Here is a 53,164-nt window from a genome sequence, read left to right on the forward strand (position 1 = left end):
AGGTCGTGGTTGCGCCCTCCGATCTGAGCTTGCTGTATCCGAGCGAGCCCACCGACGCTACTCCCCGAGGCGTTCCTGCGGGATCTCGCCAACGAGGCCGAGGCCGACAGCCGGGCCTGTCTCACCGCGGGCGCCTCGAACCGCTGGCAAACGGCACCACACCCGCGATCGTCTCCACGATCAGCCCTCACGTGGTCAAGCTCCCCACCCCCGTTATCCGTCTCTGCACAACAGCCCCAGCGTATGACGCTGGCTACAGGCCCGCCGGGCCTGGCGGCCGGTTCCCGCACCCACGCTCATCGCATGCGATAGCCGACAGCGCATCGACCTGCTCGGGCGTCACCAACCCGTTACGGGTGCGGGGGTTGGAGGCCCGCAGCCGACGTTCACCGGGTGCTCGATGGAGCCGACGGTCACCGTCTCGTCTTGTTCGCGTCGAGGTCTGCGTCTCGACCGCCCGCAACCCCCCGGTCCTGGCCCGCTTCGACGACGGCTCCCGCCTGTCCCGCTCCGGCGGCGTCGAGGCCCGCATCATCGAGTGCGAACACCAGCCGAATGGGCAACAGGGTCCCGGGCAGCAAGAGATCTTGAAAATATCGGCAAGCCCCCTGAAGCCACCCCCATAGTTCAACTCACCTTTGTCAAGGGCGAGTTCACTCGTTGGAGGTGTGTGGGAGCCCGTGGAGCATGCCCCGGGAGGCGGGGGGGGGCAGGGTCGGGGCATGTCTGAGTTTTTGGATGAGAAGCTGTCCCGCCGTTTCCGGACTTGGGACCGGGATGGCAACGGGTACCTGGAGCAGAGCGACTTCGTGCATGCGGCGGAGCGGTTGGGGGAGGCGTTCGGGCGGGACGCGGACGCCCCGCAGCGGCAGCAGATGCGGGAGATGTGCTTGCAACTGTGGGAGGGTTTGCGGCAGTTCGCGTATGCAGACGGGGACGGTCGCATCTCCGAGGCCGAATACCGCAGCGCGTTCACCGAGCTGATCCTGGAGCAACCCGGCGCGTTCGACGCGGCCTACGCCCCGTTCGTGAGCACCCTGATGACCATGGCCGACCACGACGGCGACGGCAAGCTGGACCGGGACGAATACCGCAGCTGGTTCGTAACTGCCTTCGGCATCACCGAGCACGACGCCGACACGGCCTTCGACAAGGTCGACGCCGACGGCGACGGACACGTCACCGAAGAGGAGATGGTGGCGGCCATCCGCGACTACTACTTCAGCGACGACCCCGACGCCCCCGGCAACTGGCTGCTCGGACCACCCGCACCACAGAAGTAGCAACCGGTCATCCATGGCCGGGTAGGCACGCGGCATCGAGCGCACGGTGCGCGCCAGCATCGGGGCGAGCGAAGGGAAGGCTCAGGACAGGGAAGGCTCAGGACTTTGACTGGAAAGCGGTCACTCAAATTGCATGATGTGCGGCGCCTACCGCCGTTTCCCCCTCACTGACGTACGCCGCGGCACCGGATGCCCGGTCTGCCACGGGGTCCCGCACCCGGAACCGGGCCAGTCGGCAAACGGCAGTCACCGCTGACCCTGTGGCCGACGGGGCTACTGGAGGACACGGAGCTGGGTGTCGGGTCGGCAGTGGCTGCAGGGTCTTCACCCTCTGGGCGAGAGCGCGCACGGCCTGGTCCCGGGAGAGGGGACGGGCGCGCTCGTATCAGGGCGCCGCCGGCCGCTTGAGTCTCACGGAAACGGGGCCTTTCGGCCCGTATCGCCGGGGACAAGGGGGAGTCCCGACGCCGGGTGTTGTCCGATTCACCGTCACCTTCTGGGCGGGGGACCGCATGGATTTCCAGCCGATCGAGCGCGACACGCAGGCGTTCCAGCAGTCGGTGACCGCCGACGAGATTCAGGCGATCTGCCGCCGCGTCTTCGGGACCGAGGCCCGGGTCGTGTCCGCCGTGGAGCTCGGTGCGGGCATGTACAACAGCACCTACCGGGTGAAGGTGGCTGACCAGGAGCGGTCGGTGATCCTGCGGGTAGCGCCGGGGCCTGAGAAGCAGTTCCGTAGTGAGCGGCAGCTGATGCGCAACGAGTACGCGTCCGTGCCGTACCTGGCGGCGATCGCGCCGCTGATGCCGCGCGTCATCGCCGCGGACCGGTCGCACCAGGTGATCGGCCGCGACTGGATGGTGCAGAGCTTCCTGGACGGCATCCCGGCGCCGGAGCGCCTCGGCGCCTATCCCCGTGCCCGGTGGCCGGGCTTCTTCCGGCAGATGGGAGCCATCGCCAAGACGGTTCACGCGGTGCGCGGTCCGCAATTCGGGCCGGTGGCAGGGCCCGCGTACGGCACGTGGAGCGAGGCGGTGATTGCGTCGCTGGAGGAGATCGCCACGGACTTGGACAGTGTCGGCCTGGACTCCGCCGACGTGAGCAAGGTCGCGGCTGTGGCCGCCCATGAGCGTGCTGTCCTCGACGATGTCACCGAACCCCGCCTGTTGAGCGGGGATTTCTGGACGGTGAACAGTCTGCTGGACGCCACTGCGCCGGAGCCGGTGACCACGGGCGTGTTCGACTTCGACCGCACCCTGTGGGGCGATCCGGCGGCGGACTGGACGATCCGCATGGAGTTGGCAAAGAAGGACGAGCCGACCGCGTTCTGGGAGTCTTACGGCATGTTGGACCGCTCGCCGGTGGCGATGTGGCGCTCCCGGATCTATGAGGCCCGGCACCTGGGCGCGATCCGCCTGGAGCGCCAGAGGCTGGGGGAGACGGACGCGGTCGGTGAGAGCTATGGGGCGATGGCCGACGTGCTCACCGATCTGTCCGAAGGCGAGAGTGCCGGACCAGACGGCCCTCATACCTTCAGCGTCGGCCGCCGCAGGTTAGCGCGCATCTCCTCGACCGTTACGGAGCACCACTCGCCACCTGGCTCGTAGCTATACGAGAACCTCGTAGCTATGCGAGAACAGGGCCGATTCACAGGAATTGCGCTCGCACCTGTGACTGAGCGCTTCACTTGGCCACTCTGAGCGTCCTAGTGCCGTATCAGGCAACGTGCGCCCTGTTGACGACTGCGCATGGGCGCCCGTCATGGGGTGCCCGCTGCCTGACGCGGCACCAGGAGTTGTCGTCAAATGTCAGGCCCACATCAGCAGCGATGCGAGGGTGACGGCTGCTTGGGCGGACACCCGGTTTCAGGTTCAGGGAACTGGCGTCACATCGATGACGACGGCTCCGTTTCCGCCGACGTTTCCGGCCACGCCGTTGTCCCCGGCACTACCGGCAGACCCGTTGGCGGCGAAAGCACCGCCGCTGGTGGCGCCGGCGCCACCGGTCCCGCCGCCACCGCCCTTGCCGCCACCGCCACCGCTGCCGCCGGCCCCGAAGGTGAACCCGCCGACGGTGATGCCGGCGCCACCGGTCCCGCCGCTGCCGCCGTTGCCTCCGGTGCCGCCACTGCCGCCGGTCCCGCCCGTGCCGCTCTGTTGGCTCCCGCCACTGCCACCGGTCGTACCCGAGTTGCCTACGGCGCCGGCGTTACCGTTATTGCCGTCCAGCGTGGCGGTGGGGATACCCAGACACCGTGATACTTGGCCGCCGGTACCGCCGGAACCAGTGATGGCGCCGCCGCCCCCACCGCCGCCTCCGAGCCCGCCGGCCCCGCCGAGCGTGCCGGCAGCGCCGCCGAAACCGCGATTGCCGCCGGTCGGGGCCCTGCTGCCGGCGGTGCCGCCGGAGGCGAAGGCCAGGTCCACCGCCGTGGTGAGGCCCACCGTGCTCTCCTGACCAGCTCCACCGAGGGAGCCGGAGCCGCCTGCGCTGCCGGGACTGCCGCCGAAGGGACCGCTGCCGCTGCCGCCGGCGCCGCCATTGCCGCCGGCCCCCGCGCCGCCAGCACTTCCCCCCGCTCCCACCGTGACGGTCAAGGTCACGCCGCCGACAAGTGCCTCGGTGCACTCCACGAAACTGCCGGAGCCTCCGCCACCGCCGCCGGCGCCTCCACCGCCGCCACCGCCGCCGCCACCGCCGCCCCCGCCCAGCGCGAGAAGGGCGTTGCCGCCGCCGCCTCCTCCGCCACCACCGCCGCCACCGGCTCCGCCGCCCCCGCTGGCCCCGGCGCCCCACACCTTGATGGTCAGAAGTTTCAGGTCGGTAGGGCTGCCGGGAACCGTGAAGGTGAACACGCCAGGATTCGTGAAGCTCGTCTGCTGCTTCGTCTGCGCAGCCGCGCTGTCGGCGCTCACCATCGGTGGGAGGAGCCCGCCCACCAGCACTGCCACGCCTACGCCGACTCGCATTCCCCGACCCGCGTGCCTCCGCCGGTTCATCAGATCCCACACCATGATGTGCCTCCCCTGACGCCTACGCGTTCTGGACGAGAGCGAACGTGACGGGCATCGCCAGCCAATCCAAAGAACGCCCAAGGGAATGTTTGCCTGGCCGGAATCGTGCCGCCAATGCCACGAAAGGGGGGCGGGAAGGCCACGAGGGGGCAGGAAGGAGCAGAGGAGGGACTGCAATTCAGCCACTGCCGCACGGATGGTGCCCCTGAGGGGCGCGAGGCAGGCGGGAGTTCGACGACAGGGCCTGACTCAGGCAGCGGGTCCTTGATCCCCAGCGGTTCTGGGCCGCCCCGCTGGCGGCAGCCAGCGCCAGCCCTGCGGTCTCCTCATCGCCCACACCGCCCCCCCCACACCATCGATGAACTGATGACGATCCGGGCCGTGCAACGCGCTGCACCCGCCCGGCTGGAAGATGCGGTCTGGATGGATGTCGACAGCACACCTCGCTGCGCTCCCGGCTGACCCGCTATCAGCGCAACCAGGTGCTCCTTGCCCACGAACCGCCCGCCGCTCCGGTCGAAGTCCGCCACCAGCCGGGCGCCGCGGCGGCTACACGGCCGGGTCCGCCCCCACGTGCTGCTCGTCGACCGGTCGCACACCCCTGGCTTGGCCGCACAGACCGCCTCCGCAGTGTTGCGCAGAGCGGGCGCGAGCGGCATGCGGATCGGCCGACATGGCACCTTCGGCATGTCCGAGCCCGTCCGAGCCCGCCGTTTCCCTCGTCCGGGGCGGGACAGAGTACGCGCTGAGGCTGACCGCCGGTTCCGGCCCACGCTCCATCTCTCGGCACCTAGCGGCCACTGTCCTGGAAACACTGCACACCCCCGCGCGCTGACGCCACGTCAGGGAACATCAGCAAGGTCCCCACGCCCGACACGCGCTGACCCAGCAGATCGGGTTGAATGCGGGAGCGCCAAAGCGTTCCGCCACTCCTGCGCGGTCGGCGTGGATGCTGGCGCGGGGTGCCGCACCGCCCGCTTGACGGCCATCCCCACATCGGCGCGACCTGCTCCCGCCGACGCCGTGTGCCGGGTGATCGCCGTCTGTACAGCGCTGGCCGCGTCCCACCAGTGGGCCACTGCGCCTGTGCGGCCCTCGATGTCGCGCGGGTTGACGTCGTTGCCGAGGGTGGCGGCGCGCAGGCCGGCCGCCGCTGTCGGCGACGAGCACCGCCTCGGACTCGGGGTTGTTCCATACGGAGGCGGCGAGTACGCCGATGTCGGCGCCGGTGCCGACCGCGGAGAGCACGGGCGCCTTGGTGAAGGCATCCCGGCCGCAGCGTCGAAGGCCGTACCGCAAGTACTGCGACCACCGTCCTTCGGCGATCAGGGCTTCCTTGACCTGGGCGGCCTCGGGGCGGCCTCGGGGGGGGGGAGGAGGAGGAGGAGCCGGGGCGCAGGCGGTAGATAGCGCCGCCCGCCAGGTGGCCGATGTGCTTGCGGGTCGCGACGACCTCAGGACCGCTGCGCGATCAGGGCCGCCGCACACTCCTCTGCCATGGAGATGCTCTGCTCAGGGATCGGGTCTGCGTCCCGCAGGTGCCGGTTCACCAGGCCGTAGGGCACGTCGATCAGGGCGGCGGTCACGCGCTCGCGGGCGGTCGCATCGGTGGCACCGAGCCGCTCGGCCAGGTCGCCGATGGCCGCGAAGACCCGGACGTTGGCGGCCTCCAGTCGTGCGGTGGCTTCGGCCGGCCAGGAGTCCTTGCCGAAGTCGGCTGCACCGTGCCGCAGGATGCGCGCCTGTGCGGGGTGGTCGCGGCACCACCGGACGACGTGGCGTGCCGCAGCCACCGCGATCTCGCGCGGGTCGCCGTCGGAGCCCAGCACGGCGAGGTAGTCGGTGTGGAAGCTCTCCAGGGTGCGCAACCACAGGGCGGAGAGCAAAGAAGGGCGGTCGGGGAAGCGGTGGTAGAGCGAACCGTTGGGAGCCTTCGCGGCCTTGGCCACCGCCGTCATGGTCACGGCCGCCGGGCCTGCCGTATCGGCCACGGAGGCGGCGGCATCGAGCAGTTCGGCAGTGGTGAAGCGAGGTGGACGCGGCATGTTCTAGAGGCTACCCTCCATTTCAATTGGATGATGCCCTCTAATACGAGGAGTGGGGGACACATGGCCGTACTCAACGTTCATGAACGGCTGCTGCCGGTCGAGCCCGAGCAGCTCGCGCCACTGATCGACGGACTGAGTCGTCCCGGCGACCGGCTCTGGCCGTGCGACCGTTGGCCCGCCATGGATTTCGACCGGCCGTTGGGCGTGGGGGCTCGCGGCGGCCACGGCCCGATCGGCTACACCGTCAGCGCCTACGCTCCCGGGCAATGGGTGCGCTTCCGCTTCGACGCACCCCACGGGTTCCACGGCTTCCACGAGTTCACCCTCCACCCCCGCACGGACGGCAGCGGGACAGTGCTGCGCCACACCCTCGTCGCGCGCCTCCGCGGCCGCATGCGGCTTGCCTGGCCGCTGGTGTTTCGCTGGCTCCACGACGCGTTGCTGCGAGACGCCATCGACCGGGCCGAACACGCCGTCACCGGCGCCGTGGAACGCCCGAGCCGATGGTCGCCGTACGTACGCCTGCTGCTCGCACTTGGCCCACGGTGAGAGGAGCCCATGGCTGAAGGGCATCGGGTTGAGGTCGATCGCCCTTATGTCCATGTAGGTTCCTCACCAGGTGAGGGTGGGGAATGGGGTGGTCTCATCCGGGATGCGCTCGGCGAGGTTGTTGATGAGGCGACGGTGACGACGAGGGGCAGTCCGGGTTGCGGACGCCCTCCCGACGCGGTGTCGTCGACCAAGGACAGCCGCTCAAGCCAGACTCGGGTGAACCCGCCCAGCGCGTCGTCCAACGGTACCGACGACGGCGGAGCCTCACGGAGGTTGCGGTGTTCTTGAGCAGGCGGGCAGCCTCGCCCGGGGCGCGGTGGGGTGGGCCTCTTGTTCGCCTCCGAGGACGCTTTCGCCGTTGGTGAGGTGAACGCGGTTGCGGGTCGGCGGCCGGGGCCGACCTTAGTCGTCTCCATCGTCATGGCCTGCATCGCCCGCCGTATGGCGTCGTTCCCGTCGGCTCGTGTGTCGGGGTTCACGCCTGTCGGCGCAGGTGGTCGATGTGGGTGAGGATTTCGTCCACGTGCGGGCGTATCTGGGCCTTCAGCTCGTTGCTCCAGGTCTCGTCCGCGTACGGGCAGTTGAGGTACAGATCCCTGGCGTGCTCAAGGACGGGGCGGTGTTCCGGGGGGAGTTGGGCGAGGGCCCAGTCCGCGGCGGCGTCCTTGGACTGGATCTCGCCGGTGGCGAGGGTGGTCCAGGCGCGGGCGAGGGTCAGCAGCACATTGCGGGTGTCGTCGGCCAGGTCGTCGAGGAGTTCGGCGATGCCCGCGACGCTCGCCCGGACGAGGTCGACATGCGGGACGGGTCCGAGGAGCTCGGCGGGAGGCGGTCCGGTGAGGGGGTGGTCGCCCGCCAGGGTCATCGTGAGTACGAGGGCCAGGTCCGGCATCGGGCTGGGGTGCGGGGGCCCGCTCGTCTGCAGCTCGGCGCGCAGCCACTCGCCGTACAGGAAGTCCCCGGTCGGCGGGAACCGCCAGGGACAGACCTCGGATTGAACGACGACGGTGAGTTCCACCGGCCGGACTGTGGCCGTGAGTCCGGAGACCTCAAGCAAGCCCTTAAGGAGGGCGTGCCGCTTCCGGTCGTCCAGGCTCCGCCGCGTGACGGCCAGGATGTCCAGATCGCTGGCCGGTTTGAGGCCCCCGAGCACGGCGGAGCCGTGGAGGTAGATGCCGAGGAGCTCCGGCGCCAGGACATCGCGTACGAGTGCGACGGTCTGCTCGAGTTGATCCATCACGCCAGTGTCGGACACCGTCCGCTCAGGATCCGTCTCGACCGTCGACGCCTCCTGTTGAAGGAGTCACGGTGGTCGGAGGGGGTCACGCCATCCGCGAGCCGGCGTCTGTCCCTGTCGCGCCGGTGGGTCGAACAGCCTCTGGCCGACCGGCTGATTGAAGCCCCCGAGGCCATGCGGGTCCACCTGGCAGGCATGGGGACCGACTTTCGCCGCACGCCTCGATGCTGCGGACCTCTGAGCGGCGGTGAAGGCTACTCAGCCAGCCAGCCAGCCAGCCAGCCAGCCAGCCAGCCAACCGACCAACCGACCGACCAACCTGACAAGCCGTCAATCTTGGCTCTGGCTGGGCTCGCGCCCCTGTTTGGCGGCTTGCCTGCGGGCGCGATAGGCCGCGGCCTTTACGCGATTGCCGCAACCCTCCATGCCGCACCACTCCGTTCCCACTCGGCCGCCGCCGGGCCGAGGTTCGGGGCCCGAAGGAGTCGACGGTGACGAGGGGCCGAGGGCGATACCGGCGAGGTCGAGGGGGTCGCCTTGTTCGACCCGGCTGTTGACGGTCTCGATGAGCCGGTTCAACGGGGCCCGGAACCGGAACAGCAACGCCGCGATGAACGTCGGCCACACGAGGCTCGTCAGCCAAGTATCCAGTACGCCAGCACAATCCCCCAACCAGCCAAATCCCCAACCGAGTTGAGCCGTCGGGCCCAGGACAGCCAACACCGCGCGTGGACGCGCTGTCCAGCCGTGACACCGGCGAGCCACTACCCTTCAGCGGACTCTGCTCGGCCGGTTGACGCGTCATGAGCCCCACCGACGGCGGCTCATTGGGGACCCGCTGTCCGTGGTCGCGTCCGGAGGCGGCGACCCCCGGGGCAAACCGGCGCCTGTCGCTGCCCGCGCATCGGCAACGTCGTCCTGCCCACCTCGTACGGTGCGCACGCTCCACAGCGACGACGGTGGGCGCAGCTGGCGGTTCGGCTTCGTGGAGGAGGCGTACGAAGGCGTGCACAACGCCCACGAGTCGACCGCTGTCCTACTCCTGGACGGGCGCCTGTACTTCATCGCCCGCGACCAGCACGGCAGGAGCGTGGGCATCCGCCTCGACACGTACCCGACCTGAACGACGTGCCGATCGTGCAGGGCAGCGTGCTTCAAGTGGCGGGCGCCGGCGGGCCGTAGCTGTGCCGGACTATGAGCTCTTGAGGCGCCGTCTGGAGGACCGGCTCGGCCGCCGGGGCAGCCCCCGGGGTCCGCCGCGCCGCCCCGCTGGGGTTGCTCCAGATGGGCGGCGCGGGTTGGCCCGCCCCGTGCTACCGGACGGTCCGGACGGCCGTGCCCGACTCCGTCGCCGGTACCGGGGCATGGCCGGTGGGCCGGCTGGTGAAGGTGCCCCGGCCCTGGGTGCGGCTGCGCAGGCGCGACGCGTAGCCGAACAGTTCGGCCAGCGGCACGGTTGCGGTGATCACCGCCGTGCCGTGGCGTGCGACTGAGCCCGAGACTCGGCCGCGACGAGCCGCGAGGTCACCGAGTACGCCGCCGACGGCATCGTCGGGCACCGTGACCGTCACCTCGACGACCGGCTCGAGCAGTTCCATCACCGAGGCCCGCAGCGCCTCGCGGAGCGCGAGGCGGCCCGCCGTACGGAACGCCATCTCCGAGGAGTCCTTGGGGTGGGTGGAGCCGTCGGTGAGTGTGACGCGCAGCCCGGTCACCGGATGGCCGCCGAGAGGACCCTCAGCGAGCGCGTCCCGACAACCCGCCTGCACCGCGCGGATGTACTCCTGCGGTACGCGGCCGCCGACAACCGCGGAGCGAAAGTCGAAGACTCCCGCGGCGTCCGTGGCCGCCGTGGCGTCCGCGGGGATATCCAGTGGCTCGACATCGAGCACCACATGGGCGAACTGGCCTGCTCCTCCCTCCTGTTTGACGTGCCGGTACACCAGGCGGGACACGCCATGGACGACCGTCTCCCGGTAGGCCACCCGCGGGCGGCCGGTGCCGATGTCCAGGCCGTGGTCGCGGCGCAGCCTCTCCACCGCGACCTCCAGGTGCAGCTCGCCCATGCCGGACAGCACGGTCTGACCGGTCTCGGGATCGGTCCGTACCCTCAGCGAGGGGTCCTCCTCGACCAGGCGGGCCAACGCCGAGGAAAGTCGGCCGGCGTCGGCGCTCCTGCGGGCCCCGACGGCCATGGAGACCACCGAGGCGGCCACCGTGGGCGTCTCGAGGAGCAAGGGCGCCGAGGGTGCGCACAGCGTGGTCCCGGCGTGGGCGGACTTCGGGCCGATGACGGCCACGATGTCGCCCGCGACCGCCCGGTCCAACTCCGTGTGCCGGTCGGCCTGTACGCGCAGGATCCGGCCGACCCGCTCCATGCGTCCCGCACCCGCGTCGCGCACCGTGTCTCCCTTCTCGAGCGTTCCCGAGTACACCCGCAGATACGTCATCCGCCCGTTCGCCGTCACGTTCACCTTGAAGACGAGACCGGCGAACGGTGCCGCCGGATCGGCGCTGCGCTCCTGTACCGCGCCGCCCTGGGTTCCGCGTACCGCCGGCACGTCCACCGGCGACGGCAGGCAGGCCACCACGGCGTCGAGGAGAGGCTCGATGCCGCGGTTGCGGTAGGCCGACCCGCACAGCACCACCACGCCCTCGCCGCTGAGCGTGAGATCGCGCAGCGCCGCGGCGAGCGTCGGAGCGGACAGCGCCGACGTGGCGCAGTACTCCTCCAGCGCCGCCGGATGCAGCTCCGCCACGGTCTCCTCGAGCAACTGGCGCCGCTGACGGGCCAGTTCGCGCAACTCCTGGGGGACCGGGACCACTTCGTACGTGTCCCGGCCCGGATACCAGACCTGGGCGCGCATGCGCACCAGGTCAACCGCACCGGTGAACCGGTCCTCCCGCCCGATCGGCAGGTGCACCACGAGGGGGACGGTGTGCAGCCGCTCCCGTATCGACCGTACCGCTGTGTCGAGGTCGGCCCCGGCCCGGTCCATCTTGTTGACGAACGCGATCCGCGGCACCTCGTACCGATCGGCCTGCCGCCACACCGACTCGCTCTGCGGTTCCACTCCGGCGACCGCGTCGAAGACCACGATCGCTCCGTCGAGGACGCGCAGTGAGCGCTCGACCTCGTCGGCGAAGTCGACATGTCCCGGTGTGTCGATGAGGTTGATCCGGTGTCCGTCCCATGCGCAGCTCACCGCCGCAGCGAAGATGGTGATGCCGCGGTCGCGCTCCTGGGCGTCGAAGTCGGTGATGGTCGTGCCGTCATGGACCTCGCCGCGCTTGTGGGTGGCGCCGGTGAGGAACAGGATCCGTTCGGTGAGGGTTGTCTTGCCGGCGTCGACGTGGGCAAGGATGCCGAGATTTCGGACGTTGTTCGGTGATGTGGCGTACTGGTGTCGCAGAGTGGTGCGCACGGCCCGAGGCCTTTCGCTGTGACGGGAAATGGGGCAGCGCGATTTCCGGGAGGAACGCTGCGGAACACGCAGGCAGGAACCGGCCTGCCCGGGCCGGACGACTGGACAGCCGGGCAGGGGTCAGGCGTTCATCAGGTGTTCGGCACGTGTCCACGGAGACCCAGTGACGGCCGCGCAGCCGACACTGAGCCCATCAGGACACCGGGATCACGTCGTACCGTGACCGGGGAGCACAGGCAGCGGTGTGGTCACGCATGGTCTGGCTCCTCTCGCTGGACTCGACGGATCTGCTGAACTCGGTGTCGCGTGCGGCTCGTTCGCCGCGTGCGCAGCGAGTGTAAGGATCGGGCGTGGTCGCAGGCACGTGAATTTTTCGAGTGCCAAGCTCGGCGGGAGTGGCAGTCCGCCCACGGCCCTCGTGACGTCCTCGTACGTATACGGATGAGCCCCGCGTGTCGTGTGATGCGCCGTCGCCATGCTCGCTACTGCGATCCGAGGAGGTGAGACCGGTCAGCGCTGCGGCAGGCCGCACGGCCGTCGACGATGAGGATGCGCTCCGGTCGCAGGTCGCAGGCGCACCACAGGTACGCGTCGGGCTCCGGTGGGATTCGCCCGCCTGCCGCAGGCAGTTGGCGACCGGGCCGCGGTAGGTGCGGGCGGGCGCTCCGGCGCGGCCGATGCGCAGGATGCAGTCCTCGAGCGGATGCGGGAGGTGCTCGCCCAAGTGCTGGCGTTCGGCCGGGTAAACGCTCGCCCTCAGTGCGTCGACCTGTAGGCCCGTGTCCCGGCTCATAGCCGCCGGTGGCCGATGAGGATGGCAGCGATTCCGACGAAGGCGAGGAAGTGCTCGGGCTTTCGTTCGTAGCGGCGGTGAAGCGTCGGCAGCCGGCCAACCAGGACACCGTGCGCTCGACCACCCACCGGTGTCGGCCGGGGCGTTGCGAGGACTCGATCCCTTTGCGGGCGAAACGGTGGCGGATGCCGCGTTCGCGCAGCCATTTCCGCAGGTGGTCATAGTCGTAGCCCTTGTCGGCATGCAGCTTGGACGGACGGCGTCGGCGAGGACCATGGCGGGAGCGGATGGGAGGGATACCACGCACGAGCGGCTGCAGCCCGAGGCTGTCGTGGGTGTTGGCGGCGGAGATGCCCAGGGACAGAGGCAGTCCATTGCGGTCGGTGACCAGTCGGGAGTCCGCGCTCGAGCCGAAGGTCGAGCGCGGCAGCGACTTTGGTCGACGTGTGCGAGCCCTTCGGCCGATGCGGCGCCGACCGCACTCCGTACAGGCTCACGGTATGACACCAGTACCGATCGCCCGCCGGGTCCTGCTCGCGGGCTCCGCGGCCCTGGCCACCGCGGCCCTGGGCACCGCCTGCACCGCCGACAACGCGCGTGACCGCACGACGTCCACCGACGCGGCGGCGTCACCGCGGACCGCAGGATCGCTTACCTACAAGGGCGTCAACTTCGATACGGACCGGGAGGTCTGGCGGAGGGAGTTTGTCCGCCGGGAGATCGCGGCCATCAGGGAGCAGCTGCACTGCAACGCGATCCTGCTGCTGGGCCACGACCTCGACCGGCTGACAGAGGCCGCATCGATCGCGGCCGCGCACGGACTGTTCGTCTGGTTCGAGCCGCGGCAGTTCGACAAGGACGCGGAGCAGACCCTTGCCTTCCTCGGCTCGGTGGCGCGCGCCGCCGAGCGGCTGCGCGCCCGGCACCCCGGCGTGGGCATCGCGCTCGGCACCGAGCTGACCATCTTCATGTCCGGCCTGGTGCCGGGCAAGGACTACATCGAGCGCGGCCAGGCGCTGGAGCGCCCCGAGTCGGCCGGCTACCAGGAGCGGCTGAACGCCTTTTTGGACCGGGCGCTGAAGGCCGTACGGCCGCTGTTCAAGGGGCGGATCACGTACAGCTCCGGGGAGTGGGAGGAGGTCGACTGGCGCGGCTTCGACGTCGTGGGGGTCAATCTGTACCGGAACGCGGAGAACAAGGCCACATACACCAAGAAGCTGCGCGCCCTGCACCGGCACGACAAGCCCGTCGTCATCACCGAGTTCGGCTGCTGCACTTTCACGGGGGCCAAGGAGCAGGGCGGGTCGGGCTTCAACGTGGTGGACTGGGAGCGGGAACCTCCGGTGGTCAAGGACGGCTATGTGCGTAATGAACGGGAACAGGCCGACGAGATCGGCGAGTTGCTGGACCTCTACGCGGCCGAGCGGGTACACGGCGCGTTCGTCTACAACTTCATAGCCCCCGACTCGCCCTACTCCCCGCAGCGCCGCCACGACCTGGACATCGCCAGCTTCGCGCTGGCCAAGACCTTCCCCACCGGGACGCGGCGCGGCTATGCGGAGACCGGGCAGTGGGAGCCCAAGCGGTCTTTCCACACGGTGGCCCGCCGGTTCCGGTGACACCTGCCGCAATCGGTGCACATGAACCCCGGTTAGTCAAGTGGCGATCATCAGGACCATGGATACCTCACTTGCCGTCACCTGCTCGAACGAGGAGGAACCGCCGATCGCTGGCCATCCCCCAACACCGTTACTGCCAACGGGCCGCGGATTCCGGTGTTTCTGTATGAGCCAATGCCAGTGAAGTTGCGGACCCTGCAGTCGGCTCGGTGTGAAGGTGGTCCTGTCGCAGGAGCGCGTCGGCCCGCTCCTCTGGCCTTGACCGTCTGGACGCGCTGGTCAACAACGCCGGCGCCGGCCACCTTGGCACGCTGGAGCAGGAGAGTGTCGAGGACGTGCGCGCCGTCATGGAAGTCAACTTCTTCGGCGTCCTGCACGTCACCAAGGCGGCCCTGCCCATGCTGCGTGCGAGCAACGGCCGCGTGGTGACCGTGACCAGCGTCGGTGGCGTGGTCGGCCAGCCGTTTCAACGAGGCGTACTGCGCGGCCAAGTTCGCGGTCGAGGGCTTCATGGAGTCGCTCGCCCCGGTCGCGGCGACGGTCGGCGTGGCCGTCAGTGTGGTCGAGCCGGGCGCGGTGGCCAGCGAGTTCGTCAGCAACGTGGGCGACCGCGACACCGTGGTGGAGGAGGCTGGCCCGTATGCACCCCCGCTGGCGGCCTACCTGGCCCGCACCCGCGATGCCTTCGCCGCCGCGCAGACGCCGCAGGGCGCGGCGGCACCGATCGTCGAGCTGCTGGAGGCCGAGCAGCCCGCCTTCCGGGTGCAGACCTCGGATGCCGCGCGCGCGTTCACCGCCGTGAAGCTCACAGATGGCGACGGCTCGGCCGTGCAGGCCCTGACCAGCACATGGATCGCCCAGCCAAGGTGAACTGGACCCGCTCACCTTCTCCGGCCTGGCCGGAGTCGGCGACCTCACCGCCACCTGCACGTCACCGGTCTCCCGCAACCGGACCTTCGGCGAACAACCGCACCCTCGACGAGCCACCGCACACACCCCGGCCCTCACGGGGTGCGCGTACGAGCTGTATGGCTGCGTAGGTGAGATGTGAGAACGAATGTCGGCGAGTGCTGGCAGCGGTTCTGGCTCGAGAGGCCCGGTAATGTCGGTCAGCAGTAGAAACGGCTGGGCCATGCCGCCGCCCAACCCCGCTGTGATGGGGCTCCTTGAACTCGACTCTGTCCGCAGTTCCGTGAAGGCGTCGTTGCATGAGGAGTGGAAGACATGGTCGAGACGGCACGGAGTGGCTGCTGAGTAACGTTCGGGGAAGCCCACGCTTCCATGCGTGGGTCTGATAAGAGTTGATCAGGGAAGCCGAGACTCTTGACCCGATGGAACGTCTGATCTCCGAGCGGGCATGTGAGCGACTGATCGTCGAGTTCGTCCGTCGGCTCGACCTCGGGGATCCGAGCTCGGTGGCGGACCTGTTCACGCCGGACGGGATCTGGGAATGGCCTGCCGGCGATCGCCGCATAGCAGGCCGCGAGGCTCTTCGTGACTATTTCGGCAGCCGGCCCGCGGACCGGATGTCGCGTCGTATGTGCACCAACATCCGGTTCCACGGAACGCCTCGACCACCCCGGTAAGTCAAGACGATGACCTGCTGAGCTCTGACCCCGAGGATTCATCTGGTCCCGGGCCTAAGCCGCAGGCACTCACGGAATCGCGGTCCAGGCCGTTTCCAGGAGGGGGTTCAGCTGATCGGCTGTTGTTCGGCTCGGGCTCGGGGAGGTAGTGGCGAGGCGGTAGGAGGCGGTGCCGGTCTCGATGATGGTGCCGTTGAAGGTGAGGCGGTTGACGATGGCTGCGCAGAGGGCAACCCTGGCTGCTGCGGCGTACGGGCCGCCGGACCGAGTTGGCGGGTTCGGGATCGACCTGCCTCAGTCGCTTACGGTTTCCGGGAGTTGAGGGAACTCGGCGTGCATGGCGAGGAGGTACGCCTCGTGCGGCGAGATCTGCCGGAGCAGCACGACCAGGAGCGCAGCGAGCCTTCGGCTTTGAGCGTCCGTGCCGATGTCCGTGCCGCCCGAACGGTGCGGAGTCCGTCCGGAGACGCGGGCTGCGCTGGCTGGCGCGTTGCTGGGTTCGGAGAGTTCGAGCTGGGCCCATGGACATCGGTCAGTGATTGGGGTGAACAAGCCAATCACCCTCTTTTAGGGGCGAGATAGGGCGCGCGTGCCCGTAGCGTGTCCAGCGTCATGGACCTGGCGTTGCCGGTGGGGGGAGTGACAACTCTCGTGGCGACGTCGTGTACCGCTACCGAGGGGGACACCATCTCGTGAACCACCGAGGATCACGCAGGCTGTTGACCGCGGCCGCCGCAGCCGGCCTGTGCGTCTTACTCGCGCTGCCGGCCGGGGCCACCGAGGCGACTGCCGCGGACGACGGCGGTGCTGGGAGCACCCCGAGCGCCCAGCACAAGGGGGAAACCACCACCGACTTCACCTTCGTCAGCAACGACCCCGAGCCCAAGCCGGGCGAGGCAGCCGCGGCGCCCTCGTACGACCTTGAGGACCGTCGTAGCAACAAGGCCGCTCCGAAGGAGAGCCCGGCGGACGTCAAGCAACGGCAGGAGGCTGCGCGCAAGCTCCACGAGCTGCGGGAGAACGGCCGGACGCTGGGAGCCCGCGCCAGGCAGTACGAACTCGACGGCAAGCAGGACGCGGATGAGCGGCCCGGCCTCAAGCGGCGGGACCCCGACATCAACGTCTGCATGGAGAACAGCAACACCTACCGCGAGTACGGCTGGACCATCGACCACTTCTTCTACTGCCAGGGCACCCGGCAGACGCTGTACAAGCAGCGATGCAACTGGTTCTTCTGCTACCCGGTCGGCTCCTTCAGCTTCCGGGCGACCACCATCGGCGAGGGCTACGACAACCGGCGCCGCGTCTACTACGGCACCCTCCTCGACGAGATCAGGATCCAGGGCGATATCTCCGGCCTCCGCCTGCGGCACAGCATCGACTGCGACGCACTGGGCGACAACGACCCGGCGTGCGAGGCGGAGTTCGGCAACGGCCGCACCGACACGCTGCAAGGCTGGCAGCGCGACAATGCCTCGTACCACTGGTTCCGCTCCGCCCACGACGGCGACGGCGCCGACCGGAAGGCGTACTACAACATCAAGCAGGTCTTCACCGGCATCCAGGGCGCACGCACCAAGCCCATCACCACAGGCCGAGGCGGCCACCGCTGCGACTCAGCGAGCTACATACCGGGGCGCAGCAGCGCGTGCGTCTTCGATGTGGTCATCCCCGTCATGAGCAACATCAGCATCCGCGACCCGCAGGTCCGCCATACGGCACGCAACATCCGCGACGCCCAGTACCGGCCGGAACGCACCGAGCCGGCCGCCTCGTACAAGGACGTCCCCGGAGCGCCCGACAGCGGCCAGCCGCTGACCCGCAACTACTACGACCGCGACCAGCAGGACCGCAGCCGCAACCGGGTGCGGGCCGTGTGCGAACGCTACTGGCCGGGGTACGGCGGGCGCGGCCTGCAGTGTGACGAGTACCCGTTCGCCTCCACCTACCAGAGCGCCGGGGCCAACCCGCCGCACGTGAACTTCGCGGCCAAGCCCATCCCGAGCGAGGACAACCGCAAGGGCGGGGAGAAGATCGCCGAGTTCTACAAGGAGGACCGTATCCTCGATTCCGACCCGTTCTGCGTACGGATCGGTAGCTGACCGGTCGCCTGTCGCGCGGAAGGAGGTGAGCGGGCGTCGTGTCGGCCGAACTGCGCGCGGAGCGCACCGCCGAACCCCGGATCTCGTACTTCACCTTCTTCCTGCGCGGCCTGGAGGACGGCGCCGACCCGCAGGCCGCGAGCGCGGCCGTCAGCGCGCGCAAGCGCTGGACGGTCCTCGCGGGCCCGGGCGGCGCGGTCTTCCGCTGCGGTACGACCGACCACCGCCCGCTCGTACGGACGCAGGTGTGGAGCGCCGAGCCGCCCCCGCCGGGGGGAGAGTGGGACACACAGGAAACCGTCCGGTTCGCACTGCACACCGAGGGCCGCGTACAGCTCAATGAATGGGACGGCTACCCGGCGGGCGACGTGCTGGACCTCGGGAGCCCGGGCACATACGCGCTGCGCGCCGCTCGCCGGATGACTCCCTCCTCGGCCGGTATGGAGGATTGGCTCCTCCAACTCTGGCCCGCGTGAGGCGTTGCGACAACGGCAGCGCACGTCGGGGTCGCTGTACGGAAACTGGGCAAGACGTTCAAGGCCACGCGGAAGTATCCCGAACTCGCGCCCTCCCGCCGCCTGCACATGAGCAAGCCATTCACCGGCCTTGGAGACGCCGTCACCGCACCGTGCACCGAGCTCACCACCCGACGGAAGGCTGCTCCTCCCGCACTACCGGCACACGACAACGGCCTACAACCGTGCGCCCGCACCGACGGCGTGGATATCTGGGCGGAGACACGACCTCTGACGTCCGGTCGGCGGGGTGCTGTTGGAGCGGTACGGCGCCGGATTTCAGCAGGACTATTCGGTGAGCGATGCGGGCCGTGAGGCGTCTGGCCACCCGGCTGATCAGCACGGCGAAGCGGGCCACGGACAAGGAACGGCTCTCGTCGCCGTCGACAGATGTGCGTGAGCGAGGCCCCACTGCACGTCGGTGAGCGGCATCTTCGGGTCCCGGGCGAGCCGGTGGGCGGCCGTGTCCGCAGGTCATGAAGGGTCCAGTTGGACTCCAGCAGATCATTGGCCCGGTCGAACATCGCCTTGGCCGCGGTAGTTCAAGGGTCGCCACGGCCGGCGCAGCGTCCACCACAGCGCCTCGTTGTGGCATCCGGGGAAGGCCGGGCGGCCTGGCTTTGACGGGCGTGGACCATCCGGTCTCCCCGGGACCCGAGAGCATCGAAGCCGGACAAGACCACGCTCCAACACCCCCTTGACCCGTGAACTTGTTGACCCGTGAAACTTGGCCAAACCGGCCAAAGATCAACAACGGAGATCCCGGGAGGGGCGGGAAGCTGGGGACAGCGCCGCATACACGGCGCTCGCGAGGGGCCGGTTGAAGCCGCCGCCGCACGATGTCACGGCTCCTTCGCATCGTCCGCCGCAGGGAGCGTCTCGCTCATCACCCCAGGCTGGCATGGGCCGAAAGAGACGACCTAGAGTGACGAGATGCCCCTGCCCGCCGACCGGACCGCCCTGGACCTGCTCGATGCGCACCTGGAGGCGCTATGGGATGGAACGGACCTCCCGCTCGCGCAGGAGCCGTTCCGCATCGCGGCAGAAGAAGATGGCGAGCTGCTCCACTGGGCCCTCGACCAGCTCCGGCACATCCCCTGCGAGCCGAAGCACACCTTTGCCCGTCAAGTCGGCGGATTGCTGGCAGAGTTCCGCTCCCGTCGCTGTCCCTGGAACGCTGCGGCGCTGCGGCTGCTCGACGACACGTACACCTTCGCGGCTACCGGCCCTCGGCGGTGCGAGGACTGGGCACACGACGTCCGCGCCGTGCTGCACCGGTCGGTCCCCGACCCGCGGGGCTGGGTCCGACTGGACTGGGACCGCACCAACGACGCCCGCGACATAGTCCCTGCGTACCCCTTCGACCCTCCGGACGCATCGGAGTTGCCCGGCCGGCTGTACCCCCTGGAAGCGGAGGCGGCAGTCGCCGCGCTCGCCATCATGACCGAGCAATGGCGCTCGGAATCCGCCCCCGTCCGCTCCCGCCCGGACCGGGAGGCCGTGCTGGCGGATGCCCGAACCCTGCTCAAACGGTACGGGCCCACCGCGCGCTACTGGACCAACGCGACGGCCGCCGCCTCTGACCGGGCCCCGGACTTCCTCGCAGCGGGCCTCCAGGGCATTGAATCCCATTGCGTCCTCACCACCGAGTACCTCAACGGCCTCGACCTCTTCGAGGACTTGGGCCTGATCGTGGTCAACGAAGATGAAGTGGGCGTTTTCTGGTCGATCCTTGCCTACTGACGACGTTCAAAGAAGGCACCTGGTAACCGACTACCCCCGCCTCTGCGACCCCCAGCCGGGCACCGCCGCCGTTAAGAAGCAGGCTCTGGCACAGATCTTGGGGAGCGGTCGCGGAGCTCCCCCCGATGGTCGACTGCGATGGGTCGGGTTGCCGACGGCCAAGTACCTCTCCACGTTCGACGGCTTGTGCGGCACGTAATTCCCCAGGCGAGGACGTTGCCGAGCAACGGAGATCGTCAAGGTGTCCGAGGGGCGAGCAGGCGTCGCAGTGCCGTCGGTGTACGACCCAGGTACTGGCGCAGGGTCCTGGTCATGTGCGCCTGGTCGGCGAAGCCGAGGTCTGCGGCGAGGGTGCCGAGGCTGCTCTCGCCCTCCTCCAAGCGGTCGAGGGCGCGGCCGATGCGGACGCGGTGCCGATAGCGGGTCACTGACACCCCCAGTTCGCGGCTGAAGGATCGGCTCAGGTGGTAGGGCAAGACGCCCAGCTCGGGGCATACGCGCGCAGTCCCAGAGGCATGAAGGCCGCCACGTTCCGGAACACAAGCAGGTCCAGGAGAATGCGAGCCTCCGGGCAGACCTGCGCGGTACTCGTAGCGGCGGGGATCGGGGCCTTCCCTGAGGGAAGCAACTGGAGGGCTCGGCCGGCCTGTTGGACGCTCTCGCCGGTGCAGAGGCGGCGGCGCAGGGCCAGATCAAGGGGTAGGGCGAGAGGAGGCACCCCGCGGCGGGCGCCTCCCCCGTGCGGCGGATAGGTTCGCGACCTTCGGACGATGCCCGGACACCGCGTAGGTGGCGATGATCAAGGCGTATGCCATCACACGCCAAGATCGGAGCCTCACCGTGCTGAAGTGGACCCTGCGCGCCACCGCCGTCCTCGCCATCGCCGCCGCAATCACCACCCCCTTCGCCGTGCCCGCACCCGAAGCAGTGGCCGCCACACCCGCTGTCGCCGTCGCCGCGCCCGCATCCGCCTCCGACACCCCGGGGACTGAGCTCACCGCCGCTATGAAGGGGAAGGCGCCCGTCGCCTTCTAGACACCCCGGGGAGACCCGGGCCACGCCCCGGAGCAACAGCCTGGTTGGCGAGGAAGGTCTGTCGCGGTCGCTGAAGTCGGCGACGACGTGCGGCTGACGCGCCCGGGCGTCGGCGTCGCCGAGCCGGTCGTGCAGGGCGTCGAGGTCGCCGTGGGCGGTCGTGACCGTGGGACGGTCGCGCCGGACATGGGTGAACTCCCGTTACTGTGCAGCTGGCTTCGTGCACTTTCAGCGACAGCGTTTGTCGATGAGTTTCAGCAGCAGTTGACCATCCACTTGTCGGGGAATATTCACGAGAAGTGACGGCAGTGCTGTGTCGCCACGGCGGACGGGGCGATCGACGTCCGTAGCGGGACTCTGCTGCCCGAGTCCAGTCAGCTTGACCACCCCGCCCAGTAACCCGATCACAGGACCGGGTCGCGCCAGCTCGCATGGAGTCGGGAGGGCAGACGGGTTGTCCTTGACCCGCCGGTCCGGCTCGCGCCAGGCGGATTGCCCTCCATGGTGGTGCCTATCAACTGCCGGTCATGAACTGAAGCGTGCGTTCTCGACGATGGCGTGGAAGAAGTCGAACTCCTGCTCGCTACCGGCCCGCCAGCTGGCCCGGATCTCGGAGGGGATGGTGTAGCCGTCGAACGAGTTCTCCGCCTCGGCGCGGGCACGGAAGGCGACCCAGTCGTACGCTCCGGTGTCGGTGAGATTGCTCCACCGGCACAGGCGCAGCTCGGCCAGTTCGCCGTGTGGCCCGAGGCGGAAATCGGCGTGAATCTCCTGTCCGTCAACAGGCATCGTCAGGTGGCTCCCCTCCGGATGGTCGGACCATGTGCCGCCGAGAGACGGGTGGAAGGCCGACGGCAGCCAGGTTGATTCGACGACAAGTCGGGAGCGGGCGGAGCGTGCCAGGTCGGGGCCGCGCTGTGTCCGAACGGGGATGATCCCGAACGCGCGCACACAGGAGCTCGCCTGCCCGCCTGCATAGGTGTCCTCGATGGTTGCCCGGACAGGTCCCCGGCGGGCGTGCGCGGTCACCTGGTAGGAGACCCCGGCGCGGATCGTCTCGGTGGCGCGGAACGGCATCCACGGGCCGCCGGGCCTGAGGCGTACCTGGCCCGAGAAGGTGATCACCGCCTGCCGGGCCAGTGGTGTTCCCGGCCGGATGGCATGGGTGAGATAGCGGGCGGCGCCCGGCGGCACCTGCCCGGTCAGGAGATCCGGAGGAACGTGCTCCGGGTTGGAGGCGGCATTGGCCCTGGACGTGTCCACGTCGACCATCTCCCTTCGTGCGGCTGTCTGGCCGGAATCGAAGACTGGCGGGTATTTCACCGACTGGCAAGTCGGTAAGATGACCTGCATACGGCAAGGCTCGTGCAGAGAGGTGCCAAGTCACGTGACACTGCGTCAACGTCAGGCCTCGCAGACCCGCCAGCTCCTACTGGAAGCCGCAGCCAGGGTGTTCGCCCGCCGCGGCTACAGCCGGGCGACTATTGATGACGTCGCGGCCGAGGCGGGCGCCTCCAAGGGAGCGGTCTACCACCACTTCGCAAGTAAGCGCGCCCTCTTCCAGGCCCTGATGGCCCATCGCGCCGCCGGGCTCGAGCCACTGCGTGCATTGGCTGAGGGCGCCGAGTCCCTGCCAGAGCTTGTCGACGGGCTCGTCGAGCTCTGGCTGGCACGCATGCGCGACCTTCCGGAGGCGGTCGTACTGTCCCTGGAGGCGCGGTTGCAGGCGATCCGCGACCCCGAAGCCGCCGCACTGCTCGGCGGCTACTACTGCGCCCTGCGTGACGCACTCGACGAACTACTCCAGGCGGCAGCTCAGCGGTTCGCATGCACCCTGCCCCGCCGTCAACCGGCCCTGGTCGTGTTCGGCATGCTGGACGGCATCTGCCAGCAATGGGCCATGGATCCCGACCATGCGGACCCCGAAGACCTACGTGAGGTCCTCACCGGAACCCTCATGGATTTTCTCGGAACAGAGCCGAAGCGGTAAGACCCGCTGGTGCGACCGGCAACTCGGTGAACCTGTCCGTTCACGGCACCAGGGCCTGTTCTGAGTTGAGATCACGGAGATCGGGTTGTTCGGTCCTGGCAGGGTGTTGGCTGCGGTAGACCGGTCTCGTGACTCGTGATGATCTGACCGATCCCGAATGGGGGTTGATCGAGCCGCACTTGCCGCTGGGTGAGCGTGGCCCGATACCGACCTGCGCGCCTACTTCAACGCGGTGATGTGGCGGTTCCGCGCCGGAAGCCCGTGGCGTGACGTGCCGCAGGAGTACGGATCCTGGTGGACGGTCTACGACCGGTTCCGCATGTGGGCGTCCGCCGGGGTCTTCCAGGAACTGATGGAGGCGATGATCGCTGAAGCAGCGGCGCGCGACGCGGCCGATCTGAGCCTGGTCAGCGTGGACTCCACGATCGCGCGGGCACATCACCACGCAGCCGGGATGACGGTCGATCCGCAGTTGCTGAAGGACCTGGAGAAGGCTGCCGTGGCGGAAAAGGGGCTGCAGGAAAGCAACAAAGCGAACCCGTAGGCGACGGGCAGCATGGCGAGGAGGACGCCCTGCGACAGCAGCGCCGGGCGCTGCGCAGGCGTTGCAAAGCGCGGCTGTGCGCCGCCGAACTGGGGCGCTCTCGGGGCGGTCTGACCAGCAAGGTCCACCTCGCGGCGGACCCGCGTTGTCGGCCCCTGTCCTTCGTCCTCACCCCCGGACAGGCCGCCGACAGCCCCCGATTCATCCCCGTCGTCGAGAAGATCAAAGTACGCGGCCGGGTCGTCCGGCCCAGGACCCGGCCGGACGCACTCGCCGCAGACAAGGCGTACTCTTCCCGCGCCCACTGCGCCTACTTGCGCCGACGCAAGATCCGGGCGGTGATTCCGGAGAAGACCGACCAAGCGGCCAATCGCAAGAAGAAGGGCTCCAAGGGCGGCCGCCCGGCCAGCAACGACGGCACGCTCTACTATGACTGTGGGGATGGCGGTGCCGTCTCGGTGGTGGTTTGACCCGCGCTACGACTGACTGTCCTGTCCAGCGTCTTGATCTGTCGACCGCTGTCCGGGGCGGCACTCGCTGTCGCCAGGCCGGCGGGTGTGTCCCGATAGGGGCCTTCGCGACAGGCACCTTCACAGAAGCTGCGCCATCTTGAAGTGGCTGGTCAGGGGCCTGGTGTGACGTTGCTCCGGGGTGCTGACGCTGGTCGTGGGCGGCAGTCTGGGGTGATCCCCACCCAGCGCCGCACCGGGAAGGCGAACCGCAAGAACTACTCCGGCAAACACCACCGCCACGGCCTGCACGTGCTCGCCCTCACCGACGACAAGGGCCGCCTGATCTGGATCTCCGCGACCCGGCCCGGCCGCACCCACGACATCACCGCCGCCCGCCGCGACCACCTCCTGGCCCACCTGCGCGCCGTCGGACTCGGCGCGCTGGCCGACCTCGGCTTCCTCGGCCTGGACGACGACCCGGACAGCCCCGTGGTGGTCACCGGCTTCAAGGCCACCCGCGCCCGCAAGCTCACCCGCGCCGAGAAGGACGCCAACCGGGTGCTGGCCGCCGGACGCGCCCCGTTGAACACGGCTTCGCCCATCTGAAGAACTGGCGGTTCCTCACCAAGCTCCGCACCGACCCCGCCCGCGCCACCCACCTGCTGCGCGCCCTGCTCGTCCTGACGAACCTACAGGCCACCAGCGACAGTTGATCTCCACACAGACTGCCGTCCGCGGCCGGCCAGAGCACCCCAAACCAACGTCACACCGGGCCCCGGCCGGCCGCTTCACGAGGGCGCAGCGTCAGTGAGCTGGGATCGGTTGGGTGAGGTTCACCGGATTGCCGTCGGGGTCCTGGATATGGGCGACGCGCTGTCCCCACGGCATGTCGGTGGGGCCGCCGCGGACCGAGCCGCCCAGCGCCGTCACCCGGCCGAGTGTCTCGTCGACGTCGTCGACACCGATGCTCAGCAGGATCCGTGGCGCCGCCCCGGTTCCCGGGTCCGCCTTGGCCACCAGCCCGAGGTCGGTGTCGCCGATGCGCAAGCCGAGGTAGAAGGCCGGGCCTTCTCCCGGCACCCGGAAGACCTCCTCGGCGCCGAACAATTTCGTATAGAAGCCGAGCAGGACGTCATGGTCGGCCGTCAGGATCACTGGCTGGATGGTGGACATGGCACTCCTGTCGCGAACGGTCGTGTCGCTGGATAGACCGTTCGAAGACGGAGAACTCATCGGCAAACCCGCCCTGCCAGACGATCTACACCCCAGACTGTCGCCCACGACCAGTACGAGCACCCCTAAACGAGGCCACGCCACCGCGCTGACCAGCCACTTCAAGATGGCGCAGCCTCACAGTCCTGACCACCCTGCCAGCCCGGCGACGGCCACCAGCCCTCCGGTTCGATGGCAGGAGACCGATGACCAGTGCCAGCATGGTCCAGCCGACCCGTTTGCATCATCACCGCCATCGCGAGGTCGTACTCGGCGTTGATACCCACTAGGACGCGCACGTGGCGGCCGTGGTCTCCACGACCGGCAAGCTGATCGGGACCCGCAGCTTTCCCACCACGGCTGACGGCTACCGGCAGTTGTTGGACCGGGCCCGCTCAGAAGGCGTGGTCAACCGGGCGGGAGTGGATGCACTGGTTCATACGCAGCCGCGTTGAGCCGCTTTCTGCACGGCCACGGGCTGGTCGTGGTCGAGGTGAACCAGCCAGACAAGGCCATACGTCGGCGTCGTGGCAAGACCGACGCCGTTGACGCTGAGGCGGCAGCGCATGCCGTGCGGTCCGGCAGGGCCACCGCGACGGCGAAGCTCGCGGACGGCCCGGCTGAAGCCCTCCGGCTCTTCAAGATGGCCAAGGTCTCCGCGGTCAAAGCTCGCACCCAAGCCATCAACCAGCTCAGGGCAGTTCAGCTACGTCGCCCGAGAGCTCTACACGATCATCATCCGAGCCCATGCCATGCCCCACGACCAGGCCTTGGCCCCTTGACATCCATAGGGGCATCAAGGCCGCAGAGTCCTACCAGGCAGCCGTCACCCTCGCGTCCCTGTTGATGTGGGCGTGACGTTTGACGACAACTCCTAGTGACCAGGGGAGATGATGTTGTTTATGTCAGACGAGTCGAATCGCCCCCTCAGCGAACTTCGCGCAGGCGAAACCGTCCAAGCGAACCATCACTAGCCATCAGCCATGGGGCATCACAGTGAGGCTCAACGGATACGAGCCGGTCGGCGCATCACTGGACACCATTCGCCGCGGCAGCGAGCCAGGAGTGAGCAGACTTGCCCAGGACCTTCCGCCGGTGGGAACAACCATCGAACTGGTCATCGGCGAAGTGCGCTCGTGGCACCACGAACCGTGGGTATGGGTGGATCTCACGAGCGCCTGGACAGAGCTGCACGGGAGCTCTCATTGCTGGCTTCAGCCCAGCCAATTCACGACATTTTGATACGCGATGCCGTCAGTAGGGGCTTCGGGCGGTGTGGGTCCGCGCGTTCACGGTGTCGTGCGGTGAAGCTGGGGGCGTGAGTATCAGAAGCGAGCAAACGGCGAGTGTCGAGCAGATCTATGCAGCGTTGGTTGCCCTGGCGGCAGAACCGGTAGCCGATCCGGATGCGCGTCCCGAGGGGCCGCAGGAAGGGGACCGCCTGCGACTGCTGGGAAACCTGCTGGCCAAGACGGAACTGGAGATCACCGCCGCGACGCGTCTGGCCGAGGAGGAGGAGATCGAGGACGTCCTCGACACGCTTCTTGGCTGGGCGAATCAGATGGGTCAGGACGTTGGCCTTGCGGCCAACGTCCTGACGAACCGCTTGCAGCGCACTGCGATGCAAATCGTGGGATCCGAGGAGGAGCAACCGCCTCCCGGCCGGGAGGCGGCCTTCGCCGCCGCGATGACGGCGGTGTATGCGCTCAGCGCCCAACTGCATGCCGAACGCGGTGATGTGGGCGGAACCCGACGGGCCTTGGGCGGGGCTGAGGAAGCCCTCATCGACATCCTGCAGGGGATGCATGACCTGCGCAGTGCCCTTGGCGACGGACCGACAGAGCCACCCAGTTTCTCCTCCAGGCCCTCGGCGTGATCCTGCTATTCCGTCTGCTCAGGAGGCGCCGAAACGTGCGCTGTACGCTGTCGCTCAGCCGCACCACCGGGTACGCGCTTGCCAAGCGTGGCGAGTATCCGTGTGCCGTTCGACCACTCAGTGCTGACCCGAAGCGTCTGTTTCCGTTTCGACGGCTTCCGCCCCGTCCACAGACTCGCGCACGTAGACCTGTCCGTCGGCAACGACGACCTCATGCGTCCGTACCGGCTTCCGCGCGGGGCCCGTTGGGTCGTCCGGTGCGGAGATCGAAGCAGGCGGCATGCAACGGGCATTCAACCGCGCACTCCTTGCCCCGGCCGTCCGAAAGCGAAGCATCTTGGTGAGTGCACGTGTCGTCAATCGCGTAGAAGACGCCATCCACGTTGAAGATCGCGATTGCCATGCTGCCCAGCACACGGACGGACTCCCCGACGGGGATATCGGACACCGCGCCCACTGATCTCATCTCGAAGTCTGTTGCATATTACAGAACAAGCTGCGCTACTTGCAACGTAGTGTCCGGCACGCTGCGCCCTCCGTCAATGCGTGGAGGAGTGCCGGTTCGTTGAACAGACCGGACTGCGGGGACGTAGCGGCTCGGGTTCGGGATCGTCCGACCCGCTGACGCGAACGCGGCGTTGCTGGGCATCGCCGGAGAGAGGTCGGGTCGGTCTGCGCCCGGCTGGCGCGCGAACTTCCATGATGTCGCGCGTGTTAATCCAGGTCGCCGAGGAGATCCCCGGTCGCCTGCGGCGTCCTGCGAGCCGTAGCCGGAGCGGAAGCGGTTGACCGCGACTGATACATCTCTTACATTTCACAGATATATCAGTCCTCAGTCAAGGATGATCATGAATTCACGCCACAGCATGTCCCTGTTGTGCATCGGACGGATTGGAGTGACAGCGTGAGCGGGCCGGGCGAGGAGCCCCGGTTCGCGGTCAACCAGGTAGGCATCGAGGATGCGCAGACAATCCGTCATGCGACTACGGCTGCCACCGTGGGAAACATCGCCGTATGGTACGACTTCGGCATCTTTTCCTACCTCGCTGCCATTGCCCTGAAGCAGGTCTTCTTCCCCCACGCCGGGGATTGGGGGGCGGTGTTCACCCTGGGCACCTTCGCCGCCGCGTTCGTGGTTCGCCCGCTCGGCGGAGTCATCCTCGGGCCGCTGGGTGACCGCATCGGCCGCACCAAGGTCCTCGCCGCCACGATCCTCCTGATGGCGATCGCGACCGCGCTGCTCGGACTCGTGCCCAGTTACGGCACGATCGGTGTCGCGGCCCCCTTGCTCGTGCTGTTCATCCGGATGCTGCAGGGCTTCTCCGTCGGCGGCGAGTACGCCGGGGCACTGACCCTGGTCGCCGAGTACGCCCCGGACCGGCGGCGCGGCTTCTTCGGCAGCTGGCTGGAATTCGGCACGCTCGTCGGATACACCCTCGGCGCGGGCGTCAGCGCGATCCTGGTCGCCACTCTTTCGGAGAGCGACCTGCTGGCCTGGGGATGGCGGCTGCCCTTCATCCTCGGCCTCCCGCTGGGCATCATCGGGATCTACTTCCGGATCCGCCTGGAGGAGACTCCCGCGTTCCGGCAGCTGATGGAGCGTTCGCCAGCGATGGCCACCATGGCCCTCCGCCGCGTATTCCAGATCTTGGTGCGCCATTACCGCTCGGCGGTGCTGATCGCGAGTGGACTCATCGTGGCCTGGAACGTCACCAACTACGTGCTGACGAACTACGTGCCGACTTACCTGACGGACACCCTGCCGCACTACGGCAAGAGCCCAACCAGCGTCGCACTGGCGACCACCCTCCAGACGGGCGTCACGCTGGCAATGCTCTGCGCCATTGTGTTCGTCGGCAGGCTCAGCGACAGGATCGGCAGAAAGCCCATCCTGATCACCGGCAGCGTCTCGCTCATCGTCCTCGGCCTGCCCTCGGTGTGGCTGCTGCGAGCGGGGCTGACCGGCCAGATCTTTGGCTTGTTGATCATGGGTTTCGCTCTGCTCTGCTTCGCAGCGGTGACCCCCTCAACACTGCCCGCACTCTTCCCCACCATGATCCGGTACGGCAGCCTCGCCATCATCTTCAACGTCATCGTGTCCGCGTTCGCGGGCACCGCACCCACGATCATCGGAGTCGCGGTCACCACGACCGGCAACCTCGACTGGCCCGGCTACTACCTCATCGGGGCAGGTGTGATCGGGCTTGTGAGCGTCTTGTTCCTCAAGGAGTCAGCCGGACAGCCTCTGGCAGGGGCGGCACCGCTCGTCTCCAGTGAGGATCTGCCCGCCCCGAGGACCTCGAAGGGCGGTATGTCGTTGGAAGACTGACCGGTACCTGGTGACCGCGGCACCAGCGACGCCTGCTTGCACGGGCTCAGCGAACTCGTCATGCTAGGTCGCGGTTTCTCAGCGGAGAGGGCGTACGCGCTGACAATGCGTCAGGGCGTACGCCCTCTCCATCTGCTCAGAGAAGGTGAACACGCACGGCAGCTTCCGTGGATGCAGGGGCTGACCCCCCCCACACGGTGCTCATGGTTGGGGCGTGAGGTTACCGGGTGCGGGCGTGCGGCATCTGGCGGGCCCGGGCGGGTGGCGCGCGGCGGGTGCGGGGAGCCCATGATCGCTTCGCTCCGGAGGGCCAGTCGCAGGAGCTCCGCGCCGCCCGGGAATGCCTCCTTCTTGTCCTGGTTGCACCCGGCGTGGGCCGGGGCGAGGTCCCACAGGGCGTCGAGGCCCGGGCCGTGCCAGCCTGAGACGCCGGAGTAGCGTCGCATGAAGGCGAGGGCCATCGTCTGCCGGTCCACGGTGATGCCCTCCTGAACCAGGGAGCGGCCGATGCCCGTGGCAAAGGAGCTCTCCATCGGCGCTCGAATTCGCGCGCCAGCGCCGAGCGCGCATCAGGTGCGCGAAGAACCGCTCGACGACCCAGCACTTCGGCAACACGACGACCCTCTTCTGGCCGTCACTGCGCTTGACGATCGCCAGCACCAGTGCCAGGGCGGCGAAGCAATACTTGATCAGGCCGCCGATGTAGCCGCCATCGGCCCAGATGAGCTCCAACAGGTGGTGCGCGTCGGCAACTTGGGCAGGCAGGCCCTGAGCTGTAATGCGGTCGCTGGTGTCCGCGGCGGTGACCGTCACCGCCAGCAGCAGGCCGAGTGTGTCGACGACGACGTGCCGTTTGCGCCCGTTGATCAGCTTGCTGCCATCGAAACCGCGGTTGTCGGCGCCGACCCGGCGACAACCCGACGACGGGCGGTGCGGGCGATGTCACCTGGGGCCTCGAACGGGTCCTGCCCCGCCAGGAGTTCAGCGACGCCTCGGGCCCGACGGTCATCTACGCCTCACTGCCCGGCCCGGCCGCCGACGTGGGTCATGACCGGCTCGGCGCCCTGTTGGCCGCCTAGGGCCTGTTCTGAGTTGAGATCACGGTGGGCGAGAGCGCCACTGGCTGACACTGCTTGGACCCGGGCCTCTGCCTGCCAAAGAACGACTGCCTTCCGTCTGTCACATTTCTCTGTCGCGATCCGTCAGGGCAGTGACAGCAACATGAAGTCTGAAGGAGACGGCAGTGGAAACACGTTTCGATCACGGCGGCGGTCCCGACGGTTCCGCGGATGTCCGAGGACCCTGCGGAGCTCGTCCCCGAGCTGGCGGAGGTGTCGGCGGCGCTGTTCAGGGTCACCGGCAACGGTTCGGTACCGCGTTCCACGATCAGTTTGGTCCAGCTGCGTGCTGGTCAGATCGTCGGCAGCACCTACCTGACCGTTCTGCACTCGGGCTTCCTGCGCAAGGCCGGACAGTCGGAGGAGCGGATCACGTCGGTGGCGTCCTGGCGGGACTCGCCGTACTTCAGTGGTGCCGAGCGTGCCGCGCTGGCACTGGTGGAAGCCGTGCTTCAGCCGTCCGCGGACGGCGAGAGGGTCTCCAACGAGCTGTATGCGCAGGCAGCCGAGCACTATGAGGCCAAGGGCTCGCCACGCTGATGCTCGCGATCGGTCAGGTCAACTTCTTCATCCCCGTAGCGCTCATCGCCAAGCCGGTGCCGGGCCGGTCGTTCACCGACCCGTGGAAGTGAGGCCACCCGGGTAAGGCTCGGTGTCCGGGTCCCGAGACGGGACCCGAACGGGCCGACCCGCAGACGCGTGGGGCGCGACCAGGAGTTGAGAAGCTGCGGCGCGTGTTGTCTGATCACGTCGGTGATCTGCTGCTTGAGCGCGGAGACCTTGGCCATCTTGAAGAGCCGGAGGGCTTCAGCCGGGCCGTCCGCGGGCTTCGCCGTCGCGGTGGCCCTGCCGGACCGCACGGCATGCGCTGCCGCCTCAGCGTCGACGGCGTCGGTCTTGCCACGACGCCGACGTATGGCCTTGTCTGGCTGGTTCACCTCGACCACGACCAGCCCGTGGCCGCGCAGAAAGCGGCTCAACGCGGCTGCGTATGAACCAGTGCATTCCACTCCCGCCCGGTTGACCACGCCTTCTGAGCGGGCCCGGTCCAACAACTGCCGGTAGCCGTCAGCCGTGGTGGGAAAGCTGCGGGTCCCGGTCAGCTTGCCGGTCGTGGAGACCACGGCTGCCACGTGCGCGTCCTTGTGGGTATCAACGCAGAGCACGACCTCGCGATGGCGGTGATGGTGCAAACGGGTCGGCTGGCCCCATGCTGGCACTGGTCATCGGTCTCCTGCCATCGAACCGGAGGGCTGGTGGCCGTCGCCGGGCTGGCAGGGTGGTCAGGACTGTGAAGGTGCCTGTCGCGAAGGCCCCTATCGGGACACACCCGCCGGCCCGGCGAAACAGCGAGGGCCGCCCCGGCCAGCGGTCGACAGATCAAGACACAGGACAGGACAGTCAGTCGTAGCGCGGGTCAAACCACCACCGAGACACCGAGACGGCACCGCCATCCTCACAGTCATACGGGTGGCCAGCTCCCGCCACTCCTTGATCTTGTTGATGCAGCCTTTTACCGTGTTCCGCTGGCGGTAGAGCTCGGCGTCGTGGGAGACGGGCCGCCCGTCCCACCGGCCCTTCTTCTTGCGGTTGGCGGCCTGATCGACCTTCTCCGGGATCAGGCACGGCGGCGCACCATCTCCGGGAAGCAGACGGCGGTCACGGGCTCCAGACCATCGTCTGCTGGTGAAGTCGTTTGCCGCCGTGCCTGATTCCTGGCACCAACGGAGTCGGACCATGCTTGGCAAAGCCCATGCGTTCGAAGAAGCGCACCGCACGGGTGTTCTCGACCAGCGTCTGCAGATGACACCCGGGCGAGTCGGTTTCGCTGAGCCGGTCGAACCATCGCCTCATCAACCCATCGGCGGCGCCGGTTCCCCGAACCGCAGGTGCCACGTTGATGTGCAGGTGCGACGGCCATCGCCCGTCCACGAAGTCTCCTGCGGTGGATTCTCGCCGGACCGTGGCCAACGCCATGTCAACCATGCCGCGCGCGAAGAACGCCGTGGTCTTGGGCCGCACGATCAGCCGGTACCTGCGGATGGCCTTCTGCATGCGCTCATTCTCGCTGGGGAACTTCGAGCTATCGAGGCATCCCGCCAGATAGCCGACCAAGGCTCCGTCAACCACAGCGACGAACAGCGAGTCCGGCTCCAAGTCCATGTATGGGTCAAGGTAGATGGCGGCTTCAGACTCCTCGTGCCCCCACAATGAAGCAGACGGAGCGCCCTGGCCTGCGCGGCCGAACAGCTTGCGCAGCTCGTCGCGGTCGGATTCCGCGAAAGTCCGGATCGTGATCATCGTTACCCCCACCTCATCATCTCAGACTTGCCACCTCGGGCCGGTCTCTACAAGACGTTGCAGAATCCGCGTCCCATCAGGAGACGCCCTCGACGGGCAACCGGTCTCCACGGAAACGGTGCTTGGATGTTCGCCGGTGACCTGCGCGCATTGCAGTGGGTGACGGAGTACGTCGCGAGTTGGTAGGAGGCCAGCTCGACTGCTGCCCAACTCCGCTGTGTCCGCCGGTCCGACAGCATGACCTGCCCCTCCGGGACTGCCATCATCTCGGGCCCTGCACTCGCATCCATGAGGAGAGGCCCCCCGAATAGGGACGAGTCAGGACACCGGCCCTCGCCCATCCCGCAGTTGCTCGGCGAACGCCCGCGCGGCGGCCAGGTCCCCGGTGTTCGGCCGCTGCTTGTTGATACCGCCGACAAGCTTGAAAGGCGTCCAGGTGTCGAACGCCCGGCATGAGAAGCTCCCGTCCACCTCGAAGCCCTTGCCTTCGAGGAGCCGGACCAGGGGGCGGGTGAAAGGCGCTAGAGGTACTTCTGGGAGCCCGCTCGTGGCGAACACGAAGGCCCGGCCCCGCCTGGTGGGAAGTGCCTTGACGAAGTCGGTCAGGCGGGGATGGAGCCTGCTGTAGAAGACGCCCGAGCCGAATCCCACGAGGTCGGCGTCGGCGAGTTCCGCCGGGCCGGCCTGCTCGGGGGAGACGACCTTCGCGCCCAGTACCTGGGCCATGCTGTCGGCGACACGACGCGTATTGCCGTGCGACACGGAGGTGCACACGATGACTGCCTTCATCCTCACGATCCCTTCTCGCGCTTCCGAAGACAGGACAGCGCAGCGGCGTCCGATGTGACGTAGGTCGGGTGTGATGGCAGCCACACCCTATGGGGCGGCAAGCCCCCGGTCGCCGGGTGGTCCAGCGATGGATGGTGAGGTTGCGGGTCGGGGGCGGCGGGGGAACGGTGCGGCCACCGTTGATCATCGTGAGTTGTGCGGTGGGTCCGGTGCGGCAGCCCGCAGCCCGCAGCCCGCAGCCCGCAGCCTGAACCCTGACCTGAATGCGGCAGTTCAGCCTCGTGCCGCTGCCTGGCGCGAACCGGTGGCCCGTCCCCGGGACCTGTTCACCGCCGGATACCGGGCCGGTCTGGTCGCCGAGGCCGAGCGCGGTCTGCTCGACTTCGTGACCTTCGAGGATGGCCTCGGCCTGCACGGCCGCACCGACCAGGTCCGCGGCCGCCTGGACGCCGTCCTCGACGCCGCCCGCATCGCCCCGCTCACCCGGCACATCGGCCTGGCTCCGACCACGGTGGTCACGCACACGGAGCCGTTCCACATCTCCACGGCCATCGCCACCTCGACTGGGAGGACGACGCGGAGATCCGGGACACCGCCACCGACCGCTTCATCGACCGCGACAAGCTGCACTTCAGGAGTTGCAGTCGGCCGGGCTGAACGGTTTCCGGCTGCGCCCCGCCGTCCTCGACCACGACCTCCCGGCCATCACCCAGGGCCTGGTCCCCGAACTACAGCGCCGGGGCGCCTTCCGCTCCGCCTACGAGGCCGACACTCGGCGCGGCCCTCTCGGCCTGGCCAGCCCCGCCAACCGCTAGGCCGCCGTCACCGCCTGAGCCGGAGGAACCCTACGACCATAAGCAGTTCGGCCTGTTCGACGCGCTGCACCCGGGCCGCCTCGACCTCGGCCTGGGGCCGCTCCGCGGCCGCCCGCCGCCCGCCGGGAGAGCAGGCGGCCCGCTGCCGACCGCCACCCCGTCGTCGACGGGCGCACCCCGAACGGCCTGCTCATACCTGCCCGTTTCTCCTTCGAGCAACTGCTCGGCTCGCCGCGACTCGCCCTGCAGTCGTTCGGGCGCGCTGACGAGCCGAGGGCGGGCCCGGCCGTACCGGTCGACGCACGCTGATCCCTGACGCGCACGTCAGGAGCAAGTCGGCTGCATGGGCCCCGGGTTGCGTCCGGCCTCGATCCCGACCGGGAGCCGGTTCTCGGCGGATGGCAGCGGGCAGGTCGCGAAGTCGGTGTAGGCGCACGGCAGGTTGGTGGCGCGGTTGAAGTCACGTACCACGCTTCCGTCGGGCCCGGGTGCGTCGACCCGCAGGGCGCGGTTGGCCGGGTACGTGGTCACGCCCGAGGTCGCGTCGGTGAACAGCACCATGAGGCTGCCCTGGACCTGACCGATGAACGCGGTCAGGCCCAATTCCCGGCCGTCGACCCGGAAGTGGATCCGGCCGGGCGCGTCGTAGACGTGCTGCGGTCCCTCGACGGCGGCGCCCACGGTGGTTGGCCGCGGCTCGGCGAAGGGGACGTACCTGCCGGTGATCACCCAGCGCGGGTCCGGTGCATACGCGGGCGTCCCGGTGAACGCGGTGCGCAGCGGATGCTGTGGCGGGCGACCGTGGACTTGCCGAAGCCGGACTCGACGACCGTGGCGAGGCATTCTCCGGGGCGAGGTCGAGGCTGCCGACCGCCCGGCAGACCTTCATCGGCACCCCGGCCACGGTCGCCGCCGCACTGGACGCGTACGTCCAGACCGACGCCCCGACGGCTTCATCCTCGTCCCGCACTTCACATCACACCCGCAGGTCTGGACGAGTTCGTCGACCGGGTCGTTCCGCTCCTGCAGGAACGCGGCACCTTCCGCGAGTACGAGGGCCACACCCGTCCGCGTCGCCGGCCATGACATGGCCGAGGGCGCCTTCCGCGAGTACGAGGGCCACACCCTGCGCGACCACCTCGGCCCGCCTACCCCACGCCCAGGAGCCGTCATGAGATTCCAGGTCCTGGCCCTCGTCGGCCACGCCCCGCACCCGCACACCGCCGAACTCGGCCCGGCCGCCGACCGGTTGGCCGAGGTCGTCGGGACCGGGGTCATCGGGACGAGTTCGGCTTCGACGCCTACGCGGTGGGGGAGCGGCACGCGCGTCCCTTCCCGTCCTCCAGCCCGGTGGTCCTGCTCGACGCCCTGGCCGCCCGCATCTCGCGGATCCGGCTGCTCACCGGCGTCGCCGTCCTCGCGGTCCTCGACCCGGTGCGGGTGGTCGAGGAGTACGCGACCCTCGACCAGCTCTCCAAGGGCCGGATCGAACTCGTCATCGGCAAGGGCGCTGAGAGGGCCACTTCGCTCTGTTCGGCCTCGACGAGGGCCTCCAGCGGGACCACCAGGCCGAAGAGTACGAGCTCCTGCGCCGCCTCTGGCGCGAGGAGAAGGTCACCTGGAAGGGCACGTTTCGCCCGCCCCTGAAAGAACGTCACCACGGTCCCGTGCCCCTAGGGCGGCCGCCCGCCCGCCGCGCGCACCCATGCCTCGGCCTGCTCGCCGGTCGCCGCTTACGCCTGCTCAAGGAGTTCGCGTCGCTACCGCCAGGTCGCGGCCGGCCCACGCGGCCTCACCGCGGGCCAGGTCGTCGACGGCCCGGGCGATCGCCGGACCTGGTCGGACGCCAGGGGGATCCGGTCATCGCGTGGCTCCCTTGGGGAGGTCGGCCGCCTTCTCCGCGGCCATGATCGTGGGTGCGTTGGTGTTGCCGCGCGGCACCGTCGGGAACACCGAGGTGTCGACGACCCGCAGGCTCGGCACGTCGTACACGCGTACCAGCATGTTCGAAGGCGTCCTTGCCGGTCTGCTGCTCGCGGTCGCCAAGACCGCATGGGAGACCTCGTATGTCCAGGTGGACGTCGACCGGAGCGGCCACAGGTCAGCACCGCTGCGCGTGGTCGTCTCGGGCAACGCCACCTTCCTACGGCTGCCCCGGATCCTGGACACCCTGGAAGCGCTGCCGAAGGACCGGCACATCGAGCTGGACCTGGTCGACCTCCGCCACCTGGACCACGCGTGCCATACGGCGCTGATGACCTGGGCGGACCGGCACAACAGCAAGGAGGGGGCCACCCGTGTGCTGATGCCCACCGGCTGACCCACCGTCAGGTCGGGCTGCCGGACGGCGTGTCCGCGCCCCCGCCCTGCCCATCGCCTCCCCGCGGCCCCGTGGTGCGGTGCCTCTCGGCCCACCGCGCCACGGGGCGGCCATCGCCGACCGGCTGACCTTCAACGGCGCCGGAGGCACAGGCTGTGCCCGGGGGAGAGACGACGGCCGCTGAGTGAGGAACTCGCCCGCCAGCCGCGTCCGGTCAGCACTCCTAAGCGGATGCGGCGAAGTCGAGTGCTGACCCTTCGCGGCGTTCCTACCGCGACACAAGGAAGTGGACCTCGCGGGGCCTGACCTCCAGGTCGCTCAGGCCGTCGGGCGTCGCGTCCATCTCGCGGGCAAGGTCGGCCGTCGCCCGGAATGCCTCCTCGGACTCGAACGCGCCGGTGGTGACGACGGCGTCGCCGGCTGGGGTGACCCAGACCCCGACGGACAGGAAGCCTGACTGCTGCCGCATCGCCTCGGCGACCTGGTGGCACTTGGCGACGAACTCGTCGACGTGCTCAGGGGCCGGGTAGTGGAAGGCAACGAAACCGAATGACATGACGGTGTCCCCTCTGGGTTATACGGTCACGTACAACGCGAGGCTAGAACGTTATACGGCTCCGTACAACAGGTCGGACGGTCGGACAGGGTGAGGTGGGCCACGATGGGCGCATTGCGCACACCGCGCGAGAGGTGGGTGGAGGAGGGACTGCGGATGCTGGCCGCGGGCGGTGTGGACGCGGTGCGGGTCGAGGCGCTCGCCAAGGCGTTGGGGGTGACCAAGGGCGGCTTCTACGGGTACTTCGCCGACCGCGACGCGCTGCTGGCCGAGATGCTGGACACCTGGGAGCGCGAGAGCGTGGACGACGTGATCGACCAGGTCGATCGGGAGGGCGGCGATGCGCGGGACAAGGTCCGCATGGCTGGGCGGCTCACCTTCTCCAGCGACCGCCTGCTGCCCATCGATCTGGCCATCCGCGACTGGGCCCGCCGCGACCACGCCGTCGCCGAGCGCCTGCGCCGCGTGGACAACAAGCGCATGCAGTTGGCGCGCGACGCAATCGGCACCTTCTGCGATGACCCTGACGAGATCGAGGCCCGCGCCCTGCTTGCCTTCTGCACGGCCATCGGCAGCCACTTCCTCGCCGCCGACCACCCCGGCACCACCCGCGCCCCGGTCATCGCCCGCGCCGCCAACATCATCCTCGGCCTCCCGCATGGCAAACCAGGCGGATGACCACCTCCCAGGAAGTGCGCTGCTGATCCACGCTGTTCGGCCTGGTCGAGGGCTCGGACCCCGAGAAGGATCAGAACTTGAGTGCGCCATACCCGCTTCGTCGCTCGCGTGGCCGAAGTTGTCCCGGTCGGGAGCGTCCGCTGGACGGGCAGAACGATGTGAACGGGGGAGTGGCCGATGGAATGCCGAACTGGTGGCGGCATGCTGAGCCGATTCAGGATCCGCAGCCCAAGCCGTACGACGCGGGCCTGGAGATGACGCTCGACGGCGCTCAAGTGCTCTGCCTGGGCCGCGACTTGGTCGTCAACGTCGCCCAGAGCAACCACGAACAGGGACTCGACTGGCTTCAGCGGCACCTCGGCCACGACTGCCGCGTCCACCGGGTGTGCGCGCATGGCGGACAACCACATTGACTCGATGGTGCTCGCCTGCGACCTGGCGTGTTCCACGCCCGGCACGCGGGCATCCGGGACCTGATGCCCGAGCCGCTGCGCTCCTGGCGGTACATCGTGCCGCCCGAGTCCGACCCTGGACCTTCCCCGTCCACCACGACGAGGACCTGGTTCTCACCAGCCCCTACATCGACCTCGACGTCCTCTCGGCCGACGAGCACACGGTCCTGGTCAACGCACAGTGCACCGGACTGATCAAGACCCTGGAGGCCGATGCTGGACGCGGCCGGCCCCGAGTCCGGCGCCCTCACGAAGGTGGCGGCCGCTCGCGGCCACGCCGTCCACCTCGCGACCACCCCTGGCCGAATACGCTGCCTACAGCTCCGAGTTGACGGGGCTGCTGGCCGGGCGGGTGCGCACCGATCTCGCCCAGCCCGAACAGGCGGTAGAGGAGATCGCCGCCTGAGATCGCCGCCTACGCGCGCCGTCGCGGTGTTGGCGCCGTGCTCACCGTCAACAGCGTGGCAGCCGACTCGGCCGAAGCCGCTGCGGCCGCCGAGACCGTCCGCGGGGTGGGTGAACCGTACGATCGGCAGGCGCGACCCGCGCGTCCTCGTGCAGGCGTACGTCGCTGGCATCGAGTACAGCGTCGAATCCATGACGCAGGAGGGCGTTACCACGCATCTCGCCGTCACCGAGACGCGCGTCACCCGCGGTGTCCACCGCGTGGAGGCGGATGCGGCGATCCGGGCAGTCGGCCATCCGCCACGGCGCCTCACACACGGAGGTCATCGTCGACGCCGCCGGGCGGTGCACGGTCATCGAGATCGCTGCCCGGCTCGGCGCCGGGCAGGTCGGGCTCCTCAGCCAACACGCCCTGGGCATCGACGTCTTCGCGACCCTGCTCGACGTTGCCCTCGGCCACGTGACCGTGCCGCCGAGGTTGGTTCTTCATCAGTCCCCGCAGCAGGCGGCTGACGTCGGTCACCGGGCTCCCGCAGACGGGGGGCCGGGGGTGTCGTTCGTCCGCTGGCGGGCGCCGCTCGGCGGCCTGGTCCATGCCGCGGGGGTCGGTGCTCACCGGCCGGGCTACTCTGTGGTGACCGGCATGGACACGGTCGAGTTCGAGGAGCGGGCCGACGCGCTGTGGCGGCAGGTCCGCATCCATGGTGAACCGACCCACGAGACCGGTCCCGCTCACGTCGGGTCGGCGAGCACCGCGCTCATCGTGATCACTGCCTGGCTCCACAAGTCGTATGACCGGCCGTTGACGGGCCCGAAGTGCGGGCCTTTCACCGCGTGTACAGCCCTGGCGACAGTGCCCAGCTGTCCGCAGAATGCGGGCCAGGCCGTGGGGGATGGTCACGCAGGTGCTCGGGGGCAGGGACGCCGTCCAGGAGGCTTTGGCGATACACGTTGTTGTACATGCCCGAGTCCAACTCGACAGCAGAGGTGACCTGCACACCGCTGCCGAAGACGCGGCGACAAACCGCTTCGATACCCTGAGCGCACCGACTGCTGGAACGCCCCGGCGGGCGCTCGACGGGCCGGAAAACCATGCGGCTTCTTGGTGTGTGACGCGGCGGTGGTCGACGGCCAACCACGATGTCGGCGAGCGCCAGGACGTCGGGCAGTTCCAGGCCGACGAACCCCGTCAGGCGAGGGCCAGACGGAACGTACATAGGGCGAACCTTGCGGACCCAGGCCACCGGCTGGGTGCCGCCGCATCACTGGTCCGGTTCGCGCAGGGCGCTCAGTGGGAGTGGCCTGCGCCTCCGGCGCTGCGGTCGCGGAGGATGCTGACGTACCCGGCCCGTAGATCCAGCGGTTCGCCGTACAAGTTCGCGGTACAGGTTCGCGGTACGTGTTCGCCGTACGTGGAGGCGTCCCCGGAGGTCCGGGGGTCGCTGCTCCCGGTGGAGCTCAGCGGTGTTCGGCAGGCCGGTCTCCTCAGCGAGTTCACGCCCGGCGGCGCTCTCCGCGGACTCCTCGGGGAGCAGGAATCCGCCGGGCAGCGCGCGGTGTCCGGCGTACGGCTCCTGCCCCCGCTCGGTGACGGCGAGCGGCTCGAAGGCGTACTTTGAAGAGTCGGGTTCCGGGAGGGTGCGCCGTGCAGGGCTACGACAACCTACGGCGAGCCGGCCGCTGAAGATCCGGAAGGCACGACCTAGCGGCTGCCCAGGGCGGCTCGGAAGGCCATGCTGGAGGGCGGGAGTCGATCCGTCGCGCGGCGGAGCAAGGAATCCGGCATATGCCCAGACGAACACAGAGCGATACGGCGGGACCCGTGCCGGTCCACGGACAGGGGGCTGTCCGGTGGCCTCACGCTGCGGCCACGGTGGACACCGACGGAACCATCCTGACCTGCACTCCTGGAGCCGCACGGCTGCTCGGCCAGCCCCCGGACGGGCTGGTGGGCCACGCCGCGACCGAGTTCGTGGCCGTCGGTCTGCCTCCGTCCCTGCGGCGCAGCCTCGCCCAACACACCGAAGGAAGCGCACGCCTTGAGCTGCGCCACCGCGACGGCAGCGGTGTCGAGGCCGACGTCCAGGTGCTGCCCGCCTGCGGCGCGGACGGCAGGCGGGAGTGGATCGTCACGGCCACGAAGGTTCACGGCGACGCCACCGCCCTGCGGGAGTGGGCCTTCGACCAGCTGCCGATCCTGGTCGGCGTCTTCGGGCAGGACAACCGCCTGGTGACGGCGAACGCCGAGGCCCTGAGGATCATGGCCGTCCGGGAGGAGGACGTCCTGGGCCTGCGGCTGACCGAGATGCAGCCCGGACGCGGATACCAGCGGCTCGACCAGCTCATGGAGGGCGTACTGCGGTCAGGGCGTCCGGTGTGGGAGGAGGGACTCCTGCGGGCTCCCGGCGAGACACGGCGGCGGGCCTGGTCGAACTTCGTCTACCCGCTGAAGGATCCCACGGGCCGGGCGCGGGGCGTGGCCGTCGGGGCGTTCGACATCACCGCGCAGTACCGGGCCCGGCAGCGCCTGGTCGCCGCCAATGAAGTCGGGGTGCGCATCGGGACGACCTTGGACGTCGCCCGCACCGTCCAGGAGCTCGCCGACGTGGCCACGGGGCAATTCGCCGACTTCGTCGCCGTCGATCTCCTCGAACCGGTGCTCCAGGGCGACGAGCCGGAGCCGGGACCGTCCTCCGGCCGGGTGGCTGTCTCGCGCACCGCTCAGCAGTCCGTCGTCCCCGGCTGCCCCGAGTCGCCTCTCCGGCCAGGACAACCGGTCCACTACCCCGACAGCTCACCCATGGCCCACGCCCTGGCCTCGGGAAAGGCATCGCTGCACCGGTTGGATGACCCAGATCTCCAGCGCAGCCTTGACCCCGCACAGGTCCGCGCCCTGCGCCGGCTCGGCGCCCACTCCCTCCTCCTCGTGCCCCTGCGGGCCCGCGGCACCACCCTGGGCCTCGCCCACCTGGTACGGCACCGCAACCCGGAACCCTTCGACGCCGACGACCTGCTCCTCGCCGAGGACGTCGCCGCCCGCGCCGCCCTCTCCGTCGACAACGCCCGCCGCTACACCCGGGAACGGTCCACGGCCCTGGCCCTCCAGCGCAGCATGCTCCCGCTGCACACCCCCCGGCAGGCCGCCGTGGAGGCCGCCGCCCGTTATCTGCCGACGGGCTCCCGGGCCGGCGTCGGCGGCGACTGGTACGACGTCATCCCGCTGTCCGGCGCCCGCGTCGCCCTCGTCGTCGGCGACGTCGTCGGCCACGGCCTCCAGGCGTCCGCCACCATGGGCCGCCTGCGCACCGCCGTCCGCACGCTGGCCGACGTCGACATGCCGCCCGACGAGCTGCTCACCCACCTCGACGACCTCGTACTGCGCCTCGACCGCGAAGAAGGCCCACGAGCCGTCGACACCGGCGAACGCGAGAGCGGGGACATCGGTGCCACCTGCCTGTACGCCGTCTACGACCCGGCCTCCCGCCGCTGCACCCTCGCCCGCGCCGGCCATCCGGCCCCGGCCATCGTCCTGCCCGACGGCACCGTGGACTTCCCCGACCTCCCGGCAGGGCCCCCGCTCGGGCTTGGCGGCCTGCCCTTCGAGTCCGCCGAACTGGAACTACCCGAGGGCAGCCTGATCGCCCTCTACACCGACGGCCTCATCGAGTCCGCCGACCACGACGTCGGCCTCGGCCTGCGCCGCCTGAGCGCCGCCCTGACCAGCGCGCCTGCCTCACTCGAAGAGACCTGCGACCACGTGGTGAAGGCACTGCTCCCGGAAAGCCCCGAGGATGACATCGCCCTGCTCCTCGCCCGCACGCGAGCACTCGACTCCTCCCAGGTCGCCAGCTGGACGCTGCCCTCCGACCCGGCCGTCGCGGCCCAGGCACGGCAGTTGGCATCGGATCAGCTCGCCGTCTGGGGACTCGACGAGCTGGCCTACGTCACGGAACTCGTCGTCAGCGAACTCGTGACCAACGCTATCCGCTACGGCCGACCGCCGATCGTGCTCCGTCTCATCCACGGCACCGGCCTCATCTGCGAGGTCTCCGACGCCAGCAGCACCTCCCCCCACCTGCGCCGGGCCCGCGTCTTCGACGAGGGCGGACGCGGCCTGCTCCTCGTTGCACAACTCACCGACCGCTGGGGCACCCGCCACACCACCGGCGGGAAGACGATCTGGGCGGAGCAGCGCCTCCCGGCGAGCGAGCCGGGCGGGTAGCCGGGGATGCGGTGGGCGTTGGGCACGGGCGGGCATCGGCCGCCCTTCTGGAGTTCCAGGACGCCTCGGACGTTGTGTTCGCTGCCGTCGGACAGAACGCGTGCCCGTGCCTCAGGCCGAGTCAGCGCGCCGGTCATCACCACCTGGAAGGCCGGCATCCCGCGGCTGGCAGTCACGTCTGGCAATCACGTCGTCCAGCTCGGCCTCGACCCGCAGTCCGGTTCGGGTCCGCGTCGCGGTGATGGTTCTTGACGACCACTCTGTAGCTGGTCAGCGGGCGGCCGCGCCAGTTCATGGCGATGGGGGAGAGCAGCGGTGCTCGACCTTGTTCCACTTCGATGTGCCGGGAGGAGAGTGACACACCGTGATCGCCAAGCCCGTTTTGGCGGCGAAGGCGGCCAGTTCCGACTTCCAGGCCCGGTAGCGGTAGCTGTTCGAGCCGCCCTCGTCCGCGGTGATCAGCAGGCGGGGCGCGGAGTCGCTCGACACGCCCAACCGTGCCCGTCCGTCGTGCCGTTGTTGCTGCTGCTTCTGTGGCGGCTATCGCTCTCCCTCTGCTGAGCCCCACTGCTGCCGCCGTCTCCCTCCTCTCCCAGAGCTCCGGCATCGCATCGGACCCCACTCGATCCGGTACCGAGCCGTCCGCCAGGGAATCGGTCGCCACCGACAGCGACGGCGCGCCCTCCGGCGTCAGCTCCTACCCACCCGGGCCGATGATGGCTGCAAGGAGGGCACCTGCCATCAGTTGATGATCGCGGCCGCCCGCCCCGCCCCCGCGGTCGCCACGCAGGCAGTACTGACAGTTGTGGAACCGCAGTCTTCCGGGCTCGGTGGTGGCTCACTGCTCACCTACTACGACGCAGTCCTCGCCGATGCCGGCTACCAGGGCATGGGCGCAGAGACCGGCGGACGAGTGGTGACACCGCCCCACCGCAAGTTCAAGAAGAACGCTCCTGCCTGGTACGAGGAGATGCACGAAAGCCCAGCGCAAGGCCCACTTCTCACGGCGCATCCGCGTCGAGCGCGGCATCGCCCACCTGAAGAACTGGCGATCCCTCGCCCGCCACCACGGACGCCGCGAGCACGTGAGCGACATCGTCCAAGCGGTCGCCGTACTCCTCTCACACCAGCAGACCCGCCACCCGTCCCAGCACTCCTCGAGCGTGAACAGTCGAGCGCAGCCACAACCCTCGACGCGTCACGGCCAACCGTGCACGAGGTCGCCAGCCGGTCGACGTGTGTCTTCGCAGGGGTGCGGTGCGCCGTGGTCGTGCGCTGGGGGCGCGCGCCCGTCAGTACGCCTCGCGTACGGGTCCACCCCGCAGAGGCATGCGCTCGCTCTCCATGCTGCGAATGCGCCCCAACGGACCCGCATCCTTCCCCCGGGCCTTGGAGAGGAAGCAGGAAGAGATGAACGATGCCCTTCGCACCATCGTCGAAACGGCGGGCGTTGCGGCAGCAGAGCGGTGGGCGAAGTCATGGCCGAGCAAGGTCGTCCGCGATGGCCCAAGCCCACGAAGCGGGGAAGCGGCGTGGAACGAACGGCGGCCGATTTGGTGGCAGTCGGCATGGCGGAGGCAGTGGCCACCCTGCCTGCTCCGTTACGGGCGGTGGCCGAGCACCATCTGGGACTCGCAGCGGGGCAGGGCGGTCCGGCGGGGAGTGCGGGGCTCGGCAAGTGCGTGCGGGCGGCGCTGACTCTGGCGAGTGCGGTGGCCGGCGGTGGAAGGGAGGCCGATGCGGTGGCGGGCGCTGTCGCCGTGGAGTTGCTGCACAACTTCACCCTGCTGCACGACGACATCATGGACGGCGATCGCACGCGGCGGCATCGCACCTCGGCTTGGGTGGAGTTCGGCGTCCCGGCTGCACTACTGACGGGTGATGCGCTGCTGGTGCTGGCTCTGCGCGTGGTGACGGACCTGGGCATCCCGGCTGCCGGGGAGGCGGTCCAGCGGTCCCTGCAGGACCTGATGCATGGTCAAAGCGCAGACATGAGCTTCCAGCGACGCGGCGACGTTTCGTGGGACTCCTACCTGGAGATGGCATCGGACAAGTCCGGCTCGCTCACGTCCACCGCGTGCACCCTGGGCGCGACCCTCGCTCATGCCGCGCCCGAGGTGGTGGACGCACTGTGCCGTTTCGGGCGCCACCTGGGCGTAGCTTTCCAGTGCGTTGACGACGTGCTGGGCATCTGGGGCGACCCCGCCCGGACGGGCAAACCGGTCGGGACCGACCTGCTGGCGGGGAAGAAGACCCTGCCGGTCCTCGCCGCCCTGGCCGCCGGCGGGGCACCGGCCCGGCAGGTCGACCGCCTGTACCGGGACGGCGGAATCGGCACCGGGCTTCTGCGGGAGATGACGGACGTGATCGAGCAGGCTGGCGGACGAGCCGCCGCCGAGGCCGAAGCCAGACGGCAGATTGATCTGGCGCAGCACTGCCTGGAGCGTGAGGACATCGCGTCGCCGGGTCGCGCGGCCCTGAGAGCCCTGGCCGCCGAGGTGATCCACCGCGACCACTGACACGTGACGAGCTCAACCCTGGACGAGACGAGGTCGTATGAGCGCCGACACGCTGCTGACGGTCCCACCGTTTTACTGCCCCATCCCGCCGGTGAACCGGCCGGACGCCGAGGATGTCGAGCACAGGGCCCTGAAGTGGATCACCGACATGGGCGCGTACACGGACCGCCGGCGGCTGGACGCGCTCGCAGCCGCCCAGGCGGGCATCGTCATCCCGCAGGCGATGCCCCACGCCCTGCCCGACCGTGTCCAGATCGCCGCTGACTTCATGTACTGGGGATTCACCTTCGACGACTGCCACTTCGAAGAAGGCCCCTTGGGCGACCGCCCCGAGGAGGCGATCGAGTACCTGGGCAGGATGAGCCGCGTGGCACAGGCTCCCTCGGCGGCGCTGCTTCCCGACGATCCTTGGGCCCGCGCCCTGCGCGACCTGCGCCGACGCGTCGACGCCTGCGCGACGCACGAACAGTCCCAGCGGTGGGCCGCCGGCATCCAGCGCCTGCTGTCCGGCCTGGCCTGGGAGACCCGCTACCGGGGCCGGGGCATCTGCCCGGACCTCGACACATACCTGATGATCCGCCTCGGCAGCATCGGCATGGAGCCGCTGACCGCGCTCAACGACCTCGCCGACGGTTACCTCCTGCCCGCCCGTACCTACCACGCGCCGGTGGTACGGGCCCTCACCGAGATGTGCTGGACCCTGATCATCTGCGACAACGATCTGTACTCGTACAACAAGGAGGCCGTCCGCCGACCGAACGAGCTCAACTACCTCAACTGCCTCGCGAAGGAGCACCACATCACCCCACAGCAGGCACTGCCGCGGGCAGTGGCCCTGCGCGACAGCATCATGAGCCTCTTCCTCCGGGTGAGAGAGCGGGCGTACGACGACGCGAGCCCGGAGCTGCACCGCTATCTCACGAGCCTGGGGCAGTGGCTGCGCGCCAATCTCGACTGGGCTCTGGGCAGCCGTCGTTACCGCCCGGACCCCGGCGCGCCCCGCTACACCGACCAGGCCACCGACACCGGCGAAGTCCCCGTACCCCTGGCCTCGATCGCCTGGTGGTGGCAGCTCGAAGGCGTCCGCCCGGCTCCGGGGGACGTCGTATGAGGAGTACGCTCACCGCGGTGCCCGTCGCCCCTGGGTGTCTACCCGTGGCCGGGCACTTGCCGCGCCTGCTGCACCGCCCCCTGGATTTCCTGTGCTCGTTGCGCGAGGCCGGGCCGCTTGTCCGGATCGACCTGGGCGGATGGCCGGTCTGCCTGGCCACCAGCCCGCAGGCCGCGCACGACGTCTTCGTCACCCATGGCCGGCACTTCGACAAGGGTCGGCTCTTCGACCGGCTCCGCCCCGTCCTCGGGAACGGCCTGATCACCTCCAACGGCGTGCTGCACGCCCGACAGCGCAAACTGATCCAGCCCGCCTTCCACCACCGCCGACTGGTCGGCTACACACGCACCATGGCGCGCCAAAGTGAGACGTTCACCAGCTCCCTGCGCTTCGGCGACCGCATCCTGTTGAACGAGGCTCTGCTGGACCTCACCTTCGCCACCGCCGCCGAGGTGATGTTCTCCTCCCGCCCCACAGCGGACACCCCGATCGCCCGGGCGATGGCCCACGTCAACGCTGGCATCCTCACGCAGGCGATCCTGCCCGGGCCCCTGTCCCGCCTGCCCCTGCCAGTCAACCGCCGATACCACCAGGCCGTCCGGCACCTTCACCGTGCCATCGATCAGACGGTCAACCGCTACCGCACCGATGGCACCGGACACGACGACCTTCTCTTCGCCCTCACCACCGCCTGTGACGACAGCGGTCGGCCCATGCCTGACGCCCAGATACGCGACGAAGTTGTCAACCTGGTGCTCGCCGGATCGGAAACCACGGCCACCGTGCTGTCCTGGGCGTTCCACCACATTGGCCAACATCCTGAGATCGAACGACGGCTCACCGAGGAGATCGCCACCGTGCTCGGCGACCGCCCCGTTGAGCATGTGGATATCGCCAACCTCGTCTACACCCGACGGGTGCTCCAGGAGACCGCCCGTCTGTACCCGCTGGCCGTCGTTATGCGCCGCAGCAACACCCCCACCACGATCACCGGCATCCCTGTCCCTGAAGGCACTGAGATCATCATCAGCGCCTACGCCATCCACCGCGACCCCCGGCTCTACGCCGAGCCGCTCACCTTCGACCCCGACCGGTGGGCCACTCGACCGGCAGCGTCCTTGCCCAAGGGCGCCTACATCCCCTTCAGCGAGGGCACCCGTAAGTGCATCGGCGACCACTTCGCCTGGATTTCCATGACCGTCGTCCTCGCCACGGTGCTGCGCCGTTGCCGCCTGGAGCCAGACCCGCACCACACGCCCCGTGAGCTCATCGGCGCGCATCCGCACGTCGACCGCCTCCCTATGACGGTCCGACGGCCCAGAACCTCGTGGCTATGACCGGTGACCGTTACCGCTCACGGTGCGTGCAGCTCTCCGCCGATCGGTGTACAGGCCCGCGGACTGCCGACGCCGGAGGAGCTGGAGGACTTCGGGACCGATGTGCTGGCGGGGTTCGTCCTGGCCCGCGCGTCCGCAGGCCTGACCGATAGGACGGATCCAGGGCGACGTCGCCGATGTGCTGACCGGCCCGCCGAGGGCACCGCTGCGATTCGTCCTTCGGCGGCGGAGTTGGAGAGTCTGCTGGCCTGAGCGCGGTGGCGGCCGGAAAGCGGTCCGGCCGTCACCCGACGGTGCGGGTGACGGCCGAAAGGCGGGCCCAGATCAGGCCGGCGGCGTCAGAGCTTGGTGTAGCACTGGGTGTAGTCGCCGCCCCGGCTGCTGCTGTACTGGATGCCGTAGTCGTAGGGCGCGCCGCACTTCTTGTCGGGGCCGTAGAGCATTTCGCCCGCCTTGAACTGGGCGTCGGGGGAGCCGCAGTCGACCTTCGTGGGGGCCGGGTTGTCGCCGTAGGCGTCTTTGACCTTGACGCAGTCGCCGCGGTTGATGGCCTTCTTCTCTTCTTCCTTGAGCCGCGCGGCTTCCGCGGCCTCTTCCTTGGCCTTACCGCCGTTGGGATTGGTGTTGTAGTCCCAGACGTACCAGGCGACGCCGCCGAAGATCGCAACGACGATGAGGACGCTGAGCAGCGAGTGCAGCGGGCTCCTCCGCTGCTGCTGTGCGGACATGACTGAGTTCCCCCATGGGCTACTGCATGATGATGGAAGGTCAACCTGCTGTTGACCGGGGCAGGTTACCTTCCGGGGGCCGCTTGGCGTTCACCAGGGCCAGGTAATCGACAAGACGCTACCTAGGACGTTGCTGACGAGTCGCCGCCGCGCATGCTCCGGATCAGGCCGCCGATGGGTTCGCCGATCCGCTGCTCGAAAGAACTGGTTGTGCGGGGATCTGCCGCTGCTGCGGGCCCGGTGTGTCGGTGAAGAGTTCGGCCATGGAGCCCTCGGAGAGATAGCGCCGGTCGAAGACCTGCCATTCGTCGTGGAGTTCGGCCAGGACCGCGGCGGCGAGCCGGTCAAGGGCGACGGGGTTGGGAAAGACCTGCACGACGTCGGCCCGACGTTTGATCTCCCGGTTCAACCGCTCCAGCGGGTTCGTTGACCAGATGTTCTTCCAGTGCGCCGACGGGAAGTCCGCGAACGCTGTGATGTCCCCGGCCGACTCCAACAGCATCGTCTTGACCTGCGGGAACTGCCGTCCGAGCATGTCCGCCACGACGTCCAGTTGGCTGCGGACCTGCTCAGCGGTGGTCTGCGCGAAGATGGTGCGGATCGTCGCCGCGACCATCTCCGCCGACTCCTTCTCGATCACCGAGAAGACGTCTCGGACGAAGTGAACGCGGCACCTCTGCCAGGGCGAGCCGGGGAAGCGACACCTCAGACTTCGAGATCCCCGAGTCCGCACCCAACGCTTTGACCAGGTCATCGACCGAGCGCGTCGAGACGCCGTGCACGTATGCCTCCATCACCACGGCGAACAGGGCCCGGTCGATGCGGCGTCGGCGTTCCAGCAGCGAGGGGAAGAACGACCCGGTCCGCACCTTGGGAATCTTCAGGTCCAGGTCGCCGACCTGGCTGGTCAGCAGCTTCTCGCGGTGTCCGTTGCGCCAGGTGGTGCGCTCGCTCGAGTGCTCACGCGGGGCGGCCCCAATGGCTTCGGTTGCTTCGGCCTCGACTAGTTCTTGCAGGATGCGCTCGCACAGCACCCTGATGGACTCGACTCCGTCGGCCGTACGTAGTGACTTCAGCAGCCGCATCAGGTCAGACTGGGACAAGGCCATCGCGTCCTCCTCCGGTTGAACTGGCCGTTCACCAGGGCGACTTGCGCGATGGCCTGCCTCTGTTCAGGGAGCAGTCACCATCAGCGGGTGCACGCCCCGAGCGGACACCCGCGCGTTCCAGGGCCCTGACCGGCTACGCCACTCGGCGGGACACCATCAGGCCGCGCCGCGAATCGAGGAACTGCGCTCCCCCTTCACCACCCACGCCGCAGCGACGGACGGCTGGATCCACGACTTCCCCTCGTTCAAGTCGCTGCTGACCGACTGGGGCGACGTCGTTACGGAAGCCGAACGCCGCGGCTGGGGCATCATCGGCCTCCCCTGCTGATCCGGTCGCCACCGCCGCACCGGTCCCGCACGACGCCAGGCCGACCGGCACCACGAGCCCGGCGGGCCGCAGGACAACGCCCAGGGCACCCACGCACGGTTGCTCGCCGGAGATGTCAGTGTCACGCACTACGGTCGCCGGCATGAACACCCACGCCCTGCACGGCGCTCAACGGCCGACGCGTCAGCTTCCGGACGGGGTTCCGCGCCGACTGGGCCCACCAGTCGCTGCTGGTCGAGGATGCCCTCGGCAAGCAGATGCTTGCCCTCCTCGTCCAGCTGGAAGCTGCCTGCACCGCCGCCGACGACCTCGCGAAGGCGGTGGAAGAGGCGTTCCCTCAGCACCCGGACGCCGAGATCCTGCTGAGTTCCCCGGACTCGGCATCCAGCTCGCTGCCCGGATCTGCCTCGACCGCGCAGGCGTCAACCCGCGGCCGTCGAGCACTTCGCGGCACTCGGCGGGCAGGTGGGCGGCCCTTCGGCGGCGTTCGGGACCTGCGCCGAGTCCTGTTCCTCAGAGGTCAGTCCCGCAGCGTGAACGTTGTGGAGAGGACCTTGAGGGCCGCGGCGGGATGGAACAGTACGGCGGGGGAAGCCACCATGTTCACCACCCGCACGAACCTCGACCAAACGGCCGCGTCCTTCACCGCGATACGGAAGAGCCTCGTGTTGTACCAGTGCGCGAACCTTGCCCCAAGGGGCCGGCAGTCCGGATTCCACATCAGGTCCGAATTGGTGGAGAGCGTCCATGGGCCGAGCAGCAACCGACCCACCCGCTTCTGGTAACCGCCGGCCAGCCCGTCCAACTGCTTCCCGGACGCGCTGCGGCGCGCGAGCATCCGGTGCAGCAACTCCGCCTCCATCGCAGCCACGGTCAGACCCTGGCCGTAGACGGGATTGAAGACGCAGACCGCGTCCCCGACGGCAACCAGCCGGTCTGGCCAGCTCTTGACGGCGTGATAGGGACGCCACTGGTTGTCGACGTTGGTGTAGCGGTAGGTGGGCTCCTGGACCGTGCGGCGTCTGATCTGCTCGGCCAGGAGCGGGTTGTCCAGGCTCTCCGCGAACCGCAGGTAGCCCTTGTCATCGGTCGGTGGCTGGTCCTGGAAGCCGAACAGCGAGCACGTCCACCGGTTGCGCTCCACGGCCAGCAGGACCCCGGCCCGGGACACACGGGGAGCGAAGAGCATCTGGTACGCGACGTAGAAGTCCGGGTCGCTCTCCTCGGGACGGTCGAAGGTCATCGACGTGTAGGTGACCTTCGCCTTCACGGTCCGCTTCGGGGGGACCGTGACGCCGACCGCGCGCAGCCAGTCCTCCAGTGAGCTGGACCGTCCGGAGGCGTCGACGACCAGATCGGCGGCCAGGTCGATCGCTTCCTCGCCCTGCTTCTGGCACGTCACACCGGTCACCCGCCCCGAGGCGTCCCGGGTCAGGCCCGAGACTTGCGTGGCGGCCATCAGTGTGACCTCGGCAAGCGCAAGCACCTTGCGCCGCAGCCGACGCTCCAGCTCGTCGCGGGTGAATGTCTGGATCTGTACCCCCGTCCGTCCCCGGGGTGCCAGTCCGGTCGGCAGCAGGAAGTCGATCCCCTGCCCGTAGTCGAACACCGGCGCACCGGCTTCCCGCAGTTCCTCCCGCAGCCCCGGAAACAGCCGCTGCAGGATTTCGCCGCCCTTGGCCAGCATCGCGTGCGCGTGATAGCCCTGGGGTGCACCCGGATGGGTACCGGTGTCCTCGTCCATGGCACCCCGCTCCACGATGACAACTTCCGCGAAGAAGTCGGCAAGCACCCGCGCCGTCACCAGCCCCGCGTAACTCCCGCCGATGACAACGGCCTTGCCCCAAGGGCGGTTCGTCTTCATGTCGTCTCCCATGCTTGCCGGGACAGGGCGAATCACGGGGATCAACGACGGCACTGATCATTGCGACACGGCCGGTCAACTCGTCACCGGCGCGATCACCGGCCCCCAAAGCCCCACACCTGGTCTCAGGGGTCCGCTACTACTCTCGGAGATCGGGCGTTGGCTTCGCGTGGGTGCGAGGGCTGGTATCGAAACTTCGGTAAGAGCCGCTCGGGCGGCAACGAGGTCTTCTTCGCGTTCGGACGTCCGGCGTCACGCGGAGGCAGCAAGGGCTCCTGCTCCCGACCCCCAATGCAGAGCTGCCGGACCGTCTAGCGCCGGTGGCGCCAGTGCTGGTGGGCTTTCAGGACCTCGTAGCTCCACGCGGTGCGATGCTGCGCGGGAGTGCGTCCGGCGGAGAGCCCGAGCTGTTCGGCGATCGCGGGGAATCGGGGGTGCATCTGCCGGTCTCCGACGGTTACCAGGGCCGAGAGAAGAGGTTCGCCGCTGCGTCGTTCCTCGTCGACCAGCCACAGGATGACGCTCTGATCGTCGCGGTGCAGGCGAGGCAGGCCCGGCAGGTGCTTGCGGATCGCGGGCCAGCTCGTGGTGGCGCCGACGCGGGCGGTCTGCTCCAGCAGCGGCCGCACATCGCTCGCGATCTCCCACAGCTGTCCGGCTTCCAGCAGCGCCGGTTCCGACGTACGCGAGGGCCGCGGCCTGGGCGCCGTGGGCGAGTCCTGCGTGCGCTCCCGCTTCGCCGGTACGGGCGGCGTGGACGACTCGGGGCTGCTGGTCGAGGACCGCACCACCGCAGGGCGCGCGCGGAGCCGGTTCGGCAACCAGCCGCTTCCGGGGCGGGGGCACTGTAGGGGAGACCGACCTGGAGGTGCCTTCCGGCGCTGTCTGCGCCGCTTGGTGCCGCTCCTTGTCCCGCCATCGCCGCGAGGTGAGGATCTCCTTGAACTCCTGCAGACGGGCGCGCTGTTCCCGGGTCTCACTCGGCGGCGCCTGCGAGGCCTGCTGCCAGGCCATGGCGTACAGGTGGGCCGCCTTGGCCACCTCGTGCCTGTCGACGTGGCCATGGCGTACAGGTGGGCCGCCTTGGCCACCTCGTGCCTGTCGACGTGGCCATGGCGTACAGGTGGGCCGCCTTGGCCACCTCGTGCCTGTCTACG

41 protein-coding genes and 20 pseudogenes (1 of these 61 running past the window's edge) are annotated in these 53,164 nt (G+C 69.0%); 35 read left to right on the forward strand and 26 right to left on the reverse strand.

Annotated features, from left to right (window positions below; genetic code table 11):
- The 3 genes from ACWD10_RS08025 to ACWD10_RS08035 form a co-directional block, all read left to right on the forward strand.
- Positions 1-27: the 3' portion of a hypothetical protein gene (locus tag ACWD10_RS08025; protein ID WP_451088192.1), read on the forward strand. It extends 231 nt beyond the left edge of the window; 27 of the gene's 258 nt are visible here — the last part of the coding sequence; the start codon falls outside the window, past its left edge; the stop codon is at positions 25-27.
- A 695-nt stretch (positions 28-722) separates the two neighbouring features.
- Positions 723-1,283 (forward strand): EF-hand domain-containing protein, encoded by a 561-nt coding sequence (locus ACWD10_RS08030; protein WP_451088194.1) that lies wholly within the window; start codon positions 723-725, stop codon positions 1,281-1,283.
- A gap of 512 nt (positions 1,284-1,795) precedes the next feature.
- Positions 1,796-2,890, forward strand: a complete 1,095-nt coding sequence (locus ACWD10_RS08035; protein WP_451088196.1) for a phosphotransferase family protein — start codon at positions 1,796-1,798, stop codon at positions 2,888-2,890.
- Between the two features lie 264 nt (positions 2,891-3,154).
- On the opposite strand, the gene ACWD10_RS08040 is transcribed toward ACWD10_RS08035, so the two are convergent.
- The 3 genes and pseudogenes from ACWD10_RS08040 to ACWD10_RS08050 form a co-directional block, all read right to left on the reverse strand.
- Positions 3,155-4,201: a hypothetical protein gene (locus ACWD10_RS08040; RefSeq protein ID WP_451088198.1), complete on the reverse strand. Its 1,047-nt coding sequence runs from the start codon at positions 4,199-4,201 to the stop codon at positions 3,155-3,157.
- Positions 4,202-5,382: 1,181 nt separating this feature from the next.
- Positions 5,383-5,659 (reverse strand): annotated as a pseudogene (locus ACWD10_RS08045) (fumarylacetoacetate hydrolase); the annotation flags it as partial.
- A gap of 92 nt (positions 5,660-5,751) precedes the next feature.
- Positions 5,752-6,342, reverse strand: coding sequence for a TetR/AcrR family transcriptional regulator (locus ACWD10_RS08050; protein WP_451088200.1), 591 nt, complete (start codon positions 6,340-6,342; stop codon positions 5,752-5,754).
- Positions 6,343-6,405: 63 nt separating this feature from the next.
- On the opposite strand from ACWD10_RS08050, the gene ACWD10_RS08055 reads away from it, so the two are divergent.
- Positions 6,406-6,894 (forward strand): SRPBCC family protein, encoded by a 489-nt coding sequence (locus ACWD10_RS08055; protein ID WP_451088202.1) that lies wholly within the window; start codon positions 6,406-6,408, stop codon positions 6,892-6,894.
- A 478-nt stretch (positions 6,895-7,372) separates the two neighbouring features.
- Here the strand turns inward: ACWD10_RS08055 and ACWD10_RS08060 are convergent, their stop codons facing one another.
- Positions 7,373-8,134, reverse strand: a complete 762-nt coding sequence (locus ACWD10_RS08060; protein WP_451088204.1) for an aminoglycoside adenylyltransferase family protein — start codon at positions 8,132-8,134, stop codon at positions 7,373-7,375.
- Between the two features lie 330 nt (positions 8,135-8,464).
- On the reverse strand, positions 8,465-8,899 hold the full coding sequence (locus ACWD10_RS08065) for a CGNR zinc finger domain-containing protein (RefSeq protein WP_451088206.1): 435 nt from the start codon (positions 8,897-8,899) through the stop codon (positions 8,465-8,467).
- Positions 8,900-9,068: 169 nt separating this feature from the next.
- Here ACWD10_RS08065 and ACWD10_RS08070 point away from each other — a divergent pair, with 169 nt between their 5' ends.
- On the forward strand, positions 9,069-9,257 hold the full coding sequence (locus ACWD10_RS08070) for a sialidase family protein (protein WP_451088208.1): 189 nt from the start codon (positions 9,069-9,071) through the stop codon (positions 9,255-9,257).
- Between the two features lie 190 nt (positions 9,258-9,447).
- Here ACWD10_RS08070 and fusA read toward each other — a convergent pair whose 3' ends face one another.
- Positions 9,448-11,559 (reverse strand): elongation factor G, encoded by a 2,112-nt coding sequence (fusA, locus tag ACWD10_RS08075; protein ID WP_451088210.1) that lies wholly within the window; start codon positions 11,557-11,559, stop codon positions 9,448-9,450.
- A gap of 789 nt (positions 11,560-12,348) precedes the next feature.
- A pseudogene (locus ACWD10_RS08080) lies at positions 12,349-12,743 on the reverse strand (IS5 family transposase); the annotation flags it as partial.
- A gap of 109 nt (positions 12,744-12,852) precedes the next feature.
- On the opposite strand from ACWD10_RS08080, the gene ACWD10_RS08085 reads away from it, so the two are divergent.
- From ACWD10_RS08085 to ACWD10_RS08115, 7 genes and pseudogenes are all read left to right on the forward strand, one after another.
- Complete coding sequence (locus ACWD10_RS08085) at positions 12,853-13,971, forward strand: abortive infection protein (RefSeq protein WP_451088212.1); 1,119 nt, start codon at positions 12,853-12,855, stop codon at positions 13,969-13,971.
- Between the two features lie 263 nt (positions 13,972-14,234).
- Positions 14,235-14,841 (forward strand): annotated as a pseudogene (locus tag ACWD10_RS08090) (SDR family NAD(P)-dependent oxidoreductase); the annotation flags it as partial.
- A gap of 4 nt (positions 14,842-14,845) precedes the next feature.
- A pseudogene (locus tag ACWD10_RS08095) lies at positions 14,846-14,932 on the forward strand (NAD(P)H-dependent glycerol-3-phosphate dehydrogenase); the annotation flags it as partial.
- A gap of 370 nt (positions 14,933-15,302) precedes the next feature.
- Positions 15,303-15,524, forward strand: a pseudogene (locus ACWD10_RS08100) (nuclear transport factor 2 family protein); the annotation flags it as partial.
- Between the two features lie 752 nt (positions 15,525-16,276).
- Positions 16,277-17,659 (forward strand): NucA/NucB deoxyribonuclease domain-containing protein, encoded by a 1,383-nt coding sequence (locus ACWD10_RS08105; RefSeq protein WP_451088214.1) that lies wholly within the window; start codon positions 16,277-16,279, stop codon positions 17,657-17,659.
- A gap of 38 nt (positions 17,660-17,697) precedes the next feature.
- Positions 17,698-18,135: a hypothetical protein gene (locus ACWD10_RS08110; protein WP_451088216.1), complete on the forward strand. Its 438-nt coding sequence runs from the start codon at positions 17,698-17,700 to the stop codon at positions 18,133-18,135.
- Between the two features lie 972 nt (positions 18,136-19,107).
- Positions 19,108-19,917, forward strand: coding sequence for a hypothetical protein (locus ACWD10_RS08115; protein WP_451088218.1), 810 nt, complete (start codon positions 19,108-19,110; stop codon positions 19,915-19,917).
- A 236-nt stretch (positions 19,918-20,153) separates the two neighbouring features.
- Here ACWD10_RS08115 and ACWD10_RS08120 read toward each other — a convergent pair whose 3' ends face one another.
- Complete coding sequence (locus tag ACWD10_RS08120; protein WP_451088220.1) at positions 20,154-20,393, reverse strand: helix-turn-helix transcriptional regulator; 240 nt, start codon at positions 20,391-20,393, stop codon at positions 20,154-20,156.
- Positions 20,394-20,757: 364 nt separating this feature from the next.
- Here ACWD10_RS08120 and ACWD10_RS08125 point away from each other — a divergent pair, with 364 nt between their 5' ends.
- Positions 20,758-20,952, forward strand: a complete 195-nt coding sequence (locus ACWD10_RS08125; protein ID WP_451088222.1) for a hypothetical protein — start codon at positions 20,758-20,760, stop codon at positions 20,950-20,952.
- 87 nt (positions 20,953-21,039) lie between these two features.
- Positions 21,040-21,255 carry a hypothetical protein gene (locus ACWD10_RS08130; protein ID WP_451088224.1) on the forward strand — a complete coding sequence of 72 codons (216 nt, stop codon included), beginning with the start codon at positions 21,040-21,042 and terminating at the stop codon, positions 21,253-21,255.
- 222 nt (positions 21,256-21,477) lie between these two features.
- Here the strand turns inward: ACWD10_RS08130 and ACWD10_RS08135 are convergent, their stop codons facing one another.
- Positions 21,478-22,215 carry a DUF6544 family protein gene (locus ACWD10_RS08135; RefSeq protein WP_451088226.1) on the reverse strand — a complete coding sequence of 246 codons (738 nt, stop codon included), beginning with the start codon at positions 22,213-22,215 and terminating at the stop codon, positions 21,478-21,480.
- A gap of 124 nt (positions 22,216-22,339) precedes the next feature.
- Here ACWD10_RS08135 and ACWD10_RS08140 point away from each other — a divergent pair, with 124 nt between their 5' ends.
- The 4 genes from ACWD10_RS08140 to ACWD10_RS08155 all read left to right on the forward strand — a co-directional run bounded on the left by ACWD10_RS08140 (position 22,340) and on the right by ACWD10_RS08155 (position 24,544).
- Positions 22,340-22,942, forward strand: coding sequence for a TetR/AcrR family transcriptional regulator (locus ACWD10_RS08140; protein WP_451088228.1), 603 nt, complete (start codon positions 22,340-22,342; stop codon positions 22,940-22,942).
- Between the two features lie 211 nt (positions 22,943-23,153).
- Entirely contained in the window at positions 23,154-23,486 is a 333-nt protein-coding gene (locus ACWD10_RS08145) for a transposase (protein ID WP_451088357.1), read from the forward strand.
- Positions 23,487-23,575: 89 nt separating this feature from the next.
- The gene (locus tag ACWD10_RS08150) at positions 23,576-23,956 is read left to right on the forward strand and encodes a transposase (RefSeq protein WP_451088359.1); all 381 of its coding nucleotides are present in this window, start codon (positions 23,576-23,578) and stop codon (positions 23,954-23,956) included.
- A 213-nt stretch (positions 23,957-24,169) separates the two neighbouring features.
- Positions 24,170-24,544: a transposase family protein gene (locus tag ACWD10_RS08155; protein ID WP_451088230.1), complete on the forward strand. Its 375-nt coding sequence runs from the start codon at positions 24,170-24,172 to the stop codon at positions 24,542-24,544.
- Positions 24,545-24,742: 198 nt separating this feature from the next.
- Here ACWD10_RS08155 and ACWD10_RS08160 read toward each other — a convergent pair whose 3' ends face one another.
- Entirely contained in the window at positions 24,743-25,111 is a 369-nt protein-coding gene (locus tag ACWD10_RS08160; RefSeq protein WP_451088232.1) for a VOC family protein, read from the reverse strand.
- 245 nt (positions 25,112-25,356) lie between these two features.
- On the opposite strand from ACWD10_RS08160, the pseudogene ACWD10_RS08165 reads away from it, so the two are divergent.
- Both ACWD10_RS08165 and ACWD10_RS08170 read left to right on the forward strand, forming a co-directional pair.
- Positions 25,357-25,883: pseudogene (locus ACWD10_RS08165) on the forward strand (IS110 family transposase); the annotation flags it as partial.
- A gap of 585 nt (positions 25,884-26,468) precedes the next feature.
- On the forward strand, positions 26,469-27,026 hold the full coding sequence (locus ACWD10_RS08170; protein WP_451088234.1) for a hypothetical protein: 558 nt from the start codon (positions 26,469-26,471) through the stop codon (positions 27,024-27,026).
- Between the two features lie 117 nt (positions 27,027-27,143).
- Here the strand turns inward: ACWD10_RS08170 and ACWD10_RS08175 are convergent.
- A pseudogene (locus tag ACWD10_RS08175) lies at positions 27,144-27,492 on the reverse strand (bifunctional 3-phenylpropionate/cinnamic acid dioxygenase ferredoxin subunit).
- 438 nt (positions 27,493-27,930) lie between these two features.
- Between ACWD10_RS08175 and ACWD10_RS08180 the strand changes: the two are divergent.
- The gene (locus tag ACWD10_RS08180) at positions 27,931-29,355 is read left to right on the forward strand and encodes an MFS transporter (protein WP_451088236.1); all 1,425 of its coding nucleotides are present in this window, start codon (positions 27,931-27,933) and stop codon (positions 29,353-29,355) included.
- Positions 29,356-29,556: 201 nt separating this feature from the next.
- Here the strand turns inward: ACWD10_RS08180 and ACWD10_RS08185 are convergent.
- A pseudogene (locus ACWD10_RS08185) lies at positions 29,557-30,246 on the reverse strand (transposase); the annotation flags it as partial.
- Between the two features lie 17 nt (positions 30,247-30,263).
- Between ACWD10_RS08185 and ACWD10_RS08190 the strand changes: the two are divergent.
- A pseudogene (locus ACWD10_RS08190) lies at positions 30,264-30,392 on the forward strand (MlrC C-terminal domain-containing protein); the annotation flags it as partial.
- A gap of 252 nt (positions 30,393-30,644) precedes the next feature.
- Positions 30,645-31,105: pseudogene (locus ACWD10_RS08195) on the forward strand (carboxymuconolactone decarboxylase family protein).
- Between the two features lie 117 nt (positions 31,106-31,222).
- On the opposite strand, the pseudogene ACWD10_RS08200 reads toward ACWD10_RS08195, so the two are convergent.
- The 4 genes and pseudogenes from ACWD10_RS08200 to ACWD10_RS08215 all read right to left on the reverse strand — a co-directional run.
- A pseudogene (locus tag ACWD10_RS08200) lies at positions 31,223-31,693 on the reverse strand (IS110 family transposase); the annotation flags it as partial.
- A 246-nt stretch (positions 31,694-31,939) separates the two neighbouring features.
- Positions 31,940-32,095 (reverse strand): annotated as a pseudogene (locus ACWD10_RS08205) (IS5/IS1182 family transposase); the annotation flags it as partial.
- Positions 32,096-32,132: 37 nt separating this feature from the next.
- A complete protein-coding gene (locus ACWD10_RS08210; RefSeq protein WP_451088238.1) occupies positions 32,133-32,774 on the reverse strand; it encodes a GNAT family N-acetyltransferase in 642 nt (213 codons plus the stop codon).
- Positions 32,775-33,092: 318 nt separating this feature from the next.
- Positions 33,093-33,563 (reverse strand): flavodoxin family protein, encoded by a 471-nt coding sequence (locus tag ACWD10_RS08215; protein ID WP_451088240.1) that lies wholly within the window; start codon positions 33,561-33,563, stop codon positions 33,093-33,095.
- A 193-nt stretch (positions 33,564-33,756) separates the two neighbouring features.
- Here ACWD10_RS08215 and ACWD10_RS08220 point away from each other — a divergent pair.
- A pseudogene (locus ACWD10_RS08220) lies at positions 33,757-34,378 on the forward strand (hypothetical protein).
- A gap of 324 nt (positions 34,379-34,702) precedes the next feature.
- On the opposite strand, the pseudogene ACWD10_RS08225 reads toward ACWD10_RS08220, so the two are convergent.
- Positions 34,703-35,176, reverse strand: a pseudogene (locus ACWD10_RS08225) (DUF1684 domain-containing protein); the annotation flags it as partial.
- A 71-nt stretch (positions 35,177-35,247) separates the two neighbouring features.
- Between ACWD10_RS08225 and ACWD10_RS08230 the strand changes: the two are divergent.
- Positions 35,248-35,443 (forward strand): annotated as a pseudogene (locus tag ACWD10_RS08230) (F420-dependent methylene-tetrahydromethanopterin reductase); the annotation flags it as partial.
- A gap of 243 nt (positions 35,444-35,686) precedes the next feature.
- Positions 35,687-36,025: an LLM class flavin-dependent oxidoreductase gene (locus tag ACWD10_RS08235; RefSeq protein WP_451088242.1), complete on the forward strand. Its 339-nt coding sequence runs from the start codon at positions 35,687-35,689 to the stop codon at positions 36,023-36,025.
- 213 nt (positions 36,026-36,238) lie between these two features.
- On the opposite strand, the gene ACWD10_RS08240 is transcribed toward ACWD10_RS08235, so the two are convergent.
- Positions 36,239-36,382 (reverse strand): GMC oxidoreductase, encoded by a 144-nt coding sequence (locus ACWD10_RS08240; RefSeq protein WP_451088244.1) that lies wholly within the window; start codon positions 36,380-36,382, stop codon positions 36,239-36,241.
- Here ACWD10_RS08240 and ACWD10_RS08245 point away from each other — a divergent pair.
- Positions 36,381-36,698: a hypothetical protein gene (locus tag ACWD10_RS08245; RefSeq protein ID WP_451088246.1), complete on the forward strand. Its 318-nt coding sequence runs from the start codon at positions 36,381-36,383 to the stop codon at positions 36,696-36,698. The two genes, ACWD10_RS08240 and ACWD10_RS08245, sit on opposite strands and share 2 nt — an antisense overlap.
- A gap of 268 nt (positions 36,699-36,966) precedes the next feature.
- On the opposite strand, the gene ACWD10_RS08250 is transcribed toward ACWD10_RS08245, so the two are convergent.
- The gene (locus ACWD10_RS08250) at positions 36,967-37,254 is read right to left on the reverse strand and encodes an antibiotic biosynthesis monooxygenase (protein ID WP_451088248.1); all 288 of its coding nucleotides are present in this window, start codon (positions 37,252-37,254) and stop codon (positions 36,967-36,969) included.
- A gap of 105 nt (positions 37,255-37,359) precedes the next feature.
- Here ACWD10_RS08250 and ACWD10_RS08255 point away from each other — a divergent pair, with 105 nt between their 5' ends.
- Together ACWD10_RS08255 and ACWD10_RS08260 are read left to right on the forward strand one after the other, a co-directional pair.
- On the forward strand, positions 37,360-37,932 hold the full coding sequence (locus ACWD10_RS08255; protein WP_451088250.1) for a TetR/AcrR family transcriptional regulator: 573 nt from the start codon (positions 37,360-37,362) through the stop codon (positions 37,930-37,932).
- 182 nt (positions 37,933-38,114) lie between these two features.
- Positions 38,115-38,345, forward strand: a complete 231-nt coding sequence (locus tag ACWD10_RS08260) for a hypothetical protein (protein WP_451088252.1) — start codon at positions 38,115-38,117, stop codon at positions 38,343-38,345.
- A 754-nt stretch (positions 38,346-39,099) separates the two neighbouring features.
- Here the strand turns inward: ACWD10_RS08260 and ACWD10_RS08265 are convergent.
- Together ACWD10_RS08265 and ACWD10_RS08270 are read right to left on the reverse strand one after the other, a co-directional pair.
- A complete protein-coding gene (locus tag ACWD10_RS08265; protein ID WP_451088254.1) occupies positions 39,100-39,312 on the reverse strand; it encodes a hypothetical protein in 213 nt (70 codons plus the stop codon).
- 919 nt (positions 39,313-40,231) lie between these two features.
- Positions 40,232-40,477: pseudogene (locus ACWD10_RS08270) on the reverse strand (NUDIX domain-containing protein); the annotation flags it as partial.
- A gap of 98 nt (positions 40,478-40,575) precedes the next feature.
- Between ACWD10_RS08270 and ACWD10_RS08275 the strand changes: the two are divergent.
- Positions 40,576-43,011, forward strand: a complete 2,436-nt coding sequence (locus ACWD10_RS08275) for a SpoIIE family protein phosphatase (RefSeq protein WP_451088255.1) — start codon at positions 40,576-40,578, stop codon at positions 43,009-43,011.
- 192 nt (positions 43,012-43,203) lie between these two features.
- On the opposite strand, the pseudogene ACWD10_RS08280 reads toward ACWD10_RS08275, so the two are convergent.
- A pseudogene (locus ACWD10_RS08280) lies at positions 43,204-43,485 on the reverse strand (ISAzo13-like element transposase-related protein); the annotation flags it as partial.
- A gap of 274 nt (positions 43,486-43,759) precedes the next feature.
- Between ACWD10_RS08280 and ACWD10_RS08285 the strand changes: the two are divergent.
- From ACWD10_RS08285 to ACWD10_RS08300, 4 genes and pseudogenes are all read left to right on the forward strand, one after another.
- A pseudogene (locus ACWD10_RS08285) lies at positions 43,760-43,861 on the forward strand (hypothetical protein); the annotation flags it as partial.
- A gap of 682 nt (positions 43,862-44,543) precedes the next feature.
- Positions 44,544-45,530 carry a polyprenyl synthetase family protein gene (locus ACWD10_RS08290; protein WP_451088257.1) on the forward strand — a complete coding sequence of 329 codons (987 nt, stop codon included), beginning with the start codon at positions 44,544-44,546 and terminating at the stop codon, positions 45,528-45,530.
- Positions 45,531-45,567: 37 nt separating this feature from the next.
- Positions 45,568-46,641 (forward strand): terpene synthase family protein, encoded by a 1,074-nt coding sequence (locus ACWD10_RS08295; RefSeq protein ID WP_451088259.1) that lies wholly within the window; start codon positions 45,568-45,570, stop codon positions 46,639-46,641.
- 17 nt (positions 46,642-46,658) lie between these two features.
- Positions 46,659-47,978 (forward strand): cytochrome P450, encoded by a 1,320-nt coding sequence (locus ACWD10_RS08300; protein WP_451088261.1) that lies wholly within the window; start codon positions 46,659-46,661, stop codon positions 47,976-47,978.
- 338 nt (positions 47,979-48,316) lie between these two features.
- Here the strand turns inward: ACWD10_RS08300 and ACWD10_RS08305 are convergent, their stop codons facing one another.
- Positions 48,317-48,706, reverse strand: coding sequence for an LppU/SCO3897 family protein (locus ACWD10_RS08305; RefSeq protein WP_451088263.1), 390 nt, complete (start codon positions 48,704-48,706; stop codon positions 48,317-48,319).
- Positions 48,707-48,869: 163 nt separating this feature from the next.
- Positions 48,870-49,815 (reverse strand): annotated as a pseudogene (locus tag ACWD10_RS08310) (transposase).
- A 519-nt stretch (positions 49,816-50,334) separates the two neighbouring features.
- Here ACWD10_RS08310 and ACWD10_RS08315 point away from each other — a divergent pair.
- Positions 50,335-50,546: pseudogene (locus ACWD10_RS08315) on the forward strand (IS110 family transposase); the annotation flags it as partial.
- Positions 50,547-50,663: 117 nt separating this feature from the next.
- Here ACWD10_RS08315 and ACWD10_RS08320 read toward each other — a convergent pair.
- Positions 50,664-52,007 (reverse strand): FAD-dependent oxidoreductase, encoded by a 1,344-nt coding sequence (locus tag ACWD10_RS08320; protein WP_451088265.1) that lies wholly within the window; start codon positions 52,005-52,007, stop codon positions 50,664-50,666.
- A 311-nt stretch (positions 52,008-52,318) separates the two neighbouring features.
- Complete coding sequence (locus ACWD10_RS08325; RefSeq protein ID WP_451088267.1) at positions 52,319-52,795, reverse strand: hypothetical protein; 477 nt, start codon at positions 52,793-52,795, stop codon at positions 52,319-52,321.
- Positions 52,796-53,164 lie beyond the last annotated feature (369 nt).

This window comes from Streptomyces sp. NPDC002851 (assembly GCF_053591935.1).

What these genes read in the sequence shown, in the direction of transcription:
- ACWD10_RS08030 (WP_451088194.1), top strand. Translation starts at nt 723, where the DNA reads ATGTCTGAGTTTTTGGATGAGAAGCTGTCCCGCCGTTTCCGGACTTGG.
- ACWD10_RS08035 (WP_451088196.1), top strand. Translation starts at nt 1,796, where the DNA reads ATGGATTTCCAGCCGATCGAGCGCGACACGCAGGCGTTCCAGCAGTCG.
- ACWD10_RS08040 (WP_451088198.1), bottom strand. Translation starts at nt 4,201, where the DNA reads ATGGTGAGCGCCGACAGCGCGGCTGCGCAGACGAAGCAGCAGACGAGC.
- ACWD10_RS08050 (WP_451088200.1), bottom strand. Translation starts at nt 6,342, where the DNA reads ATGCCGCGTCCACCTCGCTTCACCACTGCCGAACTGCTCGATGCCGCC.
- ACWD10_RS08055 (WP_451088202.1), top strand. Translation starts at nt 6,406, where the DNA reads ATGGCCGTACTCAACGTTCATGAACGGCTGCTGCCGGTCGAGCCCGAG.
- ACWD10_RS08060 (WP_451088204.1), bottom strand. Translation starts at nt 8,134, where the DNA reads ATGGATCAACTCGAGCAGACCGTCGCACTCGTACGCGATGTCCTGGCG.
- ACWD10_RS08085 (WP_451088212.1), top strand. Translation starts at nt 12,853, where the DNA reads ATGACACCAGTACCGATCGCCCGCCGGGTCCTGCTCGCGGGCTCCGCG.
- ACWD10_RS08115 (WP_451088218.1), top strand. Translation starts at nt 19,108, where the DNA reads ATGCCCCTGCCCGCCGACCGGACCGCCCTGGACCTGCTCGATGCGCAC.
- ACWD10_RS08160 (WP_451088232.1), bottom strand. Translation starts at nt 25,111, where the DNA reads ATGTCCACCATCCAGCCAGTGATCCTGACGGCCGACCATGACGTCCTG.
- ACWD10_RS08210 (WP_451088238.1), bottom strand. Translation starts at nt 32,774, where the DNA reads ATGATCACGATCCGGACTTTCGCGGAATCCGACCGCGACGAGCTGCGC.
- ACWD10_RS08215 (WP_451088240.1), bottom strand. Translation starts at nt 33,563, where the DNA reads ATGAAGGCAGTCATCGTGTGCACCTCCGTGTCGCACGGCAATACGCGT.
- ACWD10_RS08245 (WP_451088246.1), top strand. Translation starts at nt 36,381, where the DNA reads ATGTTCGAAGGCGTCCTTGCCGGTCTGCTGCTCGCGGTCGCCAAGACC.
- ACWD10_RS08240 (WP_451088244.1), bottom strand. Translation starts at nt 36,382, where the DNA reads ATGCTGGTACGCGTGTACGACGTGCCGAGCCTGCGGGTCGTCGACACC.
- ACWD10_RS08250 (WP_451088248.1), bottom strand. Translation starts at nt 37,254, where the DNA reads ATGTCATTCGGTTTCGTTGCCTTCCACTACCCGGCCCCTGAGCACGTC.
- ACWD10_RS08255 (WP_451088250.1), top strand. Translation starts at nt 37,360, where the DNA reads ATGGGCGCATTGCGCACACCGCGCGAGAGGTGGGTGGAGGAGGGACTG.
- ACWD10_RS08260 (WP_451088252.1), top strand. Translation starts at nt 38,115, where the DNA reads ATGCCGAACTGGTGGCGGCATGCTGAGCCGATTCAGGATCCGCAGCCC.
- ACWD10_RS08275 (WP_451088255.1), top strand. Translation starts at nt 40,576, where the DNA reads ATGCCCAGACGAACACAGAGCGATACGGCGGGACCCGTGCCGGTCCAC.
- ACWD10_RS08295 (WP_451088259.1), top strand. Translation starts at nt 45,568, where the DNA reads ATGAGCGCCGACACGCTGCTGACGGTCCCACCGTTTTACTGCCCCATC.
- ACWD10_RS08305 (WP_451088263.1), bottom strand. Translation starts at nt 48,706, where the DNA reads ATGTCCGCACAGCAGCAGCGGAGGAGCCCGCTGCACTCGCTGCTCAGC.
- ACWD10_RS08320 (WP_451088265.1), bottom strand. Translation starts at nt 52,007, where the DNA reads ATGAAGACGAACCGCCCTTGGGGCAAGGCCGTTGTCATCGGCGGGAGT.